59 protein-coding genes and 1 pseudogene (2 of these 60 cut by a window edge) are annotated in these 54926 nt (G+C 67.3%); 29 read left to right on the forward strand and 31 right to left on the reverse strand.

Translation table 11 applies throughout. The annotated features are described in order from the left end of the window. Both QUE68_RS05865 and QUE68_RS05870 read right to left on the reverse strand, forming a co-directional pair. Positions 1-583 carry the 5' portion of a sulfite exporter TauE/SafE family protein gene (locus QUE68_RS05865; RefSeq protein ID WP_284231534.1) on the reverse strand. Its footprint begins 224 nt before the window's first position, so the window shows 583 of its 807 coding nt (coding positions 1-583); it begins with the start codon at positions 581-583; its stop codon lies beyond the left edge, outside the window. Positions 584-616: 33 nt separating this feature from the next. Further along, positions 617-976, reverse strand: a complete 360-nt coding sequence (locus QUE68_RS05870; RefSeq protein ID WP_284231532.1) for an Rv2640c family ArsR-like transcriptional regulator — start codon at positions 974-976, stop codon at positions 617-619. A 97-nt stretch (positions 977-1073) separates the two neighbouring features. Between QUE68_RS05870 and QUE68_RS05875 the strand changes: the two genes are divergently transcribed. The 7 genes and pseudogenes from QUE68_RS05875 to QUE68_RS05905 all read left to right on the forward strand — a co-directional run bounded on the left by QUE68_RS05875 (position 1074) and on the right by QUE68_RS05905 (position 6396). After that, positions 1074-1484, forward strand: coding sequence for an ArsI/CadI family heavy metal resistance metalloenzyme (locus QUE68_RS05875; protein ID WP_284231530.1), 411 nt, complete (start codon positions 1074-1076; stop codon positions 1482-1484). A gap of 7 nt (positions 1485-1491) precedes the next feature. Continuing rightward, positions 1492-2577: an ACR3 family arsenite efflux transporter gene (arsB, locus tag QUE68_RS05880; RefSeq protein ID WP_284231529.1), complete on the forward strand. Its 1086-nt coding sequence runs from the start codon at positions 1492-1494 to the stop codon at positions 2575-2577. After that, positions 2565-2987, forward strand: a pseudogene (locus QUE68_RS05885) (arsenate reductase ArsC); the annotation flags it as partial. The gene arsB and the pseudogene QUE68_RS05885, both read left to right, overlap by 13 nt. 78 nt (positions 2988-3065) lie before the next feature. After that, on the forward strand, positions 3066-3869 hold the full coding sequence (locus tag QUE68_RS05890) for an SDR family oxidoreductase (RefSeq protein WP_286275751.1): 804 nt from the start codon (positions 3066-3068) through the stop codon (positions 3867-3869). After that, a complete protein-coding gene (locus QUE68_RS05895) occupies positions 3870-4772 on the forward strand; it encodes a DMT family transporter (RefSeq protein ID WP_286275273.1) in 903 nt (300 codons plus the stop codon). It abuts the gene before it with no gap. A gap of 144 nt (positions 4773-4916) precedes the next feature. Further along, entirely contained in the window at positions 4917-5195 is a 279-nt protein-coding gene (locus QUE68_RS05900) for a DUF732 domain-containing protein (RefSeq protein ID WP_284231524.1), read from the forward strand. Positions 5196-5262: 67 nt separating this feature from the next. Beyond that, positions 5263-6396: a zinc-binding dehydrogenase gene (locus QUE68_RS05905; protein WP_284231523.1), complete on the forward strand. Its 1134-nt coding sequence runs from the start codon at positions 5263-5265 to the stop codon at positions 6394-6396. A gap of 1 nt (position 6397) precedes the next feature. Here the strand turns inward: QUE68_RS05905 and QUE68_RS05910 are convergent, their stop codons facing one another. From QUE68_RS05910 to QUE68_RS05950, 9 genes are all read right to left on the reverse strand, one after another. Then, positions 6398-7159 (reverse strand): DUF1906 domain-containing protein, encoded by a 762-nt coding sequence (locus tag QUE68_RS05910; RefSeq protein ID WP_286275274.1) that lies wholly within the window; start codon positions 7157-7159, stop codon positions 6398-6400. Continuing rightward, a complete protein-coding gene (locus QUE68_RS05915; RefSeq protein WP_286275275.1) occupies positions 7156-8124 on the reverse strand; it encodes an SIS domain-containing protein in 969 nt (322 codons plus the stop codon). Before QUE68_RS05915 ends, QUE68_RS05910 begins: the two co-directional genes overlap by 4 nt. Next, positions 8121-9320, reverse strand: a complete 1200-nt coding sequence (locus QUE68_RS05920; protein WP_286275276.1) for a glucosamine kinase — start codon at positions 9318-9320, stop codon at positions 8121-8123. Before QUE68_RS05920 ends, QUE68_RS05915 begins: the two co-directional genes overlap by 4 nt. Next, the gene (locus QUE68_RS05925) at positions 9313-10626 is read right to left on the reverse strand and encodes a glycosyltransferase (RefSeq protein ID WP_286275277.1); all 1314 of its coding nucleotides are present in this window, start codon (positions 10624-10626) and stop codon (positions 9313-9315) included. Before QUE68_RS05925 ends, QUE68_RS05920 begins: the two co-directional genes overlap by 8 nt. Before the next feature lie 55 nt (positions 10627-10681). Next, a complete protein-coding gene (locus QUE68_RS05930; RefSeq protein ID WP_286275752.1) occupies positions 10682-11734 on the reverse strand; it encodes a DUF4185 domain-containing protein in 1053 nt (350 codons plus the stop codon). Positions 11735-11953: 219 nt separating this feature from the next. Further along, positions 11954-13183 carry a lipase family protein gene (locus tag QUE68_RS05935; RefSeq protein WP_286275278.1) on the reverse strand — a complete coding sequence of 410 codons (1230 nt, stop codon included), beginning with the start codon at positions 13181-13183 and terminating at the stop codon, positions 11954-11956. Positions 13184-13187: 4 nt separating this feature from the next. Then, positions 13188-14981 carry a penicillin-binding transpeptidase domain-containing protein gene (locus QUE68_RS05940; RefSeq protein WP_286275279.1) on the reverse strand — a complete coding sequence of 598 codons (1794 nt, stop codon included), beginning with the start codon at positions 14979-14981 and terminating at the stop codon, positions 13188-13190. A 56-nt stretch (positions 14982-15037) separates the two neighbouring features. Then, on the reverse strand, positions 15038-15346 hold the full coding sequence (locus QUE68_RS05945) for a hypothetical protein (protein ID WP_284231515.1): 309 nt from the start codon (positions 15344-15346) through the stop codon (positions 15038-15040). Positions 15347-15460: 114 nt separating this feature from the next. Continuing rightward, positions 15461-15697 carry a hypothetical protein gene (locus QUE68_RS05950; RefSeq protein WP_284231514.1) on the reverse strand — a complete coding sequence of 79 codons (237 nt, stop codon included), beginning with the start codon at positions 15695-15697 and terminating at the stop codon, positions 15461-15463. A gap of 304 nt (positions 15698-16001) precedes the next feature. On the opposite strand from QUE68_RS05950, the gene QUE68_RS05955 reads away from it, so the two are divergent. Next, complete coding sequence (locus tag QUE68_RS05955; RefSeq protein WP_286275280.1) at positions 16002-16436, forward strand: DUF732 domain-containing protein; 435 nt, start codon at positions 16002-16004, stop codon at positions 16434-16436. 14 nt (positions 16437-16450) lie between these two features. On the opposite strand, the gene QUE68_RS05960 is transcribed toward QUE68_RS05955, so the two are convergent. Beyond that, entirely contained in the window at positions 16451-17224 is a 774-nt protein-coding gene (locus QUE68_RS05960) for a DUF427 domain-containing protein (protein ID WP_286275281.1), read from the reverse strand. Positions 17225-17289: 65 nt separating this feature from the next. On the opposite strand from QUE68_RS05960, the gene QUE68_RS05965 reads away from it, so the two are divergent. The 3 genes from QUE68_RS05965 to QUE68_RS05975 all read left to right on the forward strand — a co-directional run bounded on the left by QUE68_RS05965 (position 17290) and on the right by QUE68_RS05975 (position 20358). Beyond that, positions 17290-18069: an SDR family NAD(P)-dependent oxidoreductase gene (locus QUE68_RS05965; protein WP_284231509.1), complete on the forward strand. Its 780-nt coding sequence runs from the start codon at positions 17290-17292 to the stop codon at positions 18067-18069. 143 nt (positions 18070-18212) lie between these two features. Continuing rightward, positions 18213-18929 carry a DUF3060 domain-containing protein gene (locus tag QUE68_RS05970; RefSeq protein ID WP_286275282.1) on the forward strand — a complete coding sequence of 239 codons (717 nt, stop codon included), beginning with the start codon at positions 18213-18215 and terminating at the stop codon, positions 18927-18929. Between the two features lie 403 nt (positions 18930-19332). Further along, positions 19333-20358, forward strand: coding sequence for a beta-propeller fold lactonase family protein (locus QUE68_RS05975; RefSeq protein WP_286275283.1), 1026 nt, complete (start codon positions 19333-19335; stop codon positions 20356-20358). Between the two features lie 7 nt (positions 20359-20365). Here the strand turns inward: QUE68_RS05975 and QUE68_RS05980 are convergent, their stop codons facing one another. Both QUE68_RS05980 and QUE68_RS05985 read right to left on the reverse strand, forming a co-directional pair. Continuing rightward, positions 20366-21055, reverse strand: coding sequence for a response regulator (locus tag QUE68_RS05980; protein WP_286275284.1), 690 nt, complete (start codon positions 21053-21055; stop codon positions 20366-20368). Continuing rightward, the gene (locus QUE68_RS05985) at positions 21052-22611 is read right to left on the reverse strand and encodes a sensor histidine kinase (RefSeq protein WP_286275285.1); all 1560 of its coding nucleotides are present in this window, start codon (positions 22609-22611) and stop codon (positions 21052-21054) included. The genes QUE68_RS05980 and QUE68_RS05985 overlap by 4 nt, the downstream gene beginning before the upstream one ends. A 122-nt stretch (positions 22612-22733) precedes the next feature. Between QUE68_RS05985 and QUE68_RS05990 the strand changes: the two genes are divergently transcribed. Beyond that, on the forward strand, positions 22734-24101 hold the full coding sequence (locus tag QUE68_RS05990) for a cation:dicarboxylate symporter family transporter (RefSeq protein WP_286275286.1): 1368 nt from the start codon (positions 22734-22736) through the stop codon (positions 24099-24101). Between the two features lie 66 nt (positions 24102-24167). Here the strand turns inward: QUE68_RS05990 and QUE68_RS05995 are convergent, their stop codons facing one another. Beyond that, positions 24168-24476 carry a hypothetical protein gene (locus QUE68_RS05995; protein WP_284225037.1) on the reverse strand — a complete coding sequence of 103 codons (309 nt, stop codon included), beginning with the start codon at positions 24474-24476 and terminating at the stop codon, positions 24168-24170. 74 nt (positions 24477-24550) lie between these two features. After that, positions 24551-24880, reverse strand: a complete 330-nt coding sequence (locus QUE68_RS06000; RefSeq protein ID WP_284225038.1) for a hypothetical protein — start codon at positions 24878-24880, stop codon at positions 24551-24553. 144 nt (positions 24881-25024) lie between these two features. Between QUE68_RS06000 and QUE68_RS06005 the strand changes: the two genes are divergently transcribed. Then, positions 25025-26659 carry a fatty acid--CoA ligase gene (locus QUE68_RS06005; RefSeq protein ID WP_284225039.1) on the forward strand — a complete coding sequence of 545 codons (1635 nt, stop codon included), beginning with the start codon at positions 25025-25027 and terminating at the stop codon, positions 26657-26659. Positions 26660-26664: 5 nt separating this feature from the next. Here the strand turns inward: QUE68_RS06005 and QUE68_RS06010 are convergent, their stop codons facing one another. From QUE68_RS06010 to QUE68_RS06020, 3 genes are all read right to left on the reverse strand, one after another. Beyond that, positions 26665-27852 carry a lipid-transfer protein gene (locus QUE68_RS06010; RefSeq protein ID WP_284225040.1) on the reverse strand — a complete coding sequence of 396 codons (1188 nt, stop codon included), beginning with the start codon at positions 27850-27852 and terminating at the stop codon, positions 26665-26667. Between the two features lie 61 nt (positions 27853-27913). Then, positions 27914-29674 (reverse strand): serine/threonine-protein kinase, encoded by a 1761-nt coding sequence (locus tag QUE68_RS06015; RefSeq protein WP_284225042.1) that lies wholly within the window; start codon positions 29672-29674, stop codon positions 27914-27916. 106 nt (positions 29675-29780) lie between these two features. Beyond that, positions 29781-30932: a BTAD domain-containing putative transcriptional regulator gene (locus QUE68_RS06020; RefSeq protein ID WP_284225043.1), complete on the reverse strand. Its 1152-nt coding sequence runs from the start codon at positions 30930-30932 to the stop codon at positions 29781-29783. Positions 30933-31021: 89 nt separating this feature from the next. On the opposite strand from QUE68_RS06020, the gene QUE68_RS06025 reads away from it, so the two are divergent. Beyond that, positions 31022-32077, forward strand: coding sequence for an NAD(P)H-dependent amine dehydrogenase family protein (locus tag QUE68_RS06025; protein WP_284225044.1), 1056 nt, complete (start codon positions 31022-31024; stop codon positions 32075-32077). A gap of 91 nt (positions 32078-32168) precedes the next feature. On the opposite strand, the gene QUE68_RS06030 is transcribed toward QUE68_RS06025, so the two are convergent. Together QUE68_RS06030 and QUE68_RS06035 are read right to left on the reverse strand one after the other, a co-directional pair. Beyond that, a complete protein-coding gene (locus QUE68_RS06030; RefSeq protein WP_284225045.1) occupies positions 32169-32327 on the reverse strand; it encodes a hypothetical protein in 159 nt (52 codons plus the stop codon). A 125-nt stretch (positions 32328-32452) separates the two neighbouring features. Then, complete coding sequence (locus QUE68_RS06035; RefSeq protein WP_286275288.1) at positions 32453-33496, reverse strand: zinc-binding dehydrogenase; 1044 nt, start codon at positions 33494-33496, stop codon at positions 32453-32455. A gap of 49 nt (positions 33497-33545) precedes the next feature. Between QUE68_RS06035 and QUE68_RS06040 the strand changes: the two genes are divergently transcribed. Next, on the forward strand, positions 33546-34028 hold the full coding sequence (locus tag QUE68_RS06040; RefSeq protein WP_286275289.1) for an SRPBCC family protein: 483 nt from the start codon (positions 33546-33548) through the stop codon (positions 34026-34028). On the opposite strand, the gene QUE68_RS06045 is transcribed toward QUE68_RS06040, so the two are convergent. Further along, positions 34013-34744, reverse strand: coding sequence for an HAD family acid phosphatase (locus QUE68_RS06045; RefSeq protein WP_286275290.1), 732 nt, complete (start codon positions 34742-34744; stop codon positions 34013-34015). The genes QUE68_RS06040 and QUE68_RS06045 overlap by 16 nt on opposite strands. Positions 34745-34777: 33 nt before the next feature. On the opposite strand from QUE68_RS06045, the gene QUE68_RS06050 reads away from it, so the two are divergent. Further along, positions 34778-35632 carry a patatin-like phospholipase family protein gene (locus QUE68_RS06050; protein ID WP_284225049.1) on the forward strand — a complete coding sequence of 285 codons (855 nt, stop codon included), beginning with the start codon at positions 34778-34780 and terminating at the stop codon, positions 35630-35632. Here the strand turns inward: QUE68_RS06050 and QUE68_RS06055 are convergent. Beyond that, positions 35621-36589, reverse strand: a complete 969-nt coding sequence (locus tag QUE68_RS06055; protein WP_286275291.1) for a patatin-like phospholipase family protein — start codon at positions 36587-36589, stop codon at positions 35621-35623. The genes QUE68_RS06050 and QUE68_RS06055 overlap by 12 nt on opposite strands. Positions 36590-36641: 52 nt before the next feature. Here QUE68_RS06055 and QUE68_RS06060 point away from each other — a divergent pair, with 52 nt between their 5' ends. Next, positions 36642-37007, forward strand: a complete 366-nt coding sequence (locus tag QUE68_RS06060; protein ID WP_286275292.1) for a VOC family protein — start codon at positions 36642-36644, stop codon at positions 37005-37007. 2 nt (positions 37008-37009) lie between these two features. Here QUE68_RS06060 and QUE68_RS06065 read toward each other — a convergent pair whose 3' ends face one another. After that, on the reverse strand, positions 37010-37234 hold the full coding sequence (locus tag QUE68_RS06065) for a hypothetical protein (protein ID WP_284225052.1): 225 nt from the start codon (positions 37232-37234) through the stop codon (positions 37010-37012). A 351-nt stretch (positions 37235-37585) separates the two neighbouring features. Beyond that, positions 37586-38020 (reverse strand): lipoprotein LpqV, encoded by a 435-nt coding sequence (locus QUE68_RS06070; protein WP_286275293.1) that lies wholly within the window; start codon positions 38018-38020, stop codon positions 37586-37588. 121 nt (positions 38021-38141) lie between these two features. On the opposite strand from QUE68_RS06070, the gene QUE68_RS06075 reads away from it, so the two are divergent. Together QUE68_RS06075 and QUE68_RS06080 are read left to right on the forward strand one after the other, a co-directional pair. Then, positions 38142-38669 (forward strand): cysteine dioxygenase, encoded by a 528-nt coding sequence (locus QUE68_RS06075; protein ID WP_286275294.1) that lies wholly within the window; start codon positions 38142-38144, stop codon positions 38667-38669. Further along, positions 38669-39070 carry a rhodanese-like domain-containing protein gene (locus tag QUE68_RS06080; RefSeq protein ID WP_286275295.1) on the forward strand — a complete coding sequence of 134 codons (402 nt, stop codon included), beginning with the start codon at positions 38669-38671 and terminating at the stop codon, positions 39068-39070. Before QUE68_RS06075 ends, QUE68_RS06080 begins: the two co-directional genes overlap by 1 nt. On the opposite strand, the gene QUE68_RS06085 is transcribed toward QUE68_RS06080, so the two are convergent. From QUE68_RS06085 to QUE68_RS06095, 3 genes are all read right to left on the reverse strand, one after another. After that, entirely contained in the window at positions 39041-40747 is a 1707-nt protein-coding gene (locus QUE68_RS06085; protein WP_454786227.1) for an alpha/beta hydrolase, read from the reverse strand. The genes QUE68_RS06080 and QUE68_RS06085 overlap by 30 nt on opposite strands. A gap of 9 nt (positions 40748-40756) precedes the next feature. Further along, on the reverse strand, positions 40757-41530 hold the full coding sequence (locus tag QUE68_RS06090) for an enoyl-CoA hydratase (RefSeq protein WP_284225057.1): 774 nt from the start codon (positions 41528-41530) through the stop codon (positions 40757-40759). A gap of 73 nt (positions 41531-41603) precedes the next feature. Further along, entirely contained in the window at positions 41604-42686 is a 1083-nt protein-coding gene (locus QUE68_RS06095) for an enoyl-CoA hydratase/isomerase family protein (protein ID WP_284225058.1), read from the reverse strand. Between the two features lie 171 nt (positions 42687-42857). Between QUE68_RS06095 and QUE68_RS06100 the strand changes: the two genes are divergently transcribed. Together QUE68_RS06100 and QUE68_RS06105 are read left to right on the forward strand one after the other, a co-directional pair. Beyond that, complete coding sequence (locus tag QUE68_RS06100; RefSeq protein ID WP_284225060.1) at positions 42858-43706, forward strand: Bax inhibitor-1/YccA family protein; 849 nt, start codon at positions 42858-42860, stop codon at positions 43704-43706. A gap of 140 nt (positions 43707-43846) precedes the next feature. Continuing rightward, complete coding sequence (locus tag QUE68_RS06105) at positions 43847-44713, forward strand: hypothetical protein (protein WP_284225061.1); 867 nt, start codon at positions 43847-43849, stop codon at positions 44711-44713. A gap of 60 nt (positions 44714-44773) precedes the next feature. Here the strand turns inward: QUE68_RS06105 and QUE68_RS06110 are convergent, their stop codons facing one another. Continuing rightward, positions 44774-45991, reverse strand: a complete 1218-nt coding sequence (locus QUE68_RS06110; protein ID WP_284225062.1) for an acetyl-CoA C-acetyltransferase — start codon at positions 45989-45991, stop codon at positions 44774-44776. A gap of 50 nt (positions 45992-46041) precedes the next feature. Beyond that, the gene (locus tag QUE68_RS06115; RefSeq protein WP_284225063.1) at positions 46042-47007 is read right to left on the reverse strand and encodes an SGNH/GDSL hydrolase family protein; all 966 of its coding nucleotides are present in this window, start codon (positions 47005-47007) and stop codon (positions 46042-46044) included. Between the two features lie 193 nt (positions 47008-47200). Here QUE68_RS06115 and QUE68_RS06120 point away from each other — a divergent pair, with 193 nt between their 5' ends. From QUE68_RS06120 to QUE68_RS06150, 7 genes are all read left to right on the forward strand, one after another. After that, on the forward strand, positions 47201-48253 hold the full coding sequence (locus tag QUE68_RS06120; protein ID WP_286275296.1) for an alpha/beta hydrolase fold domain-containing protein: 1053 nt from the start codon (positions 47201-47203) through the stop codon (positions 48251-48253). A gap of 29 nt (positions 48254-48282) precedes the next feature. After that, a complete protein-coding gene (locus QUE68_RS06125; RefSeq protein ID WP_284225066.1) occupies positions 48283-49677 on the forward strand; it encodes a cystathionine beta-synthase in 1395 nt (464 codons plus the stop codon). A gap of 185 nt (positions 49678-49862) precedes the next feature. Next, a complete protein-coding gene (locus QUE68_RS06130) occupies positions 49863-50237 on the forward strand; it encodes a CD225/dispanin family protein (protein ID WP_286275297.1) in 375 nt (124 codons plus the stop codon). Between the two features lie 11 nt (positions 50238-50248). Then, positions 50249-50677 carry a DUF2752 domain-containing protein gene (locus tag QUE68_RS06135; RefSeq protein WP_284225068.1) on the forward strand — a complete coding sequence of 143 codons (429 nt, stop codon included), beginning with the start codon at positions 50249-50251 and terminating at the stop codon, positions 50675-50677. A gap of 49 nt (positions 50678-50726) precedes the next feature. Next, the gene (locus tag QUE68_RS06140) at positions 50727-51761 is read left to right on the forward strand and encodes a DUF2189 domain-containing protein (protein ID WP_286275298.1); all 1035 of its coding nucleotides are present in this window, start codon (positions 50727-50729) and stop codon (positions 51759-51761) included. A 36-nt stretch (positions 51762-51797) separates the two neighbouring features. After that, positions 51798-52478 (forward strand): RDD family protein, encoded by a 681-nt coding sequence (locus QUE68_RS06145; protein WP_284225070.1) that lies wholly within the window; start codon positions 51798-51800, stop codon positions 52476-52478. A 21-nt stretch (positions 52479-52499) separates the two neighbouring features. Next, a complete protein-coding gene (locus QUE68_RS06150; protein WP_284225071.1) occupies positions 52500-53018 on the forward strand; it encodes an RDD family protein in 519 nt (172 codons plus the stop codon). On the opposite strand, the gene QUE68_RS06155 is transcribed toward QUE68_RS06150, so the two are convergent. Next, positions 53002-54177 (reverse strand): acyl-CoA dehydrogenase family protein, encoded by a 1176-nt coding sequence (locus QUE68_RS06155; protein ID WP_284225072.1) that lies wholly within the window; start codon positions 54175-54177, stop codon positions 53002-53004. The genes QUE68_RS06150 and QUE68_RS06155 overlap by 17 nt on opposite strands. A gap of 44 nt (positions 54178-54221) precedes the next feature. Here QUE68_RS06155 and QUE68_RS06160 point away from each other — a divergent pair, with 44 nt between their 5' ends. Then, positions 54222-54926, forward strand: partial view of a cystathionine gamma-synthase gene (locus QUE68_RS06160; protein ID WP_284225073.1) — the 5' portion only. 474 nt of this gene lie beyond the right edge of the window; 705 of the gene's 1179 nt are visible here — the first part of the coding sequence; the start codon lies at positions 54222-54224; its stop codon lies beyond the right edge, outside the window.

Raw genomic sequence — 54926 nt, forward strand, 5'->3', positions numbered from 1 at the left:
CCTTGATGCCGTTGGCCTCACGGATGGCGTAGTGGCCGACGAGAATCAATGCCGCCAGCGCGAAGGTCGCCGAGTCGACGGCGATGAGTCCCGCCCACACCCCGACCGCTCCGATTAGCAGCATCACCAGCGGCCCCCTGTTGGGTGGCTGATCACTATGGTCCGCGGCCAGCCATCGGCCCGGATTGGCGCACAGCAGGATGAAGGCGAACACCACGGCGAACGTGACCAGGGCGGTGGTGTTTCCGTCGCCGACCATCGAAGCGACCAGGGACCCCAGGATGGCGCCGAGAACCGCAGGGATCGCGAAGCGGATGCCGTCCCGCCACGGCAGGTGGCCGGCGCGATGGAATCGCCATGCCGCCGTCGCACAACCGATGACGATCGGGACCCGGTTGGAGGCGTTGGCCACCACGGGTTCCACGCCGAGTGCAATGAGGATCGGCAGGGTGACCGCCGACCCGCTGGAGGCCACCGTGTTGAGAAACGCGCCGACGAGGCCGGCCAGGATCAGGACGGCGACCGACGTCACGACGACGCCCGCCGGGAGATGCGCATGCATCAGTATTGACGAACCCGTCAATATGCGACGGTAATCCGGTGCCGGTTTTCGGGCCTACCGGCAGCAACTGGGATCGAGCACGGAGCACAGCGCGCCGAAGGCGTCGGGGGCCGGGCGATGGAAGACGCGCATGCCGCGTCGATCCGACACGATGAATCCGGCGCGCCGGAGCTGGGCCATGTGATGGCTGACCGTTGACTCGGTGAGTCCAAGCGCCGCGGCGAGTTCGCCGCTGTTCTCCTCCGTCGCGGCGGAGCTGAAGAGCATCGACATGATCTTCACCCGCACCGGGTCGGCGAGTGCCTTGAGGCGCAACGCCACCTCGAGCGCGTCGTCGTCGCTCATGGGTCCGGCGGCCATGGGCGCGCAGCACACCGGTGCGGTCATGTCGATCGTCGGCAGGGTCTTGGGCACGATCCGATCCTGCCATAGATTGACATATATCGAAAACGTGGCATCGTAGCCGGTACGCCTGGTTCGACATAAGTCACAGAGGTAAGGAGATCGCATCATGTCCCGCGTCCAACTCGCGCTCAACGTCGACGACCTCGACGAAGCAATCACGTTCTACTCCAAGCTCTTCAACACCTCGCCCGCCAAGGTCAAGGAGGGCTACGCGAACTTCGTCGTCGCCGAGCCGCCACTGAAGCTGGTCCTGTTGGAGAACCCCGGCAAGGGCGGCACCATCAATCATCTGGGCGTCGAGGTCCCATCCAGCGACGTGGTGCACGACGAGATCGCCCGCCTCACCGGGGAAGGCCTCTTCACTGACGAGGAGATCGGCACCACCTGTTGCTTCGCCACCCAGGACAAGGTCTGGGTCACCGGACCCGGCGGCGAGAAGTGGGAGGTCTACACCGTTCTCGCGGACTCCGACACCTTCGGAGCCGAGCCGGCGGCCACGACCAACGCCTGCTGCTGAGCCGCACGTGAGCACCCCGGTCGCAGCCAACGATCACCCCCCGGTCATCGAGAAGCTCTCCCTGCTGGACCGTTACCTGCCGGTCTGGATCGGCATCGCGATGGCCGCCGGCCTCCTCCTGGGCCGGCTGATCCCAGGACTCGACGCCGCGCTGAATTCCGTTCAGGTCGACGGCATTTCGCTACCCATCGCGCTCGGCCTGCTGATCATGATGTACCCGGTGCTGGCCAAGGTGCGCTACGACCGCCTCGACACCGTCACGGGCGACCGCAAGCTCCTCGTCAGCTCGCTCGCCCTGAACTGGGTGCTGGGTCCCGCGCTCATGTTCGCTCTCGCGTGGCTGCTCCTCCCGGACCTGCCCGAGTATCGCACCGGCTTGATCATCGTGGGCCTCGCCAGATGCATCGCGATGGTGATCATCTGGAACGACCTCGCGTGCGGCGACCGCGAGGCCGCGGCAGTCCTCGTCGCGCTCAACTCGATCTTTCAAGTCGTCATGTTCGCCCTGCTCGGCTGGTTCTACCTGTCGGTGCTGCCGGGGTGGCTCGGGTTGCCGCAGACCACGATCAGCACGTCGCCGTGGCAGATCGCCAAGTCCGTGCTGATCTTCCTTGGCATCCCCCTGCTGGCCGGTTATTTCTCGCGCCGTTTGGGCGAAAAGGCCAAGGGCAGAACGTGGTACGAGTCGACGTTCCTGCCGAGGATCGGACCGTGGGCTCTCTACGGACTGCTCTTCACCATCGTCATCCTGTTCGCCTTGCAGGGTGAACAGATCACCAGCCGCCCGCTCGACGTGGTGCGGATCGCCCTGCCGCTGCTGGCCTACTTCGCCATCATGTGGGGCGGCGGCTACCTGCTGGGGGCGGGGCTCGGCCTGGGCTATCAGCGCACCACCACGCTGGCGTTCACCGCGGCGGGCAACAACTTCGAACTCGCCATCGCCGTGGCCATCGCCACCTACGGTGCCACCTCGGGACAGGCGCTTGCCGGCGTCGTCGGCCCGCTGATCGAAGTTCCCGTGCTCGTCGCGCTGGTGTACGTCTCCCTGGCCCTACGACGACGCTTCACCGCCACTGAGGTGAGGACGTCGTGAGCGACGAGAAGCCCACCGTGCTGTTCCTGTGCACGCACAACGCGGGCCGGTCCCAGATGGCGCTGGGGTTCTTCAATCACCTCGCGGGCGACCGGGCCGTGGCGTGGTCCGGTGGTTCGGAGCCGGGCAACGCGATCAACCCGTCGGCGGTGAAGGCAATGGCCGAGGTTGGCATCGACATCACCGGCGAGTACCCGAAGCCCTGGACCGACGAGGTCGTCCGGGCTGCCGACGTCGTGGTCACCATGGGGTGCGGCGACACGTGCCCCTACTATCCCGGAAAGCGTTACGAGGACTGGGATCTGCCCGACCCCGCGGGCCAGGGCGTCGACGCGGTCCGACCGATCCGCGACGACGTGGAGGGACGGGTCCGCCACCTTCTCGACCAGCTCGGCATCGCCCCCGGTTGAACCCCGATATGCTCGCTGGGTCGTCGAGCCGGGGGGAGCATGGCCGTGGACCTCGAGCGTGCGCTGCGGCTGGCGGGAATGCGCCCCGTTCCACGCCTGCACGCCCGCCACGGTGTCGACCTGAGCGGCAAGCGGATCCTGCTCACGGGTGCGTCGTCGGGCATCGGCGCACACGCCGCTGGCAAGCTCGCCGCGCAGGGTGCGACGGTCATTGCCGTGGCCCGGCGCGGGCACCTGCTGGCCGAGGTGGTCGATGAGATCACCAGGCTTGGGGGACAAGCGATTTCGATGCACGCAGACCTCGCCGACATGGACGCCGTCGACGAACTGGTCGAAGCGGTCGGCCACGTCGACATCCTGATCAACAACGCGGGCCGGTCCATCCGCCGGCCGCTGCTCGAATCGCTCGAACGGTGGCACGACGTCGAGCGCACCATGATCATCAACTACTACGCGCCGCTGCGGCTGATCCGCGGGCTGGCTCCCGGAATGATCGAACGTGGCGATGGGCACGTCATCAACGTCTCCAGCTGGCGCGTCATGCCGGAGTCCTCGCCGCTGTTCAGCGTCTACAACGCCTCGAAGGCTGCGCTCAGTGCCGTCAGTCGGGTCATCGACAACGAAATGGCCGACTACGGTGTGCATTCCACGACGATCTACTACCCGTTGGTGGACACCCCGATGATCGCTCCGACCCGCGCCTATCAAGGACTGGCTGCGCTCAGTGCCGACGAGGCCGCGGAGTGGATGGTCACCGCCGCACGGCACCGCCCGATCCGGATCACGCCCCGCAGGACGTTGGCGTTGCGCGCACTCGACATCGTCTCACCCCGGCTCCTCAACTCCGTGACGAAGCGGTCGACACCCAAGTCTGCGGTCTAGATGGCTGACGGGACGGCGGGCCACCGGCCCGAAAACCTGGTTCTGGGAGCCATTCTCACGACGACGGCCTTCTTCTGCGTCGCGCTGGTGGGCGCGTTGGCGAAGGCGTCGGGACGCTACACCTCGACGGGCGTGCTGCTGCTCTTCCAGAATGCGATCTGTCTTCTGTTCGTCATCCCGGTGGCGTTGCGCGGCGGCTGGACGTCGCTGCGGACCGGCAGGATCGGCCTGCATCTCGTGCGAGCGGCGACCGGCACCGCATGCTGGTATGCGCTCTTCTTCGCGATCGCCCGGATCCCATTGGCCAATGCGACACTGCTGACCTACAGCGCCCCGCTCTGGATGCCTCTGGTCGCCTGGGCGGTCACGCGCCAGCGCGTGGCGAGCGCCACCTGGGTCGGCGCCGGTGTGGGCTTCGCCGGAGTGGTCCTCGTCTTGCAGCCGCAGGGTCACGGCTTCTCGCTGGGCGAGGTGTCGGCGCTCGCCGGGGCGCTCTTCCTGGCGGTCGCGATGATGTCGGTCCGATGGCTCGGGGCGACGGAGCCGATCACGAGAATCCTGTTCTACTACTTCCTGCTGTCCACCGTGATGTCGATTCCCCTTGCGGTGCTCGACTGGCAACCGTTCCCGCCGCGAGCCTGGCCATGGTTGATCGGTCTCGGCTTCGCGCAGTTGCTCTCACAGATCTTGATCGTGGTGGCCTACCGGTACGCATCGGCGGAGAAGCTCGGCCCGTTCATCTACTCCGTCATCGTCTTCACGGCGGTCATCGATTGGATCGTTTGGGACCATCCGCCGACTCTGTTCACGTATCTGGGTATGGCGTTGGTCATCGGAGGCGGGCTGGTGGCGGTCAGGGCGAAGCCGCGTACGGCAGTGCAGCTAAGACCTGCGGTTACCTAGAAACTGTCGAATGCGTCAATAGCAAACGGCCCCGATGCTTCAGACAGTCATCTACGGGCGATAGCGAATATTTCTCCTGATTTCGGCGAAAACAGCCAGCAAATCATCTGACTGTGCTTACGCTAACGCCGACCGGAGGTGCAAATGAAGACGACCATTGCCATCACCCTCGCGATCGGCATCGCGATCGGTGCCGCTCCGACCGCAGCGGCCGAGGAGAGCGACTACCTCGATCAGCTCCAGCCCAGCCTCGCCTTCCTCAGCACCGAGCAGCTGCTGACCGAGGGATACCGGGTTTGCCAGTTCATCGGCGCGGGGAGACCCTCGGCCGATGCGATCCCGATGGTCGTGAAGGACCTTCAGGTCACGGTGGCTACGGCGTACGCCCTGGTGCCCGCTGCGCTGTCGACCCTCGACTGCTGACGGGGGTCTCACCGGCGTCACCGGGTTCCTATGGTGGAGGGATCACCATGAGGAACGAGGAGCACCGATGACCACGGAACTGCCCGACACCGCACTCGAACTGCGTTCGCTCGTGACGCCGCAGGGCACGCTGGAACTGTCGCTGCAGGACGTCCCAGTGCCCACCCCCGCCGACGACGAGGTGTTGGTCCGCGTGGAGGCGTCACCAATCAACCCGTCGGATTTGGGCCTGCTCATCGCCACCGCGGACATGGCCGGCGCGACCGTCACGGGAACGGCAGACCGCCCCGTCGTCACGGCCCCGTTGGCGGCCGGCACCCTCGACGGCCTCTCGGCGCGGGTCGGGCAGTCGCTCCCCGTCGGCAACGAGGGGGCGGGGACCGTCGTGGCCACCGGTGCATCGCCCGCCGCACAGGCTCTCCTCGGTAGGACCGTCGGAATGGCGGGTGGCGGAATGTACACGCAGTACCGCGCGGTCGATGCGGCCGCGTGTCTGGTGTTGCCGGACGGAGCCACGCCACGCGACGGGGCGTCATCGTTCGTCAACCCCTTGACCGCGCTCGGAATGGTGGAAACCATGCGGCGCGAAGGACACTCGGCATTGGTGCATACCGCCGCGGCCTCCAACCTCGGTCAGATGCTGGTCAGGGTCTGCGCCGAAGACGGCATCCCACTGGTCAACGTCGTCCGCAAGCCGGAGCAGGAGGAACTGCTGCGGTCGATCGGCGCAGAGTACGTCTGCAATTCGACGTCGCCGTCGTTCGACGATGATCTCATCGCGGCCTTGACGGCGACGTCGGCCACGCTGGCGTTCGACGCCACGGGGGGCGGCACCCTGGCGAGTCAGATCCTCAACGGCATGGAGGTGGCCGCCAAGGCCACCGCTTCGGAGTACTCGCGCTACGGGTCGTCGGTGCACAAGCAGGTGTACATCTACGGCGGACTCGACACCGGGCCCACCACCCTCATTCGAAACTTCGGGATGGCGTGGGGAATTGGTGGCTGGCTGCTCACCCCGTTCCTGCAGACTGCCGGCGCCGACACCATCGGACGGCTCCGAGCGCGTGTCGCGTCCGGGCTCACCACGACGTTCGCGAGCACCTACACCCGTGAGGTGTCACTCGGGGGAATGCTCGATCCCGGCGCGTTCAACGCCTACGTGAAGCGGGCGACGGGAGAGAAGTTCCTCGTCACCCCGTAGGTCAGCGGTCGAGATCCCACTGACCGAAGTCGACCGCGAGGATGTCGTCGGCATCGACGTGGACGCCGCCCAGCACGACCGCGGCTTCCGAGGCGGTGAAGATCGCGGTCTGATAGAGGACGGCTGCGGGCTCGCGCTCGCCATGCGACCACGCCCTGGTCTGCCAGGCCCATCGTCGTCCCGCGGTGCTCGACGCGCCGACGACCCCATCGCCGATGGCCCACGCACACGCCCGGGAGTGTCCGTAGATGCCGGTGCGGCCGGCGCCCACCACCGAGTTGATGCCTCGAAACCATTGACTCGCCAGGGAGTTCCACGTGTCGCGGTCGATGTCCTCGTCGACGCTGAAGAAGATGGGAGCCGAGTCCGGACCGCCCGCGGCTGCGTGCAGGCGCAGTGCGGTCTGGCCGTCGGCGACGCCACCGTCGTACCCACGGGTGTAATCCGAGGGTGTCGGCCAGCCGGGCTTGCCGTACTGGAAGTTGCTGACGACGTGAAGGCCGTTGGCGCGCAACGCGTCCGCATAGCCGCGGGTGACGGGCTTGAAGTCGAAGTTCGCGCCTGGCCGCGATGCGGACACGAAGACGACCGCCCCGACATAGCCCGCGGCGCTGATCTGCTCCGGCGCCACCAGGTGCTCCGCGAAGTCGATCAGCTGCGGCGTGGCCGCCGATGCCGGCGGCACGTCGTGCATCGCGGCCACCGCGCCCAGCCCCGCCCCGGCGAGCAGGTACCTGAGGGCATCGCGTCGGGACGCGCTCATTGCACCGCCGCCTGCCACGCCGCCGCGGCGATCAACTCGGCCACCAGCACCTCGGTGAGCAGCCGGACGTCGTCGTCGGTGTCACCCGGATAGCGAAGGACGTGCCGGGCGCCGGGGACGTCGCCGCCGACGCCCACGACGACGCTCCCGCGGGCGGTGGTCCACTCGGCGAGTTGCGGTTCCCAGGCAGAGCCGGCGAAGACCAACAGTCGGTAGTCGGTGGTCTTGGTCAGGTAGACGTCGACGTGACTCCAGTCCCCGGTCTCACACCCGACCGCAGGCAGACGCGGGCCTTCGCGGAGCATGAGCGCACCCTGCTGGGCCGAGCAGAACCGGTGCGCGGGGGCGGCCAGGTGTGTGCCAGACGGCCCGAGTAGCAGATCGGAAACGGCTGGCCGCCAACCGGGTTCGGTGGCGAGCAGGTGCGCCGACGCGTCGGCCGCCGCGGCCACCGTGGCTGCCAGTGCGGTGGTGTCGGTACCCAGCAGATGACATTCGAGGGCCAGCAGCAGGGCCAGGGTGTGCTGGTAGCTGCGGCAGGCCACACCGCCGACCTCCGGCTCGGCCGCCAGGTCGACGACGGCGTCGCAGCGTTCGGTGATCGCCGATGCCGGGGTGTTGGTCAGAGCGACCGTGTCGACGGCGTCTGGGAGCCGGCTCAGGGCATCGACGGTCTCCACCGACCCGCCGCTGGCCGACGTCGCGACCACGAACGTCCCACTGCCCCAGGCGGGGAGGAGTGTCGACGACGCCAACTCCGAGGAGACCACCAGTCCCCGGGCGCGCATCCGGGCCGCGGCGACGCCACCCGCGTACGCCGAGGAGCCCATGCCGAGCAGCACCACCCGCTGCACGTCGGTGGGGACCACTCCCGCCCAGGGGTTGCCCGCCGCGAGCGTCACGGCGAGACGGTGCAGCACCTCGGGTTTGCGCCGGAGGTCGGTGCCGAAACCGGCTGGTTTCACTGTATCGTCCCTTCGTTCAGGAGTGCGGGCAGTGCCGCGTCCGGCACGTACATCCACCGGGGGAGGTGCGTTGCGGCATAGATGACTTCACGCAGCACCTGCTGCGTGCGGAACGCCCGCAAGGACCCGGGGTCGTAGAGCCGCGACTGGCCGAGCGCGGCCAGCCGGAGCGTGTACGCGCCGAGGAATGCCGTACGGCCCGCCACCTCGATACGGTGCAGCGCGGCGGGCTCGAGTGGCGTGTACCTGGCCGCCACCAACCCGGCGTGCACCAACGACTGGGCCATCCCCGCGACGTCGAGCGCCGCGGGAATCGGAAGCATCCGCTGCGGTGCGGTGAGCACCGGGTTGCCGTCGAAGTCGGTCACGACGAAACGGTCGCGGCTGCGCAGGATCTGGCCGACGTGCAGATCGCCGTGCCCCTCGATCACCGGGGTGCCCGCGAGCCGGCCTAGCGCGTCGAGGATCGTCCTCAGCTCGTCGCGATGGGAGCGGGTGCAGTGACTGCTGGCGAAACCATCCAGGGCGCAAACGATTTCGAGCGTTTGCAGGGCGTCGTCGCGCCATCGCTCGGCGTCGGCCCTGGTCGCGACGGTGGCGGTGCTCGCCAGCGCCGAATGCAATTCGGCGACCACGGCACCGACCCGGTCGGCCGCGTCGACGAACGGAGCGGGCGCGCCGTCGCGGGCGGCGTCGGTGATCAACTCGACCGCCCAGGTCCAGCCGTCGACCGCGCCGGGCAGGTACTCGTCGACGTTGGCCACCAGGGTGGCGGCGCCGCCAGGAGGCGTCCACGTGACCAGGCCCCACGGTGCGGGCATACCGCGGAAGTCGGCGTGACGCAGCACGCCGATCCGCCGTGGTGCCGGATGTGGGCCGTCCTGCAGGTGCGTGGCCCACTTCACCACGGCGGCCTCGCCGACGATCACCGACTCGTTGGTCTGGTCGACGCCGACCGTCCGCTCACCCCCGACGACTCGCGATACCCAGGAGTGAATGCCGAACGCTCCCTTGGTCGCCGACCCTCCGGCCAGGGTAGCGAGCAGTGCGGCGGCCACCCCGTCGCCCGGCCGTGCCCGCCGCCAAGGACCGTCGCCGTCGCGCGTCTGCGGAACGGCGGCGAGTCGGTCGCCGTCGGTGACGATGGCGAGGCGGGTGCCGTCGGTGAGGTCGAGCGCATCGACCGGTTCAGTCAACCGAACCTCGGTGCCGCGCGCCCACCCGCTCGATGACGTCCGCGCCCACCCGCAACCCGTCGCGGGCGCGGATCGCAGTACCGATGTCGTCCAGTCGGGCCCGCAGGTCGGTGTCGGCGAGCAGACGCTCGACGGCATCGGTCAACTCGGCGTCGGCGAAGGCGTAGGTGTCCAGCCGCACACCGAACCCGAGTTCGTCGATGCGCTGGGCGTTTTCGTACTGGTCCCAGAACAGCGGCAGGACGATCAAGGGCTTGCCGAAGTGCAGCGCCTCGGTGGTGGTGTTGTTCCCGCCGTGCGAGATGACCAGGTCCACCTGCGGGATCACCTTCGTCTGGGGCAGCATCTGGGCGCCGATCATGTTGTTCGGCAACGTGATCTGATCGGCCTGCGGTCCCTTGCTGACGATGAAGCGGTGCCGGGTGGTGCCCAGTACCGCGATCAGTCGGCGCATCAGATCGACGTCGGCACCGCCGAGTGAGCCCAGCGACAGGTAGATCAAGGCGCTATCGTCCGGGCGTTCGGCGACCGCGGCGGGCAGCGGGTAGTCCTCGTCGGTCTCACGCACGCTGGAGTCCATCCGGGTCCAGGTGTCGTCGAGCGGCCGGGCCTGAAGATAGTCGGCCTCGGCGGGGTAGACGTACAGGTTGGCCGCGTTGGCGCGGGGCATGAACTCCAGGTCGGGTAGTGGCTCGGCGCCCTGGGCCCGCACCCAGGCGTCGAACTCGGCCCACAGGTCGCGGTGAGTGCGCTCGAACTCGGCGCGGTAGTCAACCCACTGGGTCGGATCGGCGCTCGGCAATCCGGAGAACGGCGGCGGCACACCGGGACCCGACACCTCCAGCGGACTACACGACACGATGCGCACGAACGGGGCGCCCGAGGTCACCAGCGCCGGGAAGAGTACAACGTTGTCCTCGACGAGGACGTCGGGGCGGTGCTTGGCGATGATCTCGCGCAGCCGCGGTTCGCAGTACTTTGCCCCGTCGATGAGGGCCTGATAGGTGGGCTTGATGAACGACTCGAGCTGGTCGACCGTCGGCTTGCGGAACTCCGGCGCGGTCTCGGCGATGAAGTCGGTCCAGAACTTACCGGCGTCCTCCGCACCGGCGTCCTCGGCCGGTTCGGCCAGGTCGACGAGCTCCTCGACGAATCCCAGCGGCGCCAGCTTGCCCGCCCATGAACTCTCCGCCGCGAAGACGATGGTGTGGCCGCGGTCGCGCAGGATGGCGGCCAGCCCGATGCACTGGTTCGTCGGTCCGTAGGCCGACTCCGGCCAGAACATGATCGTCAGTTGTGTCGGCATACGCCGACGATACTGCCGGGTGGTCCGCTCAGCCCGGCACGTCTGGCCGACAGTGCTAGAGGTTGATGGGGTCCGCTGGATCCACGCCGCGGTCGCGATTCGTGTCGCGCAGTGTGGAACTGAACTGCATCGCACCGTACGGCCAGCCGCTGTCGGTCTTCCACTGTGACACGACCAGACCGACACCGCCTCGGACGTCGAGCTGCGAGCCCGGGAGGACGTACCCGCCGTAGAGCTGGGCCACCCGGCTGGAGGTGTGGTCCTCGCCATCCCACTTCGACCCGGTGACGGGCATCTGAATCGGTGCTTCGTACATGTTGGCGGTGGGCCCGGCGACGATGCGATAGCCCAGCGCGTACTTCGACGAGAGGAACCCGCCGAGAATCCAGGTGCCACTCGCGAGGCGGCGGAAGGAGAGCTCCCCCCACGTCTCGCCGGCCGGCGTGATCGGGGTGGGCTCGTTGTTCCATCCCCAGCGTCCGCCGGCGAAGCCCCAGCCCGAGTACTCCCTCATGTCGCCGATGTCGACAGTGCGCACCCGACGCAGGATGATGCCCTTGTCCCGCTTGAAGCTGGTAGACACCACGTAGACCCAGCCGTCGTCGGGGTCGTAGTCCCACGACCAACATTGGGCGTACCCGCCATGCAACGCAGCGGGGAACTTCGCCCTCTCGCCGAGGTGGCGCCAGGACACCCCACTGTCGTCAGAACACCAGATCTCGGTCCAGATGACCTCGGGGAAGCCTCGATTCACCATCGCGTGGAGGTAGAGCGTGTCGTCGACGCGCAGCAGGTCTGACGGCAGCACCGTGCTGATGCCGCCCTGCGACCAACGCGGACCCGTCGTGTCGTGGACGTAGTGCCAGAGCTGTTCTGCAAAATCGGGATTGGGGCCCCCGGCACGTTCCCAGGTGATCGGATTCCGTGCATCCCCGGTGCCGATGAGCACGACGGGCGAGCGCCACGCTCCTTGACCAACTCGATTGCCCGAGAACGTGTCTCCGAAGACCGACACCAAGGTTCCGTTGGGTGCGAGGATCGACGCGCCGAGATCGGTCGCGGTAACACCCCATCTGTCGCTGATACCCGGGCCGGTGATGTCGGCCATCTTGCCGTCGGGGCGGGCCCGGGCGGCGCCAGCCTGCAGTCCGCGCAGAGCCGCCCGGCGTTGGGCACCCGAAGAGAACCAGGACATGCCAGCTCCTTCCCTTGGCTCTACTCAACCCGGGGCGGTGCCGGACGGCAAGGGTAGTGACTACTCGCATCGAAGGACGCCTTGGGCAATGCCATCCAGGTACCGTCCGTACCTGGATCTGACGGACGAATCTCAAGGGCACTGGTCGACCGCGGGCTGGCCCGCGAATCTGTCTGCCAACCAGGTGAATTGGCTGGCGATATCGACGTCGCCGTGGCCGCGCCCCGATTGCAGCTGCCACTGCACGACACCCCCGAGAGCGCACTGCCGGGCGATGGCGTCGGTCGTCCACCTGGCGTCGATGAAGGTGTCGTCGGCGCCGTAGACGACCGACAGCGGTGCTGACAACGGGCCGCGGGGCAGAGCCCATCCGGCGAGGATCCCGCGGAGCCGGTCGGCGGCAGCCATGGTCCGCGGCGTGAATTGGTCCGGCGCCAAACGCTTCCGCTGGGCGGCGCGGTAGGTGCTCGTCTCGGGATTGCACGACAGCAGCGGCACCCAGTAGCTGGCTGCCGCGCCGGACCTGAAGTCGCCGCGGTCGACGTCGTCGTGCAGTCGCGCCACCGACTCGACGATGGTCAGGAACAGGGGCATCTGATCGTAGGTCAGCGTGCCGCGCTGCGCCTCGTCGACGACCCCCGCGACGTCGGCCGCAGGTGAATTGGCCACGGCGCCGACGATTGTCAGCTCCGGCGCATACGTCGCGGCCAATTCGTCGGCGGCCCAGGCCGCAGCACCGCCCTGCGAGCCGCCGAAGGCCAACCACCGATCGGAGACGTCGGGGAACGTGTGGCGCAGCGCGCGCACGGAGTCGATCACGTTGAGGCCAGCGGTCTTCGCATCCATGTAGGGATGCACACCTTCCTCACCGAGACCCTGGTAGTCGGTGAGCGCCACGGCGTAGCCGTTCTTGACGTATCCCAGCACCGGTTCGGACAGGCCCCACAGGTCGTCGGTCAGCGACGGCGCACACTCCTCGTCGAGGCCAGTCGTGCCGTGAGCCAAGGCGATGACCGGCCAGCCACCTGGCGGCGGCGGGCCGTCGGGGGTGAACACCGCACCCGACACCGTGGTCTGCGCGCCGCTGTCGCCGTTGGTGGACCGGTACACCACGCGCGCGGCCCGGAGGTTGCGCTCACCGGCGGTGTCGAGGAACTCGGGCATGGTCATCGCGCTCATCACGCTGCCAGTCTCCGTGCCGCCGAGGTTGGCGCCCTCGATCGGAACCGGATCGACGTGGCCGTCACCTCGTGATGAATTCCATTGTCGGCCAATCAGATTGAAGCCCAGTGGAGAACCCACCACGATCAGGCCGACCACGACCGCGAGGACGACGCCGATCCAGACCGCGCGCCGTCGCATCGGATCAGCCCGCCACGGCGGGACGCAGGAAGTCGCCGGACACGGTGATGGCGGGTGCGGACGTGTCACCGCCGACGACCAGCGTCGCGAAGGCGAGATCGCCGGCGATACCGGCGAACCAGCCGTGGGAGTGCGTGTTGTCGCCGAATTCGGCGGTACCCGTCTTACCGCCGAGACCGGGGACGTCCTGCAGCGCAGTGGCCGTACCGTCGGACACCGTCTGCAGCATCATCGTGCGTAGATCGTCCACGACCGTGGGCGGGATGGAAGCGGACGGGGTGTTCAAGGTCGTCGTCTCACCGACCACGAGGGTCGGCGTGATCGTCGAACCGTGCCCCAGACTGGCCTCGGCGACGGCCAACCCGAAGGGGCTGACCGTGACGGTGCCCTGACCGATTCCGTTCTCGACCTTCTGCGCGGGCGTGTCGGCGTTGGGGACGTTCCCGGTGATGGTGGTGAGACCGGGAATGACGTAGTCGACGCCAATGCCGAACAGTCGCGCCATGTTTGGCAGTGCATCGGCGGGCAACTGGTCGGCCAGCGCGGCCATCGTGGTGTTGCACGACTTCGCGAACGCCGTCGACAACGGCACGGTTCCAAGATCGAATTCATCCTCGTTGGGGATCGTGCGGTTCTCCACGGTCACCGTGCCGGGGCAGGCTTCCGGGGTGCCCGGTGTCGCGAGCCCCGCCTGCAGGGCCGCGGCCGTCGTGATCGTCTTGAACGTCGAGCCCGGCGGGTAGGAACCCGAGAAGGCGATCGGTCCCTGTGCGTTGGCCGCCGCGTTCTGGGCGGCCGCCAGAATGCCGCCGGTCGAGGGGGAGATGGCTACCAGCACCGCGGGCCGGGGTTCGGCGGCGACGGCCTGCTGGGCCAGAAGCTGCAACCGCAGGTCGAGGGTGGTGCGGATCGGCGAGGTGTCGCGCGCCGGTGTAGAGGTCAGCTGCTCCGTCGGTTGGCCTTTGTCCTGACCCGTGCTGGAGACCAGCATCACCGACCATCCCGCAGCCGCGTCGATTGCCTTCTGCCACAATGCCGGAAGCCCGTCGACCGCCGGTGAGGACAGGTCGCGGTTCGCCGTCAGGAGCGCCCCCTGTTCGGCCACGGACACGCCGGGCAGCTGCGCGAGCTGGCCGCTGACCCCAGCCAGATCCTCCTCGCGCAGTTTCACCACCGTGACGGTGGCGTCCTGCGTCGCGTCGAATTGCCCGGCGATCGACTCCGCGGTGATCGAGGCGTCGAAGGGTTTCAGCAGTGCCGCCAGCGGAGCCGCGGAGTCGAGATGGTCGCGGGTCAGGTTCACCACGCCGATCGTCTGCCACGTGAGCAGCGGTTGGCCGTCCCGGTCGGTGACCGGTGTGAGGAAGTTCTTGTCGTCGCTGTATTGAAAGGTCATCCCGGACTTCAGCTTCGGGTGGAGCAGGCTGGGATCCCAGTGCACGCGCCAGTCGTCGCCGGACTGCGTCGCCGTCGCCGTGGCGTCGTAGCCCAGGGTCTTGTTCTCGCCCCACGACCACGAGTAGGTCAGCTTCGCGGTCTTTTCGTCGTCACCGGGGTCCTGGGCGTCGACCTTAAGCGTGACGTCCTTGCCCATCCCGTCGAACATGGCGGTGATCGCCGCCGTCGCGGCGTTCTGATCGTCGGTGCTCGCTGCCGCGGCGCCGGCGTCCTTGCGGTCCAATGCGGCGGCGAAGGCGTGGAAGGCGTCGTCGGGCTTCGGGCTGGAGAACAGCGAACAACCGGTCGAACCCAGGAGCAGGGCACCGAGCAGGATCGACATCAGGCAGCGTCTCGTCATGGCGCCCCGAGCCTAGCCAAGGGCGCGTCCTAGGCCCGGTAGGCCCCGCCGTCCGGCTATCGGCGGGAGCAGTCCAGTGACACCGTCACCGTGCGGGCGACCACGATCGGGATCACGCGGTCGCGGCCCGACCCGTCGACCCGAACGATCTGGGTCCGCTCCTGCGGGTTTCGGACGTCGGTGACCACGCACTGGGCCAGTGGGGCGCTGCCGATACGGTCGAGCTTGACGTCGAAGCCCTGGGCCTCGAGCTGGCCGATCGTCACGATTGCGGACTCGGCCGCCCTGGCCGTATTCACCGGCAGGGTAAGCACTCCGATGGCCGCTGCGGCGATGGCCCCTTGGATCAACAATGTGGTACGCACGAGCACTTCCTTCCTTCGTGTCACGTCGGGGACGAACGGATCGACGTCCTGATCGGTGACTCGAATGAATGGTGCAGCTCGGCGATACCTCCTTGCATGGAGGTCGTGTGGAGATCAGCGGGAGATTGCGGTCTGCGGGTAGCGCCGGTGGAGGCCGTCGATCAGGCGATGGGCCTCGTACAGCTCACGGCGCAGAATGCCCGCGATGGGATCCTTGCGCGGGTTCCCGCGGGCTCTGGCCCGACGATTGCGGCACTCGGCGGCCTCGAGCTTGTGCGAGATGTCGTCGACGTGGCCGTAGAGCTCACCCAGTAGTGCCAGAGCTTGAGCGCTTCCCGCGTCGTCGACCACCCTGGGATCCTCTCATCATTGCCCAATGTCCGCATCGCGGCGGGCTCGGCTCCGGGCGACCACCGGCCCGCACGGGTCGTCACGGTGGTGAAACCATCTGAGGCCGAGGGTGATTGGATATCTGGCCGACGGTGGCGGGAGGGCATCGCGGCGCGGCAGTGTCGCACGAGCCCGCTCGGGGCCGTCTCATGAAACGCATAGCGTGCAAACCGTGGCCGCGTCGTGTTCAAAATGTTACGGAAGTAGAGCAGTGTTCCAGAAGTTACAGCAGTGATTCAGTTTCGTGACCCAACGAGGAGCTCCCATGACGGTCATCTCAGGCTTCATCGACGTGTCGGCGAAGGCGTCGAGCGCAATGGCCATCTCCGTGGGCATCGTGGTCGCGGCCAGTGCCGCTCCCGCTCCGGCGCACGCCGATGCGATCAGCGACAGCTTCCTCTCGGCCCTCACCAATTCCGGTGTCACGGTCGCCGATCCGAACATGGCCGTCTCGATGGCGCAGTCCATCTGCCCCCTGCTGGTCAAGCCCGGCGGCAACTTCGCCGCCGTCGCCTCGCAGATGGGTGGCACCAACGGCGTCTCACCCGGGATGGCCAACCTGTTCACGAGCATCGCCATCTCGATGTACTGCCCCTCGATGATGGCATCGCTGGCGAACGGCAACTGGCTCGGTCAGGGCGCTCAGATGGGACTGACCGGTCTGCCGGGGCTGTCCGGCTTCGGCATCCCGGGCATCTGAGACGGCGCCATCGACTACCCGAAGTGCGTCCTCGGGCGGGGCAGTTCGAGCCCGTCGACGAAGATGTCGACCTTCTCGTTGTAGAAGGCGATCAACCCGGCGATTGCCGCCACCGGGGCAAGGGGGTACTGATAGGTCCAGGCGAGATCCTCGTGGACGGTGCCGCCCACGTGCACCGACCAGTAACCGGTCGTGGTGCCCTTGTACGGACACAGCGTCTCGGTGTCACTGGGGACGAGGTGGTCGAAGGGCACGTCCGTGCGGTCCACGTAATACCTTGTCGGAAGCCCTGTTTCGAACAGAAGGACGGGGCTGTGGGCATCGGCCAGCAACGCGCCGTCGAGTTCGACCCTGACGTGGCGGTGTGAGCGCAGGGCGTCGACCCTGGCGTACGGGTTGCGGGGGTGCCCGAGGATCAACTCGTCCTCCTCGAACCATTGGACGCTGGACCACTCGAACCGCACCAAGCCGGCGACCGGCCCGTCGCCGTCGGCGTCGAAGACCCGCACCGCCGGCTTCGCATCCTGGCCGCCGACGATGGAGTAGAGCCGCGATGGGCCGAATTGGACGTGCTGCGAATGGTTCTCATCGTGGAGCAGCTCGGTGTTCACGTCGTTGAGCGGGATGTAGTACTGCGGGTAGTAGGGAACCTCCCACACGTAGCGGGCCGCGGTCGTGTCGAAGAGCACCTGCCCGCCGACGAGACCGCGGACGCGGCGCGGCGCCGGCTCCACGCGGCCGCGCTCGGCAGCCATCTGCGGGTAAGCAGGATCGGTTCCCGAGGTCATGGCTCCACCCTAGGATTGCTGGGGTATCCCGTACGTCATTTGCCTGAGCAGCTTGGAGTATCCACATGGACCTCGAGAACGACACCGCCCTGATCACCGGTTCCAGCGGCGGGATCGGCGAGGAGTTCGCGCGCCAACTGGCCAAGCGCAAGGTCAACCTGGTCCTGGTCGCGCGGCGTGCCGACAAGTTGGCCGAGTTGCGGAGCAGCCTGTTGCAGACCAGCCCGGGCCTCGAGATCGACGTCATCACCGCCGATCTGTCGGTCCCCGGTTCAGCCGCTGATCTCGCCGCCAAGGTGAGTGCGCTCGGCCGCCGGATCGACATCCTGGTGAACAACGCGGGCGTCGGCCTGCACGGCGACTTCGTCGACCAGGCGGCGGAGACCAACGCCGCCCAAATCCATCTGAACTGCGTCACGCTGGTCGAGTTGACGGCGCTCTTCCTGCCGGCCATGACGGAGGCCCGCCATGGCGTGGTTCTCAACGTCGCGTCCACCGCGGCCTTCCAGCCCACCCCGGGAATGGCGGTGTACGGGGCAACCAAGGCATTCGTGCTGTCGTTCACCGAGGCCGTGTGGAAGGAGACCAGGGGCAAGGGTGTTCGCGTGCTCGCGTTGTGCCCCGGTGCCACCGAGACCGAATTCTTCGAGCGGACCGGCGAGGAATTCCTGACCAGCGGTAGGCAGACGTCCAAACAGGTCGTCGACACGGCGATGGGTGCACTGGACAAGTCGACGCCCACGGTGATCTCGGGCCTGAAGAACGCGCTCCTGGCCACCGGCTACCGGTTCACGCCGCGGCGCGTGATGCTCGAGGTGTCCCAGCAGCTGCTGAAGTCCGGTTAGGGTCCGGCCTCGTCGAGTGTGTGGCCTATGCACGAAATTTGGCGGCGGGCGTTCGTACATGGGCCACACAGTCGGCGCGTGCAGGCGGGAGTATTCGGGCCGACACCCCACAGCGGCCGCATCCGTTGTGCGAGCATCTGCCAATGAGCTCGCCAGACGATCCCGAGGCACGTATCCGGGACCTCGAACGTACGCTCGGCGAACAGTCGTCCGAGCTCACGCAGAGCTCGTACGAGTTGGGCACCGCGGCACCGGGTTACCAAGCGCCGCCGGCCTATTCCGCGCCACCGGGACCGGCCTACCAAGCCCCGCAGCCGCCGTACGGCATGCCGTTCCCAACCATGCCGACGTCCCGCCGACCGACCGGTCGCCCATGGGTCGTCTACGTGGTGGCGGCGGTGATGCTGATGGCCGTCATCGGCGGCACGTTCTACTTCGTCGCGAACGTCTTCAGCAACGTGAACTCGTTCGTCGACACCTTCAACGGCAGCCCGACGGCGTCCGGTGGCGGATCGTTCGACGTGCCACCGAGTGTCAGCGGGGGCAACCGCCCTCCGGCACCGACTGTGGCCCCCACGGTTGCGCTAGGACCTCCCGGCGGTGACCTGAGCGTCGCGGGTGTGGGCGGCAACAAGACGATCGCCTGCAACGACAGCATCGTGAACGTCAGCGGCGTCAGCAACACGGTGCGGATCACCGGCCAGTGCCGCAGCGTCACGGTGTCCGGTGTCGAGAACACCGTCACGGTGGACTCGGTGGCCACCATCAGCGCGTCGGGTTTCAGCAACCGGGTCACGTTTCTGTCGGGTGCGCCGGAGATCGCCAAGTCGGGTGATTCCAACATCGTGGAACCGGGCTGACGGCGCCAGGCCAACCTCATCAGCCACTCGCGCCCGTCGACGCACCATCGGCCGCCGAGTTTGCTGTCGTGTCGCCATGTGATCTACCGCTCACTTTCCCGGCATTCAGTAAGAAAACCGTGTGTGAGCTCTTGCTCACGGGGCTCGCGTTGCCGTTGCCCATGGCGCGATGACGCAGGCCGAGCCGTCTGGAAGCGTTGCTCTCCGAAGATAACAATGCGATAACGCCAGGTTTCCTAAGCATGTCCTGAGAGGTTGATCAGAGCCCCGTCCAACCCCGGCCCGAGGCACCGGGATAGGCGAATTTTCGTCGCTAGACTTCTGCATGACCGCGCTCCCACCGCGAGCGTCGACCAGATCGAACGATTGCCGGACCACGTGATGCCGGCGGAGGTGCCAAGAAATGGCTCAAGTACATGCGCGCTCGAACAGCGTCACCGTAGGAAACCCGGACGTCGCCCTGCTGAAGTCCGAGACCGTCGGACGGGGTCCGATCTCCGCCATCGCCGTCGACAACGGCACCGTCGTGGTGTCCAACTTCAGCGACGACTCGATCGCCGTCCTCGACGCCGACACCCTGGCGGTCCACGGCGGAGTGTTCGCCGGCCGACCCACCACCCTCGCGGTATCCGACGATCGCGCGTTCGTCGCGGTGTCCTCGGCGAGCTACGACGCCATCGCGGTGATCGATACCGTCAGCGGTGACGTGCTCAAGGAATACCCGCTCTCCTACGACGTCACGGCCGTCACCGCCAGCGCCGACGGCAAGCGGATCTACGCGGGCCGCGCCGCCGAGGACGGCGTCGACATCGCCGTCATCGACGTCACCGCCGAACGTGTCGGCACCATCTACCTCGCCAGGGGCGCGGACGCCACCATCGACGCACTGCGCCTCGACGCCACCGGCCGACGCCTCTACGTCGCCGTCTCGGACTCGCGCAGCAGCCGTCTGATGACCGTCGACGTCGAAACCGGGCGCGTGCGAGCCACATTGGAGATCGGCGCCCCCATCCGCGGGGTGGAGCTCGGATTCGACAGCACCGCATACGTGTTGACTTCGGACATCGCCGACGGCGGCGCGCTCTACTTCGTCGACCTGGTCAAGAACCAGATCACCTCGATGCTCACCGTTGCGATGGCGCCCACCCAGTTGGCCCTGAGCGACGACGGCACCCGCGCGTACGTCGTCGACTACGACCACGTCGCCGTGATCGACACCGATTCCCGCACCGTCGTCACCGAGGTGCGGGTGGGTGCCCGGCCGTCGGCGATCGCGCTTCGGGGCGATCGGCTCTACGTGGCCGACTTTGGTGGCGGCGTCACCGCATACGCGGTCGCTTCGCCCGCACCGATGCTGTACTCGCAGTTCATGGGAGCGCCGTCGCTCGTCGCGCCGGCACCTCGCGAACTGACGCCCGCGGGCGTCTGAGGGGCTGCTAGCGCCACTGGTAGCGGGTCTTCGGTCGACCCGCGCCACCGTAGTCGGCGTGCCGGGTGACCGTGCCATCGTCGGCCAGCCGTTCCAGATAGCGCCACGCGGTCACCCGCGAGACGCCGACAGCCTTGGCGACCCCGTCGGCGGTGAGACCGTCGGTGCTGTCCCGGATGGCACGGGCGATGTCGTCGTTGGTCTGCGGTGCCGCCCCCTTTGGCGCCGCCGACTTGTCCCCGCCCACGCGCAACTCGGCCATCGCGCGGTCCACCTCCGCCTGACTGGCCGCGTCGACCCCGGCCGGCAGGGCCGAACGGTAGCGCCGGTACCGCTCGAGTCGGTCGCGAAAGGCCGCAAAGGTGAACGGCTTCAACAGGTATGCGAGCGCACCGCGCGCGACCGCGGCGCGCACCATCTCCAGGTCACGTTCGGAGGTGATCGCGATGATGTCCGGCGCCGGTCGCAGCCCGGTCAGGGCCGAGGCGAGACTGATCCCGCTGGCGTCCGGCAGCCCGAGGTCGAGCAGCACGAGGTCGATCGGCGTGTTCGTACCGGCGGCCTGCGCCGCGGTCTGCATGGCGTCGCGCGCCGTATGCACCACCGCCACCGCCGAAAAGCCCTCCAGGCGGCTGAGATACGTGCGGTGCGCCTCGGCGATCAGGGGGTCGTCCTCGACGATCAGCACGGAGATCACCGGGCCATCCCCGGAATCGTCACCGTGACGACGGATCCGTACGTCACGTCGGCGGTCAACGTTCCGCCGTGTCGTCGCACCACCTGCGCGACCAGCGCCAGGCCGAGGCCGTGCTGCTCGGGTTCACTACCGGTCTTGGTCGAGTACCCACGCTGCATGGCGCGCTCGAAGGCGCCGTCGTGCATCCCAGGACCGCTGTCGGCGACGCGCATCGTCAACTCCGCTTCCTGCAGTGTCACCGTCACCTCCACCCAGGGCTCCTGGCGATCGCACGCATCCATCGCGTTGTCGATGAGATTGCCAAGCACCGTTACCATCTCCTGCGCCGAGAGTGGCACGTCATCGGCGTCCGACGGCAGGTAGGTGTCCTCGGTGACCGTCAGGGCGATGCCACGTTCGTCGGCCTGCGCCGTCTTGCCCAGCAGGAGTGCGACCAGTGCGGGTTCACCGACGTCGTGCGACAACCTGTCCACCAGGCGCTGCGAGAGTTCCAGTTCGTCGGTTGCGAACCGGACCGCGTCATCGGGTCTGCCCATCTCCACCATGGTGATCACCGTGTGCAGTTTGTTGGCCGCCTCGTGGGCCTGCGCGCGCAGCGAATTGGTCAGGATCTGCAGCGAGCTCAATTCGCCCAGGGCGCCTTGCAATTCGGTGCGGTCCCGAACGGTCACCACCTCCGAGTGGGCGGAGTCCGCGACGGGGGAACGGTTCACCACCAGTACGCGGTCGTCGGTGACGTGCACCTCGTCCCGCGCACCGGGGGCATAGGCGCGCAGGAACGGCGGCAGATCCGCCTGCGTCACCGGACCCGGTGACAGTCCGAGCAGTCGGCGCGCCTCGTCGTTGACCAGCACCACCCGATCGCGGTCGAGCACGACGAGCCCCTCGGACACCGAATGCAGGATGGCGTCGTGGTGTTCGTACATCACCCGAAGCTCGTCGGGGCGTAGGCCATGGGTCTGACGCAGCAGTCGCCGCCGGATCGCCCACACGCCTATCAGCGAAAGAGCGAGGGCGCCAACGCCGATGGAGGCGATCATCGGCCACTGGTCGCGCCAGCGCTGAGCCAGCGTCTGCTGAGTGATGCCCGCCGAGACGAGACCGACCACCCGACCGGAGGCATCGCGCACCGGCACGACCGCCCGGATCGACGGCCCGAGCGTGCCGGTGTACACCTCGGTGAACGTCTCCCCGCGCAGCGCGGGCTCGATGGTGCCGAGATAGTGGCCGCCGATCTGGGTGGGATCGGTGTGGGTGAACCGCGTGCCATCGGGCGACATGATCGTGATGAAGGCGATGTCGGTGTTGGTGCGCACCGCCTCGGTGACCGGCTGCAGCAACGGTGTGGCCCGGCCCGATTCGATCGCCTGCGCCGTTGAGGGGGAGTCCGCCAGGGCCGTCGCGATGCTCACCACCTGCTGGCGTGCCGCGGAGTCCCCGTCGCGACGGGCGTCGAGCAGCGCCAGTGCGCTGCCGACCAGCACGACGACGGCGATCACCGCGATCTGCAGGGCGATCGCCTGGCCGGCCAATGAGCGCGGCCACCACCTACGCATCGGGCCTCCGGATCGGTCGTCACTGAACGTTATGAACTAAAGCGTGACCTGGGTCACCAATGGGAACACCATCCTTGCAGAACACATCCGCCGCACCGCAGCAGAAACAAGGAGCCGCAGCCATGACCGACCAACTGGACACGTCCTCGCCACCCAAGAAGCGCGACCGTACGCACTGGCTGTACATCGCCGTGATCGTCGCGGTCGTCGCCGGCGTGGCGGTCGGTCTGCTGGCTCCCGAGGTCGGCAAGAGCGTCGGGGTCCTCGGCACGATGTTCGTCAGCTTGATCAAGATGATGATCGTCCCGGTCATCTTCTGCACGATCGTGCTCGGCATCGGCAAGGTGCGGGCCGCCGCGACCGTCGGCAAGGTCGGCGGCCTGGCGTTCGTCTACTTCCTCGCGATGTCTACCGTCGCGCTCGCCATCGGTTTGGTGGTCGGCAACCTGCTCAGCCCGGGCACGGGCCTCAACATCGAGTCGACGTCGAGCAAGGGCAGCGCTCTCGCCGAGACCGCGCACGAGGCGGGCGGGCTGATGGACTTCATCCAGGGCATCATCCCCGAGTCGCTGTTCTCGTCGCTGACCGAGGGCAACGTCCTCCAGGCCCTGTTCGTCGCCCTGCTGGTGGGCTTCGCGCTGCAGGGCATGGGCGCTGCGGGTGAGGGCATCCTCCGCGGCGTCGAGGCCGTGCAGAAGCTGGTGTTCAAGGTGCTCGCCATGATTTTGTGGCTGGCCCCGATCGGCGCCTTCGGTGCGATTGCGAACGTCGTCGGTCAAACCGGTTGGAGCGCAGTCACTCAACTGCTGACGCTGATGCTCGGGTTCTACATCACCTGCCTGCTGTTCGTGTTCGGCGTGCTCGGCGTGCTGATGCGGGCAGTTGCCGGGGTGTCGATGTTCCGGCTGGTGCGCTACCTGGCGCGCGAGTACCTGCTGATCTTCGCGACCTCGTCGTCCGAGTCGGCGCTGCCCCGCCTGATCGCCAAGATGGAGCACCTCGGCGTCGAGAAGACGACCGTCGGTGTGGTTGTCCCGACCGGTTACTCGTTCAACCTCGACGGCACCGCCATCTACCTGACCATGGCGTCACTGTTCGTCGCGGATGCCATGGGCAAGCCGCTGGCCATCGGCGAGCAGATCTCGCTGCTGGTGTTCATGATCGTCGCCTCGAAGGGCGCCGCGGGCGTCAGCGGTGCGGGTCTGGCCACGCTGGCGGGCGGCTTGCAGAGCCACCGGCCCGATCTGCTCGACGGTGTCGGCCTGATCGTGGGCATCGACCGGTTCATGTCCGAGGCGCGGGCCGTCACCAACTTCTCGGGCAACGCGGTCGCGACGGTGTTGGTCGGCACGTGGACCAAGACGATCGACCGCGACCGAGTCGAGAGTGTTCTCAGCGGACAGGCCCCGTTCGACGAGGTGACGATGATCGACGATGACGATTCACGCGCCGAAGAACCGCCGCAGGCGAAGGTTCCTACGCCGGCGTAGCACGCACGATGCAAAGGACCCGGTCGGATCGCTCCGGCCGGGTCCTTTCACGTGAGGTGCGAGACGTCAGCGCGTGCAGTCCAAGGAGACCGAGATCGTCTGGCTGGTCACCTGCGGGATGAGGACGCTATCTCCTCTGTTGCCGGGACCGACGAAGGGAACGAGTTGCGACACGCTCTGCGGGTTGCGCACGCTGGTGACCTGGCATTCCGAGACCGGCGCCGTGCCGAGCTTGTCGATGTTCACGGTGTAGCCCTCGGACTGCAGACGGCTGATGGTCTCCTGCGCCGTCTCGGCTCCCGCTGATACCGCGGGCGCCAGCGCGGCTCCGCAGACCCCGATGGCCGCCGCGGCGACCGTCCACCTAGTGCGCATGAGGCGCCTTCCTGTCATGTTGCTGGCAATCATCCACTAGATACATCGCCAGGGGAACACGAATGCTTCCCGGGTCAGGTCGAGCAGTCCAGCGATACCGATATCGACCGGCTGACCACGACTTCGATGATCCGATACTTGCGATCGCCGTTCGCGTCACGCCGACCGTAGTAGTCGCGGACGTTGCGAGTCTGGTTTTGCGGGTTGCGGACGCTGGTGACGACGCAGTCCTCGATGCGGGCACTGCCGACGCGGTCGACGTTGACCGTGTAGCCCTCCGATTGGAGCTGGGCGATGGTCTGCTGGGCCGTTTGGTCCGCGTGCGCTACGGACGGCGCGATGAGCGAAACGCAAGCCGCTGCGGCGCAAGTGGCGAAAGTGGTGAGAATGAGCGATGGACGCACGGCGCCCCCTGTCTTCGAGATGGTGATCCACCCGTGTATCGCCGTTGGTACCGGTTTCGTTGCACACCCGGCCCTAGCCGTCCGAACCGCCAACGTCGGCCTCGGACGCCACTAGCATCGCGGCAAAAGAGAGGACCTCTGAAGATGCAGAGCACCATGCAGGACATCCCGCTCACCGTCACGACGATCATGCGCTACGCCTGCGAGGTGAACGGTGATCGCACCGTCACCACCGCCACGGGCGGGGGCGGCCATCGCCAGATCCGCTACCGGGAACTCGGCGAGCAGGTCGGCCGGCTCGCCAACGCGCTGCGGGCGGTCGGCATCACCGGCGATCAGCGGGTCGGCACGTTCATGTGGAACAACGCCGAGCACCTGGCCGCCTATCTGGCGGTGCCGTCGATGGGTGCGGTACTGCACACGCTGAACATCCGGTTGTCGCCCGAGCAGATCGCCTACATCGCGAACGAGGCCGAGGACCAGGTGATCGTCGCCGACCTCTCCTTGACGGCCCAACTCGCGCCGGTGCTTCCGCTCCTGGAGACCGTGCACACCGTGATCGCGGTCGGCGACGGCGATCTCTCGCCGCTGACCGATTCCGGTTTGACCGTGCTGCGCTACGACGAGGCGCTGGCGGCGCAGTCGCCCCACTTCGACTGGCCGCCGATCGTCGAAACCGACGCAGCGGCAATGTGTTACACCAGCGGAACGACGGGACATCCGAAGGGCGTCGTCTACAGCCACCGCTCGAGCTATCTGCACGCCATGAGCACCTGCAGTGCGAACACACTCGGAATCGGCGCCGAGGACTCCGTGCTGCCGATCGTGCCGATGTTCCACGCCAACGCCTGGGGGCTGCCCTATGCGGCGCTGATGGCTGGTGCGGACCTGGTGCTCACCGACCGGTTCCTCGATGCGAAGTCGCTCATCGGGGTCATCGAGACGCAACGGCCCACCGTGGCCGGCGCGGTACCGACGATCTGGAACGACGTCATGCATTGCCTGGAGACTTCGCCGGGGCATGACATCTCGTCACTACGCCTGGTGTCCTGCGGCGGTTCGGCGGTGCCGTTGTCGCTCATGAAGGCGTTCGACGAGAGGTTCCACGTCCAGATCCGGCAACTGTGGGGAATGACGGAGACGTCGCCGGTGGCGACCATGGCGTGGCCCCCGCCGGGTGTGTCCGAAGAACATCACTGGGCCCTGCGGGCGACCCAGGGCAGGCCGATGTGCGGCGTCGAGGTGCGCATCGTCGACGACGAAGGCTCCCCCATGCCCAACGACGGCAAGGCGGTCGGCGAACTCGAGGTGCGCGGCCCGTGGATCACCGGTTCGTACTATCGCAACCATGACCAGTCCAAGTTCGACAGCGGCTGGTTGCGTACCGGCGACGTGGGTCGCATCGACCCCCTCAGCTACGTCACGTTGACCGACCGGGCCAAGGACGTCATCAAGTCCGGCGGCGAATGGATCTCGTCGGTAGATCTGGAGAACCACCTCATCGCCCACCCCTCGGTGCTCGAGGCCGCGGTGGTTGGCGTGCCCGACGAGCGCTGGCAGGAGCGGCCGCTGGCCGCGGTGGTGCTGCACGACGGCGCCGAAGCCAGTCCGGCAGAACTGCGAGAGTTCTTGGCCGACAAGGTGGTTCGGTGGTGGCTACCCGAACGCTGGACCTTCGTCGACCAGGTGCCACGAACCAGCGTCGGCAAGTACGACAAGAAGACCATTCGCGCCCGGCACGCCGAGGGTGAGTACGAGGTGCACGAACACCGCGAGTAGGGGGCCTATCGCTCGGCGCGCTGGTAGGCCGTGACGACCGCGGCGCCGCCGAGGCCGATGTTGTGCTGCAGGGCGGCGGTGACACCGTCGACCTGCCGCTTGTCGGCCGTTCCCCGCAGCTGCCAGGTGAGCTCGGCGCACTGCGCCAGCCCGGTGGCGCCCAGCGGATGACCCTTCGAGATCAAACCGCCGGACGGGTTGACTACCCACCGGCCGCCGTAGGTGGTGTCGCCGTCGTCGATCAGCTTCGGCGCCTCACCGGGAGCACACAGGCCCAGCGCCTCGTACAGCAGAAGCTCGTTGGCGGAGAAGCAATCGTGCAGTTCGATCACCTGGAAGTCTTGTGGGCCGAGGCCGGACTGGTCGTAAACCTGTTGCGCGGCTTGAATGTTCATGTCATGGCCGATGATGTTTGCCGCGCTGCCGTCGAAGGTGCTGGCGAAGTCGGTGGTCATCGCCTGGCCGACGATCTCGACGGCCTGGCCGGCGAGCCCGCGCTGATCGACGAACTCCTCGCTCACCACGACCGCCGCGCCCGAACCGTCGGAGGTGGGGGAGCACTGCAGCTTGGTCAGCGGGTCGGAGATCATCTTGGCGCCGAGGACGTCGTCGAGGCTGTACTCCTCCTGGAACTGTGCGTACGGGTTGTTCACCGAGTGCTTGTGGTTCTTGTAGCCGATCTTCGCGAAGTGCTCGGCGGTGCTTCCGTACTTCTTCATGTGCTCGCGACCTGCTGCGCCGAACATCCAGGGCGCCACCGGGAAGGCGAAGTCGTCGATCTCGGCGAGCGCCTTGACGTGCTTGCCCAGTGGGGACTCGCGGTCCTGGGCGCCGCCGCCGAGCGAGCCGGGCTGCATCTTCTCGAACCCGAGGGCGAGCACGCAGTCGGCCAGCCCGCCGCGGATCGACTGTGCCGCAAGGTACAACGCCGTGGAACCGGTCGAACAGTTGTTGTTGACGTTGACGATCGGGATGCCCGTCATGCCGAGTTCGTAGAGCGCCCGCTGTCCGGACGTCGAATCGCCCGAGCAGTACCCCACGTAGCCCTGCTGGATGACGTCATACGAGATGCCCGCATCCTCGAGGGCCTTGGTGCCCGACTCCTTGGCCATCTGCGGGTAGTCCCAGCCCTCACGCGAGCCCGGCTTCTCGAACTTCGTCATCCCGACCCCGACGACGAACACCTTGTTCATGTTCCGGACCATGGCCCATCCCTTCGCTACGCTGCGTGTCCTGGCAACATAACAGCGGCGCTCAGCTGTAGTTCAGCCACCAGTTGTGCAGCGCCTCCATGTCGGAGCTCTGGATGTCGGCGAGCAGCAGGTCGTCGTCCTGGGTCCACACGATGTCGGCGTTGCCCTGATACGTGCCGCACGCGATCGTGCCCGCCACCGTGTCGGGCGTGGCCTGGTAGTGCCACGTGATCGGCGAATCGGCATCGGCTCCCGGGCAGCGCAACAGCTCTTCGTTCTCCTGGGTCGAGGAGTCGAACTGCTGGGCCAGGGCGTCCCGGTTCGCAAAGAGCGAGTAGCGCGCGGCGGCCGGCCCACCCGGCTGCGTGGACTGGCGGCAGTCGACGGTCGCCAGTGCACCCGGCGCGGGCGGCACCGCCTTCTCGCACACGCTGGTCGGATATCCCGTAGGAATCAGCGCCATGAGCTGAGCGTCGAAGCCGCTGGGGTCAGCGGCGTCCGTCGTGCGCGGCGTGGTGGTGCGGGTGGTCGACGGCCGCTCCCGCGCCGTGGTGGTCTTCTTCGACGTCGTTACCGTCGGTCCGTCGGCGCTGTCGGACCGCGTCAACAGGAACGTGCCGACGGCGCCGAGTAGCAAGACCAGCACGCCTGCCACTACGACGATGGGCACCCACGGAGTCTTCTTGCCGCCCGGCGGGTTTGGGCTACCCGGGTTCCACGGCGGCGGGCCACCCGGGGGCGGAGGCGGCGGTCCACCGGTGAAGCCGTACTGCTGCGGTGGTGGAGGCATAGTCGCATACGGGGGCGGGGTCACCGGGTATGGCGGCGGGGTCGCCCCCGGTGGTGGTGTGGCGCCGAAGGGTGGCGGATACGGCGGGGGAGCGGGCGGCGGCGGGGCCGCCATCGTCGCGCCCTGCCCGAGCGGCGCGCCCTCCTGTGTCGTCGCGGCCTCGCTGCGCTGCAAGATCGTTGCGGCCTGATCTTGATCACGCGGCGTGAGCGCGGCGGTGGCCGCCGTGGCCAGATCCCCAGCAGTGGCGAAGCGCTCCTCGGGCTTCTTGGCCATGCCACGCGCGATCACGTCGTCGAACGCCGTGGGAATGCCTGGCCTCGCGACGCTCGGACGTGGAATGGGTTGCATCAGGTGCGCGGTGATCACGACGCTGACGCTGTCACCGCCGTACGGTTGCGAGCCGGCAAGGCATTCGTACAACACGCAGGCCAACGCGTAGATGTCGGCGCGGTAGGTGACCTCACCGCCCGAGAAGCGCTCCGGAGCCATGTAGGCGTAGGTGCCGACCGCGGTCCCCAGCTCGGTGAGCTTCTCGTCGGTGGAGGCGTTGGCGATCCCGAAGTCCACCAGGTAGGCGAAGTCTTCGCGGGTGATGAGGATGTTCTCGGGCTTGACGTCGCGGTGCATGATGCCGCTCTCGTGGGCGGCGTCGATGGCCGATGCCACCTGCCGCACGATCGCCACGGCCCGCGCGGGTGTCAGCGGGCCGAAGTTCTTCAGCAGCTTGCGCAGATCGGAACCGTTGATCATCCGCATGTCGACGTACAGCACGCCGTCGATCTCGCCGTAGTCGTGAATCGGCACCACGTGGGGTTCCTGCAGGCGACCAGCCGAATGCGCTTCGCGCTGAAGGCGTTTGCGGAACACCGAGTCGTGGGAGACACCTTCCGGAAGAAGCTTGAGGGCGACGACGCGGTCCTTGACGGTGTCCTCTGCCTCGTAGACCTCGCCCATGCCGCCCTTGCCGATCAGCCGCAGGAGGCGGTAGTGGCCAAACATCGTGCCTTCGCGCGACTGCGGCTCGGTCATCTGACGTCTCCTTGCCCCGCACCACGGCACGTGAGCCGGTGCCAGCAGTCACCTTAATGCGTGGTCGGGGTGCCTACAGCGGAACCATCCTGGAAAAGAGCAGGGGTCAGTGGGGCGCAGCCTGGTGAACCTCGAGGACGAACTCGTGGTCGCAGATCCGGATGCGGTCTCCCGGGCTGAGCGTCGCGGTGCCCCGGATTCGCCGGTTGCCGACGAACACGCCGTTCGCCGAATGCAAGTCGGTGATTACGTAGGTGCTTCCCGTGTCGATGATCACCGCGTGGTGCCTGCTGACATTGGCGTTTTCGAGAACGATGTCGTTGTCCGGCAGCCGCCCGATCCTCGTCGCCGCCGCATGCAGCGGATGGCGGCCGTGCTCACCCGATATTGGACCCGTCGTCGCATGGAGGTACGCCATCGCGACCTGGGTGCCAACAGCGGTCCTGGCGTCGATGCCTGCGATCGTGTGCACCGCGGTGGTCTGGGCGATCTTCCTGGGGTTCAACGGTTCCTGGCGCAGGATCCGCTCGTGCAGTGCGCGGACGGACGGCCCCGGATCGATGCCGAGGTCGTCGGCCAGCGTGGATTTCAGTCGCTGATGGGCTTCCAGTGCGTCGGATTGGCGTTCGGAGACGTAGTAAGCCGTGATCAGTTGCGTCCACAGGGGCTCGCGATAGGGGTATTCGCCGACCAGTGCCTCCAGTTGCCCGATGACCGCATGTCCGCGGTTGCAGGCGATCTCGGCCTCCGCGTGGGCGGTGTGTGCGACGACCTTGTCCTCGACCAGGGCCGTCGCGAACGGCGAGACGAATTCGAAGTCGCGAAGGTCGTCGAGGACCGGACCGCGCCACTGGGCCAGTGCGTCGGACAGGTGCCTACTTGCTTGCTCGAACTGACCCGCGGCGGCGGCCTGTACCCCGGCGGCCTTGTGGGAGACGAAGCGGCCGATGTCGCAGTCCTCGTCCGCGATCGCCAGCCGGTAGCCCGGCGGCGCACTGGCCAGTACGGTCTTCGAGTCGAGTCCGACGCTCGCGAGGAGCCGACGCAGATTCGAGATGTAGGAATGCAGGCCCGCCTTCGGTTCGGGTGGGGGAAACTGTTCCCACGCTGCGTTGACCAGCGACTCGCTGCTGACTGGACGGTTGCGGCTCATCACCAGCATCGCCAGCACCGCGCGCTGTTTCGGCGTACCGAGAGGCAGGGGTACGCCGTTCACGGCCAGCTCTAACGGGCCGAGGATGCCGAAGTCGAGAACCATCACCGGTAATTGTGCAATCTCGACTCGCCGCGTGGTGTAGATCTTTGATTGGAACGTGTTCTAGTTTCTCCCGCTGAGAGGGCTGATGCATGGCGTTGCGAGTAGTGCAATGGGCGACCGGCGGGGTCGGCATCGCCGCGATCAAGGGAGTGCTCGAACACCCCGATCTCGAGTTGGTCGGCTGCTGGGTGCATTCCGAGGCCAAGAACGGCAAGGACGTCGGCGAGATCATCGGCGGGGAGCCGATCGGTGTACTCGCCACCAACGACGTCGACGCGATCCTCGGCCTCGACGCGGACGCCGTCGTCTACTCACCGTTGATGCCCAATCCGGACGAGGTCGCCGCCCTGTTGCGGTCCGGCAAGAACGTCGTGTCCCCCGTCGGCTGGTTCTATCCCGGCGAACGGGAGGCGGCCCCGCTGCGTGCCGCGGCGGTCGAGGGCGGCGTGACGCTGCACGGGACGGGTATCGCCCCCGGCGGCATCAGTGAGAAGTTCCCGCTGCTGTTCTCCATCATGTCGACCGGGGTGACCTTCGTTCGCGCCGAGGAATTCTCGGACCTCCGCACCTACGACGCGCCAGACGTACTCCGCTACGTGATGGGTTTCGGCGACACACCGGAGAGGGCCCTGACCGGCCCCATGCAGAAACTGCTCGATGGCGGCTTCATGCAGTCGGTGCGGATGTGCGTCGACGAGATGGGCTTCGCCGCCGACCCGAAGATCCGCGCCACCCAGGAGATCGCGGTGGCGACCGCACCCATCGATTCGCCGATGGGCGCGATCGCACCGGGGCAGGTGGCTGCCCGGAAGTTCCACTGGGAGGCCATCGTCGGCGAGGAGGTCGTCGTCCGCGTCACCGTCAACTGGTTCATGGGACAGGAAAACCTTGATCCGGCTTGGACTTTCGGCCCTGCGGGTGAGCGCTACGAGATGGAGGTGAAGGGTAATCCCGACTTCACCGTCACCGTCAAGGGCTTCCAGCCCGACAGCGTCGAAGAGGGACTGGAGAGCAACAACGGCATCGTTGCGACTGCTGCACACTGCGTGAACTCGATCCCGGCGGTGTGTGCGGCCGCCCCCGGTATCGCGACCTACCTCGACCTGCCGCTGATCAGTGGCAAGGCGGCGCCGCACCTCCGCTGATCGAGGGTGACGGGTCCTGGGACCGGCCGGCGGTGCAACGCAACGGGGGCCGCCCACGCGTGGTTCACGTGGGCGGCCCGAGGCAGGTGGGTCAGCAGTAGTAATAGTCCGTGGTTCCGTCGTATGCCAGGTCCCAGCACACGTCGGCGTTGGCGGTTCCGGCGACTCCGACTGCGGCGGCGCCCAAACCGGCGGCCACGACGGCTGCGCTGGCGGCGGTGACGACGAGGGTGTGGATGCGGTTCATCATGTGGATCACTCCTGGGTGGTGGTTGCGGTGACACCCATAGAGTCGCGCCTGGTTCTTGGTGCATTCTTGGCGCATTCTTGGCGCACGAAGAGAGCGGAGCGCGAGACGCCCGTCGGCAAGATCCGCTACGGCTGGACCAGGATCCTGATCGGATCACCCTCGGCGGTCTCGAGCATCTCGATGCCCCTGGCGACGTCCTCGAGCGGCACGATGTCGCTGATCGAACGCGACAGGTCGAGGCGACCTCGCGACACGAGGGTGGCCAGCGTCCCGATGTCGGCGTTCTGGTAGCCGAGGTGGCCGAGGACCTGACGCTTGAAGAGGTTGAAGATGGAGGTCGGTCCGATGGTGGGGGCGTCGGCGCTCATCCCGATGCCGACCAGCCGACCGCCGACCGTCAGGCTGTTCAGGGCCTGTTCGAACGTGGACTTCAGGCCGACCGCGTCGAACGCGACGTCGAGGTTGCGCCCGCCGGTGGCGTCGGCGATCTTGGCGGCGAGGTCGGCGTCGCGCGCGTCGAAGGCGTAGTCGGCGCCCACGGCCAGCGCCCGGTCCAGGATGGCGGGCTTGACGTCGACGGCGATGATCGGGGCGGCCCCGACTAGGCGGGCCAGCTGCACCACGTGGGTGCCGAGGCCGCCGACGCCCCACACCCCGACGGACTCGCCGATGCCGACGTCGGCCGTGCGCACCACCGCGCCGAAGGGCGTCGACACCGCGTCGGCGAGGATGGCCGCCTGCTCCAACGGCACGTTGTCCGGAATCCTGGTCAGCCCGAACGCCTGTGCCACGGTGTATTCGGCCCAGGCACCGTCATAGGCGAAGGCCATCAGGCGGATGTGCAGACAGTTCGACACGTCACCGCGCCGGCAGTTCGCGCACTCCAGACACGGCCGACCGGCGGCCACCACCACCCGGTCACCCTCCGCCCAGCCCGTCACGCCGGGCCCCAGCTTGGCGATGGTGCCCGACGCCTCGTGGCCCTGCGTCACCACCGGAAGCTGAGAGGGGAAGGTGCCGTTGATCAGGCTCAGGTCCGAGTGGCAGATACCGCAGAACGCGACCTTGACCAGGACCTCGCCCTGACCGAGCTCGGGGATCGGAACATCCTCGACCGCAATCGTCCTGGAGTCGGCGTGGAAGCGCTGCGCCCTCATCGTCTCGGCCATCGAAAGTCCTTCCTCGCGTGTCGCGGTACCGAGGGGTACCATCTTCATCATGGCGCAGCCGATGGTGGTCGAGCAATCACGGGCCATCCCCGTGTCCCTGGAGGCCGCCTTCGACGGCACCGTCCCGATTCCCCTGCCCACCCTCTTCAGCCGCTGGTACGGACCGATCCCGCCGATCAAGGCGGTGCGGGATCAGACCGGGGACTGGGACGCGGTCGGCAAGACCCGCACCGTGGTGCTGACCGGTGGCGGCAGCATGCGTGAGCAGCTGACGACCTACGACCCGCCCACGTCGTTCGGCTACGCGCTGACCGACGTGCGGGGACCGTTGGCGCCGCTGGTCGATCACGTCGACGGACTGTGGGCGTTCACGCAGGTAGGCACGGGCACCAAGGTCACGTGGCGTTGGACGATCTACCCGCGTTCCGGGTTGGCGGCTCCGCTGCTCCCAGTGTTCGGCAAGCTATGGCGCGGCTACGCCCGCCAGTCCCTCGAGGAGCTGTCGAACCGGCTCCTTCACGGGATCCGGTAGAAGGGGTTCGGCAGCAGGTAGGTCTGCATTGCCGAACCGCCTTCGAGGTCGGACGGCTGGTCGCCGAGGTTCGCAATGATGGCGTACCCCTGCGCCTCCAGTTCCGCACGCCGGGGTGCCTTGAAGTCAGCCGCTGAATCGAAGTGTGCGCCAACGGGTTCCATGATGAGCTGACGGTAGCCCGTGTACCCGACGTCGGTTAGGTTGCGCTCGGTGGCAGCCCGCTGCGACTCGTCGCGGCCCGTGATGAAGAAGACCGCGGCGCCGCTGTCCCTGGCGGCGCTGAACACGTCCAACGTCGGGGGGATGACCGTCGACCGCGCGGCGAGATCCCATGCCCGCCAGCCGCACGGCCCGGCGGGAAGCGTGACGCACGGACCGTCGATCACGCGTCCGAAGTCGTTGGCGCGGATCGCTTCCCAGTTCGAGAGCGCCGTCTCGTCGATGTCGAAGACGACGGCGGGCCGGTCGACGCGCGGCGCCTCCTCGACGATCCAGGTGACCGCAGGCGCGGTGGCGATCCGTAGATCCGTCAGGTAGGCGCCGCCGTCGAAGTAGTCGATGGCCTGGAACTTCAGGTCGCCGATGTTCGGTGGCTGCACCGGTGCGGGAACGATTGGCACGGGCGGGGCGGGGGGTTCGGCGAACGCCGCGGGCGGCGCGCACACCAGCAGGGCGGCGGTGCAGAGCGAGGCCAGCGCGGAGCGTCCGATCACGTCGTGAACCCTACGGTGGCACACTCGGGTGCCGTGACGAAACGTGGACTGGTTCTGGCCGGTGGGGGACTCGCAGGCATCGCGTGGGAGACGGGCATCCTGCGCGGCATCGCGGACGAGGCGCCCGACGCCGCCCGTGCGCTGCTGGACGCCGACGTGCTGCTCGGCACGTCGGCCGGTTCGACGGTGGCCGCGCAGATCGGCAGCGGTACCGACCTCGACGCGCTCTTCGCCGCGCAGATCGCCCCCGACACCCACGAGATCGACCCCGGAAAGAGCATCGACGACATCACCGAACTGTTCCTGACGGCGGTCCTGACACCGGGTCTCACGACGCAGGACAAGCTGCGGCACATCGGCGCCATCGCCGTGGCCACCGAGACGGTCGCCGAAGCGGTGCGCCGTGCCGTCATTGGTCATCGGCTGCCCTCGCGCGAGTGGCCCGAGCGGATACTTCGGGTGACGGCCATCGACGTCGACACCGGCGAATCATTGGTCATCGACCGCGGTTCGGGCATCGCCATGGTCGACGCCGTGGCGGCCAGCTGCGCGGTACCCGGAGCCTGGCCGCCAGTGACCGTCGGCGACCGGCGCCTCATGGACGGCGGTGTCGGTAGCAGCGTGAACATGTCGGCGGCGTCGGACTGCGATGCCGTCGTCGTACTGGTGCCGTCGAGCGCGACGACGCCGTCACCGTTCGGCAGTGGCGCGCCGGACGAGATCGCCGCCTTTCCCGGCGAGGCCCTGGCCGTCTTCGCCGACGACGAGGCGATCAGCGCGTTCGGCCCGAACCCCCTCGACCCGGCGTGCCGGATCCCGTCGGCGAATGCTGGTCGCGCACAGGGACGTCGGGAGGCTGCCCGGATCGCCCGCTTCCTAGGCGTGTGAGGTGCGCGGCACCAGCGTGTCGAGTGCGGCGGCGGCCAGTTCCTGGCCGATGTCGATGACCACTTCGGCGCGATGGAATTCCAGGCTCCTGGCCGCGGTGCGGGGCACCTCGATGAGGAGGTCCGGCGGATGCGCCGCGAGAGTGTGGCGCATCAGGGCGGACTGCGCGATGTCGATGGCGCGGTTCAATACCTCGAAGCCGCCAAGCTTGGGCACCGACGATTCGGTGTGATCGTCGTGGTCGTCGGTCTCCACGCCGTCGTTGGCGAAGCGGCTGAGCACCGTCTTGGCCGCGGGGGTGTCCAGCAGCATGCGGGCAGTGCTCGTGTCGAGCAAAGCTGTTGTGCTGCGCCACATTCGGTTGAGGAGCTCGGTCGTCTGCCCCGGCTCGGCCGCGATCCGGGCGCGGTTCGGGTCGTCACCGTTCAGGCTCACGGCGATGATGAGGTCGGCGTTGACCGCGGCGAGCGGAGCCATCGGCAGCGGATCCAGGATCCCGCCGTCGGCGAGCAGCCGGCCGTCGAGAACGTAGGGCTTGATGACACCGGGGATCGCGATCGATGCGCGGATCGCGGCATCGAGCTGGCCGCGCTGCAGCCATACCGATTTGCCAGCGATCAGGTCGGTGCTCACCGCCGTGTACGGGATCGGCAGATCCTCGATGAGGGCTGCGCCCAGGATGTCCCGGACCGCGTCGAGGATCTTCTCCGCGCGCAGCACGCCCGCGGACGTCAGTGAGGGGTCGAGCAGACGCAAGACCGCCCGTTGCGTCAGCGAGGTTGCCCAGGCGGTGTATTCGTCGAGCTTGCCCGCCGCCTCCAGCCCACCGACGAGCGCTCCCATGGACGACCCGGAGATGCCAACGATCTCGTGTCCGCGGTCGTGCAGCTCGTTGATGACCCCGATGTGCGCGTAGCCCCGCGCGCCACCACTACCGAGACACAGCGCCACTCGCATGAACTCATCATCGTCTGATTGAGTCGGTACCGAAGCGGCAACTCTGGTCGACATGTTGGGAAAACTTCGTTCGGTCGTCCTCGACACCCGGGAGCCACGCCGACTGGCGGACTTCTACGCTGACCTGCTCGGGGGCGACGTCGCCTCGGAGGACGACGATTCGTGGGTGGTGCTCACCGAGCCGACAGGCAGCCGACTGGCGTTTCAGCTGTCACCGGAGCACCAGCCGCCGCAGTTCCCCGATCCGCGTGGATCACAGCAATTCCATGTGGACGTCGAGGTGGACGATATCGACGACGCGGAGCCAAAGGTCTTGGCGATGGGCGCAACCCGGGTTACCGACGCGGTCGTCGAAGGCGAGTTCCGTGTGTACCGAGACCCGGCAGGTCATCCGTTCTGCCTGGTATGGACCAACTAGGGTTAGCAGCCCACCCTGGCGAAGAAGGCGCCGGCGACGAGGGCGACGATCATCGCCACCTGCCACTGGCCGCTGGAGAGCGCGACGACGACGCCCATGATGGCGCCGACCGCGATGATGAACAGGAGAATGCCCAGCATCAAGCGCATGCCGTTGATCGAGCCGTGGGCCGCAGTCGGCATGGCCGTCCGCGGCTGACTCAATTCGGCGTTGTCTCGACCGATCATTGACCCTCCAAGGTGATGAGGGACACATAGTACCTAACTTTGTGATCTAAACCACAACATGTAGACGCGCTAATTGTTTGTGCGCCACAAGGTTCGAGGTTTGCAATCGGCCAGCCTCGTTGCATTGACACCCACCGACGACGGCGACTGGGAGATCGGCCCGGTCCCCTGCCGACGTTCCGTCCCCGAAGGTCATTCGCGCCGTTCGCAAGTGGGCAGCCGACGGGATCGTCCCTGCGACCAGCCGGGTTTTCGGCGCGTTCGACGAAGCGCTCGCTCGCGCCCGACGTTGGATTGCCGAGTCGGAGAGCCCGCCCGGCGGTGTTTCCGACACCCGTGATTAAAAGCGCGTCAGCCGCACAGATCGTCCGCGGCGGCCTCCGCGGCGACGATGACCGCCGACTGCCGTGCGGGGCTCAGCCGTGACCAGGGCGCGTCGAACGTGCCGGGCCCGGAGGCGTCGGACTTCTGCACACTCTCCAAGTACGGCTCGAACTGCGTCTTCTGGTCGCCGCCGCGCTCCTGCATCCACACCTTCGCAGCGTGGCAGGCCTGGAAGTACTCGTCCTCGGTCGATTCCGCAGGGGTGCCGACCGCCGTGGTGACACCGTTCGGGGATACCCCGACGGCGCCCGGTTGCGCCGTGTGGGTCTGCAGGGTCGTCGTGGTCGGCGTCACCACGCTGGACGCCGACGACGAGGGAGGAGCCGCGCCGTCGGATCCGGAGGAGCAGCCGGCCAGGAGGGCTGCCACGGCGGCTGCGGTGACGATCGGGTAGCTGCGCATGCCGCCAATCTATGCAACACTCGCCACTGTGTTGGAGCGGACCATCTATCGGGAGTGTTGTCGGGCTTGATGCCCGCCCCCTGATCGATCCCTCATCTAGGTTGCCCTGGAGTCCGTTCACATGTCCCTCGCACTTCCCTCCGTCGTCGCACCCACCCAACTCCGCGTTGCCGACCTGCTGCAGGCCACCGACGTCGCCGCCGATCACGTGCTATCTGGTCGCTACGACCACGTGCTGCCCGCCGGCGGCCCACCCTCCGATGAACGCTGGTACACCCGGTTGCACGGCGACGACGAGCTCGACGTCTGGCTCATCAGCTGGGTGCCCGAGCGGTCCACCGAACTGCACGATCACGGCGGATCACTGGGTGCGCTCACCGTTGTATCGGGCGCCCTGATCGAAACCCGTTGGGACGGTGGGGCGTTGCGTGAACGTAGGCTCGCGGCTGGTGATCAGGCCGGCTTCCCGCTCGGCTGGGTCCACGACGTGGTGTGGGCGCCGTCGAAGCCCGTGTGCGGGCACGCGCCTACCCTGAGTGTGCATGCGTACTCGCCGCCGTTGACCGCGATGTCGTACTACGAGGTCACCGAACGAAACACGCTGCGCCGTGACCGGACCGAGCTGACCGACAAGCCCGAGGGGGACTGATGGCAAGCCGCATCGACGCCGCCCTCGAGTCCGCGCGCGCCAAGTTGACGCGGATCGAGGCCGGTGACGTACCCGCCGCACTGGCCCGGGGAGCGCTGCTCGTCGACATCCGCCCCGCCGCGCAGCGGGCCGCCGAGGGCGAGGTCGACAGCGCGCTGGTGATCGAACGCAATGTTCTTGAATGGCGTCTCGACCCCACCAGCGACGCCCGGCTGCCGCAGGCCGACGACGACGTGGAGTGGTTGGTCCTCTGCTCCGAGGGCTACACCTCGAGCCTGGCCGCGGCGGCGCTCGTCGATCTGGGCCTGCACAAGGCCACCGACGTGGTCGGCGGTTATCAGGCCCTGCGCTCGACGGGAGTGCTCGACCGCCTACTCGTCGGAACGCAGCAGCGGCCGTAGCTTCTCTGTCTTCGCGGGTGTCCAACCGGGGGGCTGCATGATCGCCGCCCACGCATTCGCCACGTCCCGCACGTACACGTGGCCGTGGCCATCGGGGACGTCGACGGCGACCGCCATGTCGGCCGACACCTGCAGGAAGGTCACGACCGGAATCCACTCCATCTCCGGCGATACGTCATAGCCGCGGGGTTCGCGCAGCCAGTCCGGTTTGGCGAACAACAGATCGGGATTCCACCACGCGATCGGATCGGAGGCGTGCTGCAGATACACCACCCGCGGCTCCCCCCAGGGGTCGGCCGGTCGGCCGAGATCGTCTGCCTTGGCGGCGAACCGGACGTTCTCACCCTTGTCGTAGATGGGCAGCCACTCGGGTGAACCTGCGTCGCGGTTGCGGGTGAGTTCGGTCCAGATCGTGTTGTTGAAGGTCGGACCGGAGAACAGCGCGCCGTCGGTCCTGGCGATGAGGTTGTTGAGGGACAGGAACGGCGCCTCGCCACCGAAGGACCCCAGACTCTCGCCGAACACCACCAGCTTCGGACGCCTGGCCTCGGGCATCGTGCGGACCAGCGAGTCGACCGCTTCGAAGAGGGCCTGGCTGGCTTGGCGGGCGTTCTCCTTGTCGACCAGGAACGACAACCAACTCGGAAGGAACGAGTACTGCATCGACACGATCGACGTGTTGCCGTTGTACATGTATTCGAGTGACGACGCCTCGGCCTCGTTGATCCAGCCGGTCCCCGTCGTGTTGGCCACCGCGACCACCGCGCGGTCGAGACCCCCGGTGCGCAACAACTCTCGGGCGGCGAGCTCGGCGGTCGCCTTGAAGCCGTTGGCGGAGTTCAACCCCGCGTAGGCGCGGATCGGCTCGGTCGCGGGGGCGCCGTTGAACGTCGTCAGGTCGTCCACCGACGGACCGCCGGCGATGAAGACGCGACCCTGGTGGCCGAGCGACGACCAGGTGACCAGCGATTCGGGACCACCGGAGCGCAACGTCGTGCTCGGCGCGGCGAAGTCCGGATCCTCCTCGTTGTTGACCGACTCGAAGGTGTTGTTCAGCGTGCTCATCAACGCCCGTACCACGATGCCATTGAGGAGCGCAATGCTCAGGACGAGCAGGAGCGTGACGACGACGACAGCCGAGACTCGTGGTGGCGCAACGCGATTAAGTTGGCGGACCAGGAACCGCACCAGCTTGCCGACCAGTTGGCCGAGCTCGACGAAGACGAACAGGAAGACGATCGCCAATACCGCGGTCAGCGGGTGGTCCCAGAAGTCCAGTCGTGGCACGCCCATGAAGTCGCGAACGTCGTCCTGCCAGACGTGGAACGAGATGATGGCCAGCGTCTGCCCGATGACGCCGACCACGACCAGCGAGATCCACGCCCACCGCGGGGCCGGGGGAGTGGAGTCTTTCGACCTCATGTACCGGACCAGCCACACACTGAAAACGCCGATGCCGTAACCGATCGCACCTGCGGCGCCACTCACCAGGCCCTGGAACAGCGGACCGCGGGGGAGCAGCGACGGAGTCAAGGACAGCCAGACGAACACCAGGCCCAGCGCGGTGCCGAAGAACGTGTAGTGGCGCAGCCACCAGTCCGGCTTCGCCGGAGGTGGCGCAGCGTCCGGCGCGGCAGCCGGTTCCGGTTCGCCGACCTTGGTCTCCGTGTCTGTCACGAACGCACTTTAACGGTGCGTGAACCTCGGTGGGCGCTTCTCGGTGAAGGCCGCCATGCCCTCGGTCTGATCGTCGGTGGCAAAGGCGGAGTGGAACAGCCGTCGTTCGTAGAGAAGACCTTCTGCGAGAGTCGATTCGAAGGCGCGATTGACGGCCTCCTTCGCCATCCGCGAGGCCGACAGCGACATTCCCGCGATGGTGGCCGCGGTGGCATTGACCTCGTCGAGGAGCGAGTCGGCGGGCACGACGCGGGACACCAGGCCACTGCGATCGGCTTCCGCCGCGTCGATGGTCCGCCCGGTGAGGATGAGGTCCATCGCCTTCGCCTTGCCGATCGCGCGGGTGAGCCGCTGCGAACCGCCCATCCCCGGCAGCACGCCGAGCTTGATCTCGGGCTGGCCGAACTTCGCAGTGTCGGCGGCGATCAGGATGTCGCACATCATCGCCAGCTCGCAGCCTCCGCCCAGCGCATAGCCCGCAACGGCCGCGATGGTCGGAGTGCGGGTGGCGGCGAACTTCGACCAGGTCGCGAAGAAGTCGGCCGCGAAGACGTCGGCGAATGACAGGTCGGCCATCTCCTTGATGTCGGCGCCCGCGGCGAAGGCCTTCTCGTTGCCGGTGACGATGATGGCGCCGATCTCGGGGTCGTTGTCGAATTCAGCTGCTGCGCTGGTCAATTCGACCATCACCTGGCTGTTGAGGGCGTTCAGCGCCTTGGGCCGGTTCAAGGTGATGGTTCCGACGCGGCCCTCGCGCGTCACCAGGATGGTCTCGTATGTCATTGCTCGACTCCTTCTCGTTCCGGTCCTCGCTCGTGCCTCGCTGCGATCCTCACTCGTTGTCGTCTTCGGGAAGTCATTGCTCGACTCCTTCTCGTTCCGGTCCTCGCTCGTTGTCGTCTTCGGGAAGTTCTAGGTCGGGGTCGGCTGATCGGAAGTACGCCTCGACGGCGTCCGGTGAGCATGATTCCAGGGTGGCCGGCGACCACTTCGGATTGCGGTCCTTGTCGATGAGGAGGGCGCGGATGCCCTCCACAAGGTCATGCGACCGCAGGGCTCCGCACGCCGTGCGGAACTCCTGGCGCAGAACGTCGTTCAACGTGTCCAGGTGTGCCGCCCGCCGGACCGCCTCCAGCGTGACCGCCAGGGCGATGGGCGATCGGCCGGCGATGTGGTTCGCGGCATCGATGGCGGGCCCCGCGTCGTGCGCGCGCAGTGCGGCGAGGACGTCGACGACGGTCGCGCCCGCGTAGCATTCGTCGATCCAACCCTGCTGTGCCAGAAGAGGACTCGCGGGCGGCTCAATTCCGTGTGTCTGAAGCGCCGCCTCGACGCCGTGCTCGACGATGGCGTTCTCGAACGCGTCGAGTGCGTCGTGGGGGACGAAGTGGTCGGCGAAGCCCATCGCGATCGCGTCCGCTCCGGAGAACGGCGCGCCGGTTAGCGCGGCATGCAGGCCGAGCCGCCCCGGCGCACGGGACAGCAGGTAGGTGCCACCGACGTCGGGAATGAAGCCGATGCCGACCTCGGGCATCCCCATCTTGGTGGTGTCGGTGACGACGCGGACGCGGCCGTGCGACGCGACTCCGACACCGCCACCCATCACGATGCCGTCCATGATCGCCACGTAGGGCTTGGGATAGGCGGCGATGTAGGCGTCGAGGACGTATTCGTCGTGCCAGAACGACCGCGCCTCGGAGCCGTCGCCCTTGGCGCTGTGGTAGATCGCGATGACGTCACCGCCTGCGCACAAGCCGCGTTCGCCCGCACCCGTCAGCAGAACAGTGCGCACCGAGTCGTCGTGAGCCCAGTTCCTGAGAGCCTTCTCAAGCTCGGTGACCATGTCGTGGGTCAGCGAATTGATGGCCTTCGGCCTGTTCAGAGTGATGCGGCCGACGCCGTTCTCGACATTTACTAGGATGTCCTCGTTTCCTGCCACGGCTTGCAATCTAGATCGTCGCCCCAGGGGTAGGCGACACGGGTAACCTTTCTCAACGAGTTCACAGTTTCAGTGATGAGGCCGGGAACCGGTCCGCGTCGCCGCACGTTGACTCATTGTTCGTCAATGTTCGTCACCAGACGAGCCTTTAGCACACGAGAGGAACCGACGGTGCGCGAAAGCAGCAACCCGGTATTCCGTTCCCTGCCCAAGCAGCAGGGCGGATACGCCCAATTCGGTACCGGTGCCGCCGGCTACGGCGCGGCAGCGGTACAGGCTGATCCCTATGCGGCGCAGCCCTACACCGACCAGTCGAGCCAGGTCTCCCGGCCGCTGACCATCGACGACGTCGTCACAAAGACCGGAATCACGGTGGCCATCGTGGCCGCGGTCGGCGTGGTGTCGTACTTCCTGGTGTCGCAGAACCTCGGGCTGATGATGCCGTTCACGCTCATCGGTGGCCTTGGTGGCTTCGCGTTGGTGATGATCGCGACGTTCGGCCGCAAGCAGGACAACCCGGCCATCGTCCTGAGCTACGCCGCGCTCGAGGGCCTGTTCCTTGGGGCCGCGTCGTTCCTCTTCGCGAACGTGGTCTCTACGGGTGGCCCCGGGATGATCGCGCAGGCGATCTTCGGCACCATCGGTGTGTTCATCGGCATGCTGGTCGTCTACAAGACCGGTGCCATCCGCGTCACGCCGAAGTTCACGCGGATGCTCGTCGCCGCGCTGTTTGGCGTCATGGCGATCGCTCTGCTCAACTTCGTCCTCGCCATCTTCGGCGTCGGCGGCGGCGAGGGCTTCGGTTTGCGCAGCGGTGGCCCGTTGGCCATCATCTTCTCCTTGGTCTGCATCGGGCTGGCGGCGTTCATGTTCCTGATCGACTTCGACTCGGCTGACCAAATGGTCCGCGCCGGCGCCCCGTCGAAGGCCGCATGGGGCATCGCGCTCGGGCTGACCGTGACGTTGGTGTGGCTGTACCTCGAAATCCTGCGACTGCTCAGTTACTTCCAGAACGACTAGCAGTCCTACCCCGGGAAGCCCGTTCGCGAATTGCGAACGGGCTTTCTGCTGTTTTGAGGCGTTCATTCACAGTGCGCGATCCATCCCCAAATCGCGCGCTGGCAATGGATTCGACGCGGACGCCGCTGCACCGTGAAGAGATGAACGTCTACGGCGTGCCCTTCCTCGGGACGGAGGCGCTTGCCGCCGGCGCAGTCAACAAGCATCAGCTGCGGACTCGCTATCGGTCCGTGTTCCCAGGCGTGTATGTGGAGCCCGACCTGGAGTTGACCCTCCAGCAGCGGGCGAAGGCGGCGTGGTTGTGGTCGGGCCGCGAAGCCGTGATCGCGGGGCTCGCCGCATCAGCGCTACACGGCGCCGAGTGGATCGACGGTCAGGCGCCCGTGGAGCTGATCTGGTCGAATGCGAGACCGCCGCAGGGTATTCGGACGCGACGTGACCGGCTCGCCGTGGGTGAGGTGATGTCATTGACGGGTATGCGTGTCACCACACCGGTGCGCACGGCCTTCGACTTGGGGCGATTGATCCGGGGCGATGAGGGCATCGAACGCCTCGACGCGCTGGGCCAGGTCGCGCGGTTTAGCGCCGCGGACGTCGAGGCGGTCGCCGATCGACATCGGGGGTCACCGGGTGCGCCACGATTGCGGCGAGCGCTCGAGGCGTACGACCCTGGCGCAGAATCACCCCGGGAGACGTGGTTGCGACTGCTGCTCGTTCGCGCCGGGTATCCGCGGCCGCGTACGCAGATCCCCGTCTGCGACGAGACGGGCAGGCCGATCTACTTCCTCGACATGGGGTGGGAAGACGTGAAGATCGCCGTCGAATACGACGGCGATCAACATCGTGAACGGCGGCGATGGGGTAAGGACATCGTGCGGTCCGAGTACTTGGCCCACCGGCGTTGGAGGCACATTCGCGTCGTGGCCGGCAACCGTCCCGCCGACGTGCTCAACAGAGTGCGTCGGGCCTGGGCCGCTAGTGTGCGCGGAGATCGCGAAATCGCCTGAAAAGGGCAGTCTCGCGATCTCCGCGCACACCAGCGGCGGCTAGTGGCAGCTAGTGGGCAGCTAGCTCAGGCGCTCGATGATCATCGCCATGCCCTGGCCACCACCGACGCACATGGTCTCCAGGCCGAAGGTCTTGTCGTAGGTCGTCAGGTTGTTCAACAGCGTGGCCGTGATCCGGGCGCCGGTCATGCCGAACGGGTGACCGATGGCGATCGCGCCGCCGGACACGTTCAACCTGTCCTCGTCCATCCCGAGCGCGCGCGCCGAGCCCAGGACCTGAACGGCGAACGCCTCGTTGATCTCGTACAGGTCGATGTCGTCGATCGACATGCCCGCCTTGACCAGTGCCTTCTTGCACGCCTCGATGGGGCCGAGGCCCATGATCTCCGGCGAGAGGCCCGACACACCCGTCGACACGATGCGCGCCAGCGGCGTCAGGCCCAGCTCCTTGGCCTTCGTGTCGCTCATGATCACCACGGCGGCCGCACCGTCGTTCAGGGGACAGGCGTTGCCCGCGGTGATGGTGCCGTTCGGCCGGAACACCGGCTTGAGCTGGCTGATCTTCTCGTAGGTGGTACCGGCGCGCGGCCCGTCGTCCTTGGACACCACCGTGCCGTCGGGCAGCGTCACCGGCGCGATCTCGCGGTCGAAGAAGCCGCTGTTGATGGCCTCTTCGGCCTTGTTCTGGCTGCGGACGCCCCAGTGGTCCTGGTCCTCACGGCTGATGCCGGTGAACAGTGCGACGTTCTCGGCGGTCTGGCCCATCGCGATGTAGACGTCGGGCAGCAGGCCGTCCTCGCGGGGGTCGTGCCACTCGGTGCCGCCGAGCGCCGCCTGATCCGAGCGGGCCTGCGCATCGGAGAAGCTCGGGTTCTTGGCGTCGGGCCAGCCATCGGCGCTGCCCTTCATGAAGCGCGACACCGTCTCGACGCCGGCGGAGATGAACGCGTCACCCTCGCCGGCCTTGATCGCGTGGAACGCCATCCGGGTGGTCTGCAGCGACGAGGAGCAGTAGCGGTTGACCGTGGTTCCGGGCATGAAGTCGTAGCCCAGCTCGACGGCCACCGCGCGCCCGACGTTGAAACCGGCCTCACCCGCCGGCTGGCCGCATCCCATCATCAGGTCGTCGATGTCGCGGGGATCCAGCGCGGGCACCTTGTCCAAGGCGGCACGCACCATCTGCGCGGCGAGGTCGTCGGGCCGCATGTCGACCAGAGACCCCTTGTTGGCACGCCCGATCGGCGATCTGGCGGTCGAAACGATGACGGCTTCGGGCATGACGGACTCCTTGTTCGGTGGCGCGGGTGAGGCTGCAGGCTAGTGCGAACCTAACCCGTCACCGAAGCGACGATGGGCGCGGGTACGCCCGTCGTACGGCGCCAGATCCGCGCGATCCCGCCGATGCGGGCCAGAACGGAGTCGTCGCCGCTGCGCGACTCGAGCGCCGGTTCGACGTCCGAGTCTGCCGACCACTCGCCGAGTTCTTTGCACAGCGCGGGCAACAGCTGCTGGGCGGCGAGCGCATAGCCGGCCGCGGAGGGGTGGAACAAGTCGTCGGAGAAGAAGTTCTCCGGCACCTTCTGGAACTCCGGTGACAGGAGGGCCGAGAACGGCACGGGTACGCCGCCCGCCGCATGCACCTCGCTTGCCTGTGCGCGCGCCAGCCGCAATCCGATCGTGCGGGCGACCAGGCGCAACGGCTGCGGGATCGCGGTGATGACGCCGAAGTCGGGGCAGGTGCCCACCACGACGACGGCACCGCTGCCGCGGAGTCGGCTCACCGCAGCACCGACGCGCCGTGCGGACGGCCCAATGCCGTTCACCGCCGTGACGTCGTTGGCGCCGATCATGACGACCGCGGCGTCGGGCGGCGGCCCCGCCACGAACATGGCGTCGATCTGCCCAGACAACCCCTTGGACGTCGCGCCGACGATCGCCTTCGTGCTCAACCGGATGCGTTTGCCGGACTCCTCCGCGAGCCCGCGCGCGATCATCACCCCCGGCACCTCGTCGGCGTCGACGCAGCCGTATCCGGTCGCCGTCGAATCACCGAAGATCATCAAGTGGATGTCGAACGGCACGCCACGATGCCACTTCTGGCAGGGGCCGCCGCCTGGTGTGTAGATGCCGTCGGCCCGCGGTGGGACGTCCCACGACTTGGGAATGACCTGCCGGGCCTGGTCGGCCTGATCGTGCAGCAGGTTGCGGGCTCCGACGTACACGGACCCCGTCGACGCGAGCGCGGCGGCGGCGGCCAGGGCGATGGTCGACCCACGCGGGACACGAATGACCACGGCCCCAGTTTAATGGCGACTTTCCGCGATCTCCGCGTGTGGTGAGCCCAGAAGCGTCACGGTGCGGTATCAAGTCCGGTACGACTTTGGATTCTTCGATTGTTGAACATTCACGAAGATGCCAAGCTAAGTTACCCAGTTGGCTGTAGACACTCGGTCAACGGGCACTACAACGGCGTAGGAAGTGGTGGCGATGACCGCACCCAGCAAGGTATCGGGGCCGTCGCGGTCCCCGATCGGCCCAGCTAGAGCCCATAAGCCGCGCCGATTCCCGGTAAGCGACGGGGCACCCGTCGAAGTCGTCGAAGACGGCCCGAGCATCGCCGGTCGCTTGTTTGCTCTCGGGGCAATGATGACCATCAAGCCAACTCTTGGGGTCGCCAGTCACATCCCGCACATGCCATGGCCCTTCGGGGTGGTCGACTTCGTGTCGCGCGTGCTGCGGCCCGCGCCGGGAACGATCCGCGCAACCATCGCGCTACCGAACTGCACCGCCCAGCTGGTCCGCGCGGCCGGCGTCCTGCCCGCCGACGGCAAACGCAGCGTGATCCTGTACCTGCACGGCGGAGCCTTCCTGACCTGCGGGGTGAACTCGCACGGTCGCATGGTGACCGCGCTGTCAGGGTTCGCCGACAGCCCGGCGCTGGTGGTCAATTACCGCATGATTCCCAAGCATTCGATCGGTCAGGCGATCGACGACTGCTATGACGCCTATCAGTGGTTGCGGCTCAAGGGTTACCAGCCCGACCAGATCGTGCTCGCGGGCGACTCAGCCGGTGGCTACCTGTCCCTCGCGCTCGCCGAGCGGTTGCAGCTCGACGGCGAACTGCCAGCCGCCGTCGTGACCATGTCGCCGCTGTTCGAGATCGACAACGAGAGCCGCGCCCAGCATCCCAACATCGGGACCGACGCGATGTTCCCGGCGAAGGCCTTCGAGGCTCTCGTCGCGATCGTCGAAGCGGCAGCCAGGCGGCGGGTCGTCGACGGCGAGGCCGAGCAGGTGTACGAACCGCTCGACCACATCGAGAACGGGTTACCGCGGACGTTGATCCACGTGTCCGGCTCGGAGGTCCTGCTCAACGATGCGCGGAAGGCGGCCCACATGCTCGCCGCCGCGGGTGTTCCGGTCGAGGTGCACGTCTGGCCCGGCCAGATGCACGTCTTCCAGCTGGCGGCGCCCGCCGTGAAGGAGGCCACGCGGTCGTTGAAGCAGATCGGCGACTACATCCGAGAGGTCACCTGGTAACCCGACCGCAGGCCTGACACGATGGAAGCATGCGAATCGCGGGTCATGTCAGTGAGCTCATAGGCAATACACCTCTCGTCCGGTTGAACTCCGTTGTCCCCGAGGGCGCAGGCATGGTCGCGGCCAAGGTCGAGTACCTCAACCCTGGCGGCAGCTCCAAGGACCGCATCGCCATCAAGATGATCGACGCCGCGGAAGCCAGCGGACAGCTCAAGCCCGGTGGCACGATCGTCGAGCCGACGTCGGGCAACACGGGTGTCGGACTGGCGTTGGTGGCGCAGGAGCGCGGTTACAAGTGCGTATTCGTCTGTCCGGACAAGGTTAGCGAAGACAAGCGAAACGTGTTGCGCGCGTACGGCGCCGACGTCGTCGTGTCCCCGACGGCGGTGCCGCCCGACCATCCGGACAGCTACTACAGCGTGTCCGACCGCCTGGTGCGTGAGATCGACGGCGCCTGGAAGCCGGACCAGTACTCCAACCCGAACGGTCCGGCGAGCCACTACGAGACGACGGGCCCCGAGATCTGGGCGGACACCGACGGCAAGATCACCCACTTCGTCACCGGCGTTGGCACGGGCGGGACGATCACCGGTGCGGGGCGCTACCTCAAGGAGATGTCCGGCGGGGCGGTGAAAGTCATCGGCGCCGACCCGGAGGGGTCGGTGTACTCCGGGGGCACCGGACGGCCGTACCTCGTCGAGGGTGTTGGGGAGGACTTCTGGCCGTCGGCCTACGACCCGACCGTCAGCGACGAGATCATCGCGGTGTCCGACGCCGACTCCTTCGAGATGACGCGACGCCTGGCCCGTGAGGAGGGCCTGCTCGTCGGCGGCTCGTGCGGCATGGCGACGGTGGCCGCGATCCGCGTGGCGGAGCGTGCCGGCCCGGACGCACTCGTCGTAGTTCTCCTTCCCGACGGCGGACGGGGTTATCTCTCGAAGATCTTCAGCGACGCCTGGATGTCGTCCTATGGCTTCCTGCGCGACAGGCTCGACGGATCGATCGAGCAGTCCACCGTCGGAGACGTGTTGCGCCGCAAGTCCGGTGCGCTGCCCGACCTGGTCCACACCCACCCGTCCGAGACGGTCCGCGACGCGATCGGAATCCTGCGCGAGTACGGCGTCTCGCAAATGCCGGTGGTCGGCGCCGAACCGCCCGTGATGGCAGGCGAAGTAGCGGGCAGCGTATCGGAACGAGAACTTCTGTCCGCCGTCTTCGAGGGCCGGGCAAAGCTCGCCGACGCCGTCTCCCAACACATGAGCCCCGCGCTGCCCCTGATCGGGGCCGGCGAACTGGTCAGCGCGGCGGAGAAGACGCTGCGCGAATGCGACGCCGTGATGGTCGTCGAAGAGGGCAAACCCGTTGGGGTGCTTACCCGTCACGACCTGCTGGGATTTCTCTCGGATGGCAGTACGCGCCGGTAGACGCGTCACACCTCCGGCGGCGGGCGGCGGCACGTCCGCCGAAGACCGAAGCACCGGCAAGGATTGCGGGTTTGACGGGCCGTCACATGGGGTATCCCAGTTCGCTTTTTGGTCGTCTCTCCGAGCGTGTTCTCGGGTAGGGTAACAGCGCTCAGACCCAGCAAACAGCTCACTGGAAGGCGTTCATGACCGAGTACCCGCCGCCCCCGCCTGGTAATTACCCTCCGCCTCCGCCCGGTAACTACCCGCCACCTCCGGGACCCGGCGGACCCGGCGGACCCGGTGGGTACGGCGGCGCTCCTGCCAGCCAGCCCGACAACAACCTGGTGTGGGGAATCCTGGTCACGGTGCTCTGCTGCCTTCCTCTGGGCATCGTGTCGATCGTCAAGGCCACGCAGGTTTCCGGGTTGTGGGGCCAAGGCCGCTACGCCGAAGCGCAGCAGGCCGCTGACGACGCCAAGAAGTTCGCCATGTGGGGTGCCATCGCCGGGGTCGTCGTCGGCGTCATCTACCTGATCTTCACGCTGGTGGTCGGTGCCAGCGCCTTCTCGTATTCCTAACCCGCACAGCCATGTTGGATACGCGCCGGTCGCTGCCAACGACACCTCTCGGCGCCCCGCTCGGGGTGGCGGTGGCGGCCGGCCTGTTGTGCGGCGCGGTGTGGCTCGGCGATCCGATGTCGGCGGGTGGGCCGCTACCGGTGTGCCCGACGAAGGCCTTGTTGGGAATCGACTGCCCCGGGTGCGGAAGTCTGCGGATGATCTACAGCCTCCTGCACGGGGACGTCCTTGGGGCGGCCCGCTTCAACGCACTCGGGCTCGTGTCGGTCTTGTTCCTGCTCTGGGCATTTGGCGCGTGGACCTACGGCCGGATCGTCGATCGGAGGATCGGCAGCTGGCAGCATCACCGGTGGTCGGCCGTCGTGGCCCTGGTGCTGGTGTCCGTGTGGTTCGTCGTCCGCAACCTGCCCATCGCACCGTTCACCGCGTTATACGTCTAATCGACAACGGAATTCCCCGAACCGAGATCAGCCGAAAGGTAAGACGACCATGACCAACCCGCCGCAGCCACCCGAGGGTGGCGACTACCCGCCTCCGCCGCAGGGGGGTTACTCGCCACCGCCACCGCCGCCGCAGGGTGGTTACGGGGCGCCGCCGCCGCCGCCGCAGGGTGGTTACGGGGCGCCGCCGCCGCAGGGCGGATATCCGCCGCCGCCGCAGGGCGGTTACGGAGCGCCGCCGCCGCAGGGCGGGTACGGGGCGCCGCCGCCGCAAGGTGGTTACTACCCACCACAGGGCGGATATCCTCCGCCGCAGCCCGGTTATCCGCAGCAGGGCGGTTATCCGCAGGCTGGCGGTCCCGGCTTCGGTGGCGGCCGTGAGGTCAACATCGGCGAGGCGTTCTCGTGGGCCTGGAACAAGTTCACCAAGAACGCCGGCGCGCTGATCGTTCCGACGCTGGTGTACGCCATCATCGTCGGCGTCGTGTACGGGATCTTCTACGGGATCGCGATTGCCATCGCGCCGGATCCGGTCAGCTCCTACGACTCGTACGACAGCGGCTTCAGCTACTCGTTCAGCTCGGGATTGGGGGCCGCCAGCCTCGCCGTGATCTTCCTCGGCAGCCTGGTGACGTTCGTGGTGGTTGGCGCGATCTCGTCGGCGTACTACGCAGGCCTCCTGGACATCGCCAACGGGCAGCCCGTGACGATCGGTTCGTTCTTCAAGCCGCGCAACGTCGGAAGTGTGCTCGTCGCGAGCCTCATCATCGGCATCCTGACCTCCATTGGTCAGGCGTTGTGCGTCATCCCCGGCCTGCTGGTATCGCTCTTCACGCTCTTCGCGTTGGTCTCGATCGTCGATCGCAACCTGCCCCCGATCGATGCGTTGAAGGCCAGCTTCGAGTTGGTGAAGAGCAATTTCGTACAGGTGCTGCTCGCCTGGCTGATCATCGGGGTCATCGTGACGGTCGGCGCGCTGGCGTGCGGCATCGGCCTCATCGTCGCGTTGCCCGTGGCGGCACTGTTCCTGGTGCACACCTACCGCAAGCTCGGTGGCGGCGCCATTGCCCCGCTGACTCCGTAGCCTCTGGATCGCCCAACCACCGTCGAAGGACCGATCATGACCAATCCGCCGCCCCCACCGGGAGACTTCCCACCCCCGATACCCGAGGGCTACCAGCCGCCGCCACCACCCGGTGGTGGATACCCGCCGCCGCCACCTCCCGGCGGGGGGTACGTGCCTGCGCCTCCGGGCGGCGGGTATGCGTCCGCACCCGCATCCGATGGCACGTTTGGCCAGGGCCCCGAGCAGTACGCCCCATGGCTGACTCGCGTCCTGGCCTGGCTCATCGACTGGGTGCCCGTCGCCATCCTGTCGGGAATCGGTTCGATCATCCTGATCACCATGCAGAAGGTCGAAACCGTTTGCATCACCGATGATTCCGAGTATCAGCTCGGCGACTTCTGCGCGACCGGGAGCAATGGTCCCAGTGGGCTGGCGTGGACGCTGTTCATCGTGTTGGAGATCATCGCGCTGGCCTACATCGTCTGGAACCTCGGCCTCAAGCAGGGCACGACCGGCTCCAGCATCGGCAAGGGCATCATGAAGTTCAAGGTGGTCGGTGAGGAGACCGGGCAGCCGATCGGCTTCGGCAAGTCCGTGCTGCGGGAGCTCGTCTACATCGTGGCCTATGCCGCCTGCGGCATCGTCTGGATCGTCGCCGTCCTCTTCCCGCTGTGGGATCCCAAGCGGCAAACCCTGGTCGACAAGTTGATCAAGACGGTGGCCGTTCCGCTCTGACCGAGGCGGTAGCGTCGTGACGTGAAACCCAGCGCCCAGGAAGCGAAGTCGACGGCAGGCGTCGTTCCCTACGCCCCCTGGTCGAGGCGCGTCGCGGCCACCGCGGTCGACTGGCTCCCCATCGTGGTGCTGGCGGTGCTCGCGGTGGCCCTGATGTGGCTGACGCGCAACCGGCTGTGCGATGGCGACCCCTCGGTGCGCGACATCGGCCCACAGTGCGGCAACTCCGGCGCCAGCACGCTGGGGCAGTCGGGTTACCTGGCCTGCTGGTGGACGAGTGTCGCCTACGCCGTGTGGAACTTTGGCCTACGACAGGGGCGCACGGGCTCGAGCGTTGGCAAGGAACTGCTGAGGATTCGGGTGGTCGACGTGACGACCCGTGCACCAGTCGGCTTCTGGCGCTCGGTGTTTCGCCAACTCGCCCATGTGCTGGACGTCACGAGCCTCGGCGTGGGCTACCTATGGCCGCTGTGGGACCGCAGGAACCAGACGTTCGCGGACAAGCTGATGTCGACGGTGTGCGTCAGCGGAACGCGCTGACACCCGTCAGCGCCTCGCCGATCACCAGCTGGTGGACTTCCGAGGTGCCTTCGTAGGTCAGTACCGACTCCAGGTTGTTGGCGTGCCGAATCACCGGGTATTCCAGAGTGATTCCGTTGGCGCCCAGTAGGGTCCGGCATTGGCGGGCGATCTTGATGGCTTCGCGGACGTTGTTCAGCTTGCCGACGCTGACCTGCTCGGGCTTGATCGTCCCGGCGTCCTTTAGCTTGCCGAGGTGCAGGGCCAGCAGTTGCGCCTTGCCCAGTTCGACGGCCATGTCGGCGATCTTCGCCTGAGTCAGTTGGTATCCGGCCAACGGCTTGTCGAAGACCTCACGCGTGCCGACGTACTCCAGCGCGGTCTCCAGGCAGTCGCGAGCGGCGCCCACCGATCCGAAGACGATGCCGAACCGCGCCTCGGACAGACAGGCCAGCGGTCCCGACAACCCGCGCGCGCCAGGCAGTTTGGCGTCGTCGGGCAGGCGGACGTCATCGAGGCTGAACTCCGAGGTGACCGACGCCCGCAACGACATCTTGTGCGTCATCTCCCTGGCGCTGAATCCCGGTGTCGTCGTCGGCACCGCGAAGCCGACGATGCCCCCGTTTGATTCCTGACTGCGGGCCCACACGATCGCGACGTCGGCGATCGACGCGTGGGTGATCCACATCTTCGAGCCGTTGAGGATCCAGTCGGACCCGTCGCGGCGAGCGGTCGTCCGCATGCCGCTGGGATTGGAGCCGAAGTCCGGTTCGGTCAGCCCGAAGCAGCCGATCAGTTCACCGGCCGCCATACCGGGCAGCCACTGCTCACGCTGATCCTCGCTGCCCCAGTGGTGGATGGCGAACATCGCGAGCGAACCCTGCACCGACACCAGGCTGCGCAGCCCGCTGTCGACGGCCTCGAGTTCCTGGCACACCAGGCCGTACGCGGTGGCCGACGACCCGCTGCAGCCGTACCCCTCGAGATGCATGCCGAGCAGGCCCAGCTTGCCGATCTCGACGGCCAGGTCGCGGACGGGGACCTCGCCGGTCTCGAACCACTCGGCGATGTGAGGGCGCAGTCGTTGCTCGCCGAACTGCCGGACCATGGTGCGCAGCTCGAGGTCCTCGGGCGTCAGCAGCGTGTCGAGGTCGAGGAGGCTTTCGATCGTGGTGGACATGCTCTTCGTTCTACACCCAAGGCACACCGTTACCCTGAACGACGATGAGTGAGCAGCGTTCCAAGGCAGATGCGTACCGCGCCTACGGGCCCGCAACCAAGGCCATCCACGCCGGCTACCGGCCCGATCCGGCCACGGGCGCGGTCAACGCGCCCATCTATGCGAGCTCCACGTTCGCGCAGGACGGCGTCGGTGGTCTCCGCGGCGGGTACGAGTACGCCCGCACCGGAAACCCGACCCGCACGGCGCTGGAGGCGGCGCTGGCAGCCGTCGAGGGCGCGACGTTCGGACGGGCGTTCAGTTCGGGCATGGCCGCGACCGACTGCGCGTTGCGCGCGCTCCTGCGCCCCGGCGATCACGTCGTCATCCCCGACGACGCGTATGGCGGCACCTTCCGGTTGATCGACAAGGTCTTCACGCAGTGGGGCATCACGCACACTCCCGTCGCGTTGTCCGATCTCGACGCGGTCCGCGCGGCGGTGACCCCCCACACGAAGCTGATCTGGGTCGAGACGCCGACCAACCCGCTGCTGTCGATCGCCGACATCGCCGCGATCGTCGAGGTGGCATCGGCAACCGAGTCGAAGGTATTGGTGGACAACACCTTTGCGTCCCCAGCCCTGCAGCAGCCGCTGGCCCTGGGAGCCGACATCGTGTTGCACTCGACGACGAAGTACATCGGCGGGCACTCCGACGTCGTCGGTGGCGCACTCCTCACCAACGACGAGGCACTCGACGACGCCTTCGCC

Origin of the sequence: Mycolicibacterium sp. TUM20985, from assembly GCF_030295745.1 — a bacterium.
Classification (GTDB): Bacteria; Actinomycetota; Actinomycetes; order Mycobacteriales; family Mycobacteriaceae; genus Mycobacterium.

Coding starts and splice junctions, on each gene's coding strand:
- QUE68_RS05875 (WP_284231530.1), top strand. CDS start 1,074: ATGTCCCGCGTCCAACTCGCGCTCAACGTCGACGACCTCGACGAAGCA.
- QUE68_RS05890 (WP_286275751.1), top strand. CDS start 3,066: ATGCGCCCCGTTCCACGCCTGCACGCCCGCCACGGTGTCGACCTGAGC.
- QUE68_RS05895 (WP_286275273.1), top strand. CDS start 3,870: ATGGCTGACGGGACGGCGGGCCACCGGCCCGAAAACCTGGTTCTGGGA.
- QUE68_RS05900 (WP_284231524.1), top strand. CDS start 4,917: ATGAAGACGACCATTGCCATCACCCTCGCGATCGGCATCGCGATCGGT.
- QUE68_RS05905 (WP_284231523.1), top strand. CDS start 5,263: ATGACCACGGAACTGCCCGACACCGCACTCGAACTGCGTTCGCTCGTG.
- QUE68_RS05910 (WP_286275274.1), bottom strand. CDS start 7,159: ATGAGCGCGTCCCGACGCGATGCCCTCAGGTACCTGCTCGCCGGGGCG.
- QUE68_RS05925 (WP_286275277.1), bottom strand. CDS start 10,626: ATGCCGACACAACTGACGATCATGTTCTGGCCGGAGTCGGCCTACGGA.
- QUE68_RS05930 (WP_286275752.1), bottom strand. CDS start 11,734: ATGGCCGACATCACCGGCCCGGGTATCAGCGACAGATGGGGTGTTACC.
- QUE68_RS05935 (WP_286275278.1), bottom strand. CDS start 13,183: ATGCGACGGCGCGCGGTCTGGATCGGCGTCGTCCTCGCGGTCGTGGTC.
- QUE68_RS05940 (WP_286275279.1), bottom strand. CDS start 14,981: ATGACGAGACGCTGCCTGATGTCGATCCTGCTCGGTGCCCTGCTCCTG.
- QUE68_RS05955 (WP_286275280.1), top strand. CDS start 16,002: ATGACGGTCATCTCAGGCTTCATCGACGTGTCGGCGAAGGCGTCGAGC.
- QUE68_RS05960 (WP_286275281.1), bottom strand. CDS start 17,224: ATGACCTCGGGAACCGATCCTGCTTACCCGCAGATGGCTGCCGAGCGC.
- QUE68_RS05965 (WP_284231509.1), top strand. CDS start 17,290: ATGGACCTCGAGAACGACACCGCCCTGATCACCGGTTCCAGCGGCGGG.
- QUE68_RS05970 (WP_286275282.1), top strand. CDS start 18,213: ATGAGCTCGCCAGACGATCCCGAGGCACGTATCCGGGACCTCGAACGT.
- QUE68_RS05975 (WP_286275283.1), top strand. CDS start 19,333: ATGGCTCAAGTACATGCGCGCTCGAACAGCGTCACCGTAGGAAACCCG.
- QUE68_RS05985 (WP_286275285.1), bottom strand. CDS start 22,611: ATGCGTAGGTGGTGGCCGCGCTCATTGGCCGGCCAGGCGATCGCCCTG.
- QUE68_RS05990 (WP_286275286.1), top strand. CDS start 22,734: ATGACCGACCAACTGGACACGTCCTCGCCACCCAAGAAGCGCGACCGT.
- QUE68_RS05995 (WP_284225037.1), bottom strand. CDS start 24,476: ATGCGCACTAGGTGGACGGTCGCCGCGGCGGCCATCGGGGTCTGCGGA.
- QUE68_RS06005 (WP_284225039.1), top strand. CDS start 25,025: ATGCAGAGCACCATGCAGGACATCCCGCTCACCGTCACGACGATCATG.
- QUE68_RS06010 (WP_284225040.1), bottom strand. CDS start 27,852: ATGAACAAGGTGTTCGTCGTCGGGGTCGGGATGACGAAGTTCGAGAAG.
- QUE68_RS06015 (WP_284225042.1), bottom strand. CDS start 29,674: ATGACCGAGCCGCAGTCGCGCGAAGGCACGATGTTTGGCCACTACCGC.
- QUE68_RS06020 (WP_284225043.1), bottom strand. CDS start 30,932: ATGGTTCTCGACTTCGGCATCCTCGGCCCGTTAGAGCTGGCCGTGAAC.
- QUE68_RS06025 (WP_284225044.1), top strand. CDS start 31,022: ATGGCGTTGCGAGTAGTGCAATGGGCGACCGGCGGGGTCGGCATCGCC.
- QUE68_RS06030 (WP_284225045.1), bottom strand. CDS start 32,327: ATGATGAACCGCATCCACACCCTCGTCGTCACCGCCGCCAGCGCAGCC.
- QUE68_RS06035 (WP_286275288.1), bottom strand. CDS start 33,496: ATGGCCGAGACGATGAGGGCGCAGCGCTTCCACGCCGACTCCAGGACG.
- QUE68_RS06040 (WP_286275289.1), top strand. CDS start 33,546: ATGGCGCAGCCGATGGTGGTCGAGCAATCACGGGCCATCCCCGTGTCC.
- QUE68_RS06055 (WP_286275291.1), bottom strand. CDS start 36,589: ATGCGAGTGGCGCTGTGTCTCGGTAGTGGTGGCGCGCGGGGCTACGCG.
- QUE68_RS06060 (WP_286275292.1), top strand. CDS start 36,642: ATGTTGGGAAAACTTCGTTCGGTCGTCCTCGACACCCGGGAGCCACGC.
- QUE68_RS06065 (WP_284225052.1), bottom strand. CDS start 37,234: ATGATCGGTCGAGACAACGCCGAATTGAGTCAGCCGCGGACGGCCATG.
- QUE68_RS06070 (WP_286275293.1), bottom strand. CDS start 38,020: ATGCGCAGCTACCCGATCGTCACCGCAGCCGCCGTGGCAGCCCTCCTG.
- QUE68_RS06075 (WP_286275294.1), top strand. CDS start 38,142: ATGTCCCTCGCACTTCCCTCCGTCGTCGCACCCACCCAACTCCGCGTT.
- QUE68_RS06080 (WP_286275295.1), top strand. CDS start 38,669: ATGGCAAGCCGCATCGACGCCGCCCTCGAGTCCGCGCGCGCCAAGTTG.
- QUE68_RS06090 (WP_284225057.1), bottom strand. CDS start 41,530: ATGACATACGAGACCATCCTGGTGACGCGCGAGGGCCGCGTCGGAACC.
- QUE68_RS06105 (WP_284225061.1), top strand. CDS start 43,847: ATGAACGTCTACGGCGTGCCCTTCCTCGGGACGGAGGCGCTTGCCGCC.
- QUE68_RS06110 (WP_284225062.1), bottom strand. CDS start 45,991: ATGCCCGAAGCCGTCATCGTTTCGACCGCCAGATCGCCGATCGGGCGT.
- QUE68_RS06120 (WP_286275296.1), top strand. CDS start 47,201: ATGACCGCACCCAGCAAGGTATCGGGGCCGTCGCGGTCCCCGATCGGC.
- QUE68_RS06125 (WP_284225066.1), top strand. CDS start 48,283: ATGCGAATCGCGGGTCATGTCAGTGAGCTCATAGGCAATACACCTCTC.
- QUE68_RS06130 (WP_286275297.1), top strand. CDS start 49,863: ATGACCGAGTACCCGCCGCCCCCGCCTGGTAATTACCCTCCGCCTCCG.
- QUE68_RS06135 (WP_284225068.1), top strand. CDS start 50,249: ATGTTGGATACGCGCCGGTCGCTGCCAACGACACCTCTCGGCGCCCCG.
- QUE68_RS06140 (WP_286275298.1), top strand. CDS start 50,727: ATGACCAACCCGCCGCAGCCACCCGAGGGTGGCGACTACCCGCCTCCG.
- QUE68_RS06145 (WP_284225070.1), top strand. CDS start 51,798: ATGACCAATCCGCCGCCCCCACCGGGAGACTTCCCACCCCCGATACCC.
- QUE68_RS06155 (WP_284225072.1), bottom strand. CDS start 54,177: ATGTCCACCACGATCGAAAGCCTCCTCGACCTCGACACGCTGCTGACG.